Annotated in this window: 49 protein-coding genes and 2 pseudogenes (2 of these 51 running past the window's edge); 24 read left to right on the forward strand and 27 right to left on the reverse strand. The window is 68.8% G+C overall.

Translation table 11 applies throughout. From position 1 onward, the window contains the following. Positions 1-263: the 5' portion of a hypothetical protein gene (locus QTI17_RS04065; protein ID WP_286531196.1), read on the reverse strand. It extends 106 nt beyond the left edge of the window; 263 of the gene's 369 nt are visible here — the first part of the coding sequence; it begins with the start codon at positions 261-263; its stop codon lies beyond the left edge, outside the window. Between the two features lie 241 nt (positions 264-504). On the opposite strand from QTI17_RS04065, the gene QTI17_RS04070 reads away from it, so the two are divergent. The 3 genes from QTI17_RS04070 to QTI17_RS04080 all read left to right on the forward strand — a co-directional run bounded on the left by QTI17_RS04070 (position 505) and on the right by QTI17_RS04080 (position 4,247). Next, positions 505-1,932, forward strand: coding sequence for a serine/threonine protein kinase (locus QTI17_RS04070; protein ID WP_286531198.1), 1,428 nt, complete (start codon positions 505-507; stop codon positions 1,930-1,932). Beyond that, entirely contained in the window at positions 1,923-3,122 is a 1,200-nt protein-coding gene (locus tag QTI17_RS04075; protein ID WP_286531201.1) for an OmpA family protein, read from the forward strand. The genes QTI17_RS04070 and QTI17_RS04075 overlap by 10 nt, the downstream gene beginning before the upstream one ends. A gap of 147 nt (positions 3,123-3,269) precedes the next feature. After that, entirely contained in the window at positions 3,270-4,247 is a 978-nt protein-coding gene (locus tag QTI17_RS04080) for a ferritin-like domain-containing protein (RefSeq protein ID WP_286531203.1), read from the forward strand. A 37-nt stretch (positions 4,248-4,284) separates the two neighbouring features. Here the strand turns inward: QTI17_RS04080 and QTI17_RS04085 are convergent, their stop codons facing one another. Further along, the gene (locus QTI17_RS04085) at positions 4,285-5,199 is read right to left on the reverse strand and encodes a LysR family transcriptional regulator (RefSeq protein WP_286531205.1); all 915 of its coding nucleotides are present in this window, start codon (positions 5,197-5,199) and stop codon (positions 4,285-4,287) included. Between the two features lie 136 nt (positions 5,200-5,335). Between QTI17_RS04085 and QTI17_RS04090 the strand changes: the two genes are divergently transcribed. The 7 genes and pseudogenes from QTI17_RS04090 to QTI17_RS04120 all read left to right on the forward strand — a co-directional run bounded on the left by QTI17_RS04090 (position 5,336) and on the right by QTI17_RS04120 (position 11,961). Further along, on the forward strand, positions 5,336-6,370 hold the full coding sequence (locus tag QTI17_RS04090) for an SMP-30/gluconolactonase/LRE family protein (RefSeq protein ID WP_286531207.1): 1,035 nt from the start codon (positions 5,336-5,338) through the stop codon (positions 6,368-6,370). Further along, on the forward strand, positions 6,367-7,356 hold the full coding sequence (locus QTI17_RS04095) for a fumarylacetoacetate hydrolase family protein (protein ID WP_286531208.1): 990 nt from the start codon (positions 6,367-6,369) through the stop codon (positions 7,354-7,356). The genes QTI17_RS04090 and QTI17_RS04095 overlap by 4 nt, the downstream gene beginning before the upstream one ends. Before the next feature lie 12 nt (positions 7,357-7,368). Next, positions 7,369-8,154: a cyclase family protein gene (locus QTI17_RS04100; protein ID WP_286531210.1), complete on the forward strand. Its 786-nt coding sequence runs from the start codon at positions 7,369-7,371 to the stop codon at positions 8,152-8,154. 49 nt (positions 8,155-8,203) lie between these two features. After that, positions 8,204-8,416 (forward strand): annotated as a pseudogene (locus QTI17_RS04105) (NAD-dependent epimerase/dehydratase family protein); the annotation flags it as partial. 322 nt (positions 8,417-8,738) lie between these two features. Beyond that, complete coding sequence (locus QTI17_RS04110) at positions 8,739-9,953, forward strand: alpha/beta hydrolase family protein (RefSeq protein ID WP_286531213.1); 1,215 nt, start codon at positions 8,739-8,741, stop codon at positions 9,951-9,953. After that, on the forward strand, positions 9,950-10,930 hold the full coding sequence (locus QTI17_RS04115; protein ID WP_286531214.1) for a Bug family tripartite tricarboxylate transporter substrate binding protein: 981 nt from the start codon (positions 9,950-9,952) through the stop codon (positions 10,928-10,930). Before QTI17_RS04110 ends, QTI17_RS04115 begins: the two co-directional genes overlap by 4 nt. Before the next feature lie 53 nt (positions 10,931-10,983). Continuing rightward, complete coding sequence (locus tag QTI17_RS04120; protein WP_286531216.1) at positions 10,984-11,961, forward strand: Bug family tripartite tricarboxylate transporter substrate binding protein; 978 nt, start codon at positions 10,984-10,986, stop codon at positions 11,959-11,961. A gap of 108 nt (positions 11,962-12,069) precedes the next feature. Here QTI17_RS04120 and QTI17_RS04125 read toward each other — a convergent pair whose 3' ends face one another. Both QTI17_RS04125 and QTI17_RS04130 read right to left on the reverse strand, forming a co-directional pair. After that, positions 12,070-14,169, reverse strand: a complete 2,100-nt coding sequence (locus QTI17_RS04125) for an ATP-binding protein (RefSeq protein WP_286531218.1) — start codon at positions 14,167-14,169, stop codon at positions 12,070-12,072. Between the two features lie 4 nt (positions 14,170-14,173). After that, positions 14,174-14,533 carry a DNA-binding transcriptional response regulator gene (locus QTI17_RS04130; RefSeq protein WP_286531220.1) on the reverse strand — a complete coding sequence of 120 codons (360 nt, stop codon included), beginning with the start codon at positions 14,531-14,533 and terminating at the stop codon, positions 14,174-14,176. 159 nt (positions 14,534-14,692) lie between these two features. On the opposite strand from QTI17_RS04130, the gene QTI17_RS04135 reads away from it, so the two are divergent. Continuing rightward, a complete protein-coding gene (locus tag QTI17_RS04135) occupies positions 14,693-15,427 on the forward strand; it encodes a response regulator (RefSeq protein WP_286531222.1) in 735 nt (244 codons plus the stop codon). 25 nt (positions 15,428-15,452) lie between these two features. Here the strand turns inward: QTI17_RS04135 and QTI17_RS04140 are convergent, their stop codons facing one another. From QTI17_RS04140 to QTI17_RS04215, 16 genes and pseudogenes are all read right to left on the reverse strand, one after another. After that, a complete protein-coding gene (locus tag QTI17_RS04140; protein WP_286531224.1) occupies positions 15,453-16,250 on the reverse strand; it encodes an alpha/beta fold hydrolase in 798 nt (265 codons plus the stop codon). A 21-nt stretch (positions 16,251-16,271) separates the two neighbouring features. Then, on the reverse strand, positions 16,272-16,793 hold the full coding sequence (locus QTI17_RS04145; protein ID WP_286531226.1) for a Dps family protein: 522 nt from the start codon (positions 16,791-16,793) through the stop codon (positions 16,272-16,274). 327 nt (positions 16,794-17,120) lie between these two features. Further along, a complete protein-coding gene (locus QTI17_RS04150) occupies positions 17,121-17,483 on the reverse strand; it encodes a UBP-type zinc finger domain-containing protein (RefSeq protein ID WP_503011013.1) in 363 nt (120 codons plus the stop codon). Positions 17,484-17,491: 8 nt separating this feature from the next. Continuing rightward, positions 17,492-18,628: an FAD binding domain-containing protein gene (locus QTI17_RS04155; RefSeq protein ID WP_286531227.1), complete on the reverse strand. Its 1,137-nt coding sequence runs from the start codon at positions 18,626-18,628 to the stop codon at positions 17,492-17,494. A gap of 187 nt (positions 18,629-18,815) precedes the next feature. After that, positions 18,816-19,817 (reverse strand): Bug family tripartite tricarboxylate transporter substrate binding protein, encoded by a 1,002-nt coding sequence (locus QTI17_RS04160; RefSeq protein ID WP_286531230.1) that lies wholly within the window; start codon positions 19,815-19,817, stop codon positions 18,816-18,818. 25 nt (positions 19,818-19,842) lie between these two features. Then, on the reverse strand, positions 19,843-21,078 hold the full coding sequence (locus tag QTI17_RS04165) for an FAD binding domain-containing protein (protein WP_286531231.1): 1,236 nt from the start codon (positions 21,076-21,078) through the stop codon (positions 19,843-19,845). Continuing rightward, positions 21,075-21,527, reverse strand: a complete 453-nt coding sequence (locus QTI17_RS04170; protein ID WP_286531233.1) for a VOC family protein — start codon at positions 21,525-21,527, stop codon at positions 21,075-21,077. The genes QTI17_RS04165 and QTI17_RS04170 overlap by 4 nt, the downstream gene beginning before the upstream one ends. 49 nt (positions 21,528-21,576) lie before the next feature. After that, positions 21,577-23,691 (reverse strand): molybdopterin cofactor-binding domain-containing protein, encoded by a 2,115-nt coding sequence (locus QTI17_RS04175; RefSeq protein WP_286531235.1) that lies wholly within the window; start codon positions 23,689-23,691, stop codon positions 21,577-21,579. Beyond that, complete coding sequence (locus tag QTI17_RS04180) at positions 23,688-24,170, reverse strand: (2Fe-2S)-binding protein (protein WP_286531237.1); 483 nt, start codon at positions 24,168-24,170, stop codon at positions 23,688-23,690. Before QTI17_RS04180 ends, QTI17_RS04175 begins: the two co-directional genes overlap by 4 nt. Before the next feature lie 25 nt (positions 24,171-24,195). Beyond that, positions 24,196-25,335, reverse strand: a complete 1,140-nt coding sequence (locus QTI17_RS04185; RefSeq protein ID WP_286531239.1) for an NADH:flavin oxidoreductase/NADH oxidase — start codon at positions 25,333-25,335, stop codon at positions 24,196-24,198. Between the two features lie 19 nt (positions 25,336-25,354). Further along, entirely contained in the window at positions 25,355-26,497 is a 1,143-nt protein-coding gene (locus QTI17_RS04190) for an amidohydrolase family protein (protein WP_286531241.1), read from the reverse strand. A 36-nt stretch (positions 26,498-26,533) separates the two neighbouring features. Further along, entirely contained in the window at positions 26,534-27,238 is a 705-nt protein-coding gene (locus QTI17_RS04195; protein WP_286531244.1) for an ABC transporter ATP-binding protein, read from the reverse strand. 10 nt (positions 27,239-27,248) lie between these two features. Continuing rightward, positions 27,249-27,920, reverse strand: a pseudogene (locus QTI17_RS04200) (ABC transporter ATP-binding protein); the annotation flags it as partial. Positions 27,921-27,985: 65 nt separating this feature from the next. Beyond that, positions 27,986-28,924, reverse strand: coding sequence for a branched-chain amino acid ABC transporter permease (locus QTI17_RS04205; protein ID WP_286531248.1), 939 nt, complete (start codon positions 28,922-28,924; stop codon positions 27,986-27,988). Further along, positions 28,921-29,769, reverse strand: a complete 849-nt coding sequence (locus tag QTI17_RS04210) for a branched-chain amino acid ABC transporter permease (protein WP_286531251.1) — start codon at positions 29,767-29,769, stop codon at positions 28,921-28,923. Before QTI17_RS04210 ends, QTI17_RS04205 begins: the two co-directional genes overlap by 4 nt. 74 nt (positions 29,770-29,843) lie before the next feature. Further along, the gene (locus QTI17_RS04215) at positions 29,844-31,094 is read right to left on the reverse strand and encodes an ABC transporter substrate-binding protein (protein WP_286531254.1); all 1,251 of its coding nucleotides are present in this window, start codon (positions 31,092-31,094) and stop codon (positions 29,844-29,846) included. Positions 31,095-31,280: 186 nt separating this feature from the next. Between QTI17_RS04215 and QTI17_RS04220 the strand changes: the two genes are divergently transcribed. After that, positions 31,281-31,976: a TetR/AcrR family transcriptional regulator gene (locus QTI17_RS04220; protein ID WP_286531257.1), complete on the forward strand. Its 696-nt coding sequence runs from the start codon at positions 31,281-31,283 to the stop codon at positions 31,974-31,976. Positions 31,977-31,979: 3 nt separating this feature from the next. On the opposite strand, the gene QTI17_RS04225 is transcribed toward QTI17_RS04220, so the two are convergent. Next, positions 31,980-32,873: a LysR family transcriptional regulator gene (locus tag QTI17_RS04225; RefSeq protein WP_286531259.1), complete on the reverse strand. Its 894-nt coding sequence runs from the start codon at positions 32,871-32,873 to the stop codon at positions 31,980-31,982. 195 nt (positions 32,874-33,068) lie between these two features. Between QTI17_RS04225 and QTI17_RS04230 the strand changes: the two genes are divergently transcribed. From QTI17_RS04230 to QTI17_RS04245, 4 genes are all read left to right on the forward strand, one after another. Next, on the forward strand, positions 33,069-34,409 hold the full coding sequence (locus QTI17_RS04230; RefSeq protein ID WP_286531261.1) for an MFS transporter: 1,341 nt from the start codon (positions 33,069-33,071) through the stop codon (positions 34,407-34,409). 40 nt (positions 34,410-34,449) lie between these two features. Further along, on the forward strand, positions 34,450-35,151 hold the full coding sequence (locus tag QTI17_RS04235; RefSeq protein ID WP_286531263.1) for a VOC family protein: 702 nt from the start codon (positions 34,450-34,452) through the stop codon (positions 35,149-35,151). A gap of 329 nt (positions 35,152-35,480) precedes the next feature. Further along, positions 35,481-36,476, forward strand: coding sequence for an NAD(P)H-quinone oxidoreductase (locus QTI17_RS04240; protein WP_286531265.1), 996 nt, complete (start codon positions 35,481-35,483; stop codon positions 36,474-36,476). Positions 36,477-36,645: 169 nt separating this feature from the next. Then, complete coding sequence (locus tag QTI17_RS04245; RefSeq protein WP_286531267.1) at positions 36,646-37,233, forward strand: hypothetical protein; 588 nt, start codon at positions 36,646-36,648, stop codon at positions 37,231-37,233. Between the two features lie 48 nt (positions 37,234-37,281). Here the strand turns inward: QTI17_RS04245 and QTI17_RS04250 are convergent, their stop codons facing one another. Then, positions 37,282-38,187, reverse strand: coding sequence for a LysR family transcriptional regulator (locus tag QTI17_RS04250; protein ID WP_286531269.1), 906 nt, complete (start codon positions 38,185-38,187; stop codon positions 37,282-37,284). Positions 38,188-38,298: 111 nt separating this feature from the next. On the opposite strand from QTI17_RS04250, the gene metE reads away from it, so the two are divergent. Continuing rightward, positions 38,299-40,593: a 5-methyltetrahydropteroyltriglutamate--homocysteine S-methyltransferase gene (gene metE, locus QTI17_RS04255; RefSeq protein WP_286531272.1), complete on the forward strand. Its 2,295-nt coding sequence runs from the start codon at positions 38,299-38,301 to the stop codon at positions 40,591-40,593. 5 nt (positions 40,594-40,598) lie between these two features. Here metE and QTI17_RS04260 read toward each other — a convergent pair whose 3' ends face one another. Continuing rightward, positions 40,599-42,032, reverse strand: a complete 1,434-nt coding sequence (locus QTI17_RS04260) for a short-chain fatty acyl-CoA regulator family protein (RefSeq protein ID WP_286531274.1) — start codon at positions 42,030-42,032, stop codon at positions 40,599-40,601. A gap of 42 nt (positions 42,033-42,074) precedes the next feature. Here QTI17_RS04260 and QTI17_RS04265 point away from each other — a divergent pair, with 42 nt between their 5' ends. The 5 genes from QTI17_RS04265 to QTI17_RS04285 are packed head-to-tail and all read left to right on the forward strand — an operon-like array spanning position 42,075 to position 48,166. Further along, the gene (locus tag QTI17_RS04265; protein WP_286531276.1) at positions 42,075-42,326 is read left to right on the forward strand and encodes a hypothetical protein; all 252 of its coding nucleotides are present in this window, start codon (positions 42,075-42,077) and stop codon (positions 42,324-42,326) included. Beyond that, positions 42,323-43,486: a bifunctional 2-methylcitrate synthase/citrate synthase gene (prpC, locus tag QTI17_RS04270; RefSeq protein WP_286531278.1), complete on the forward strand. Its 1,164-nt coding sequence runs from the start codon at positions 42,323-42,325 to the stop codon at positions 43,484-43,486. Before QTI17_RS04265 ends, prpC begins: the two co-directional genes overlap by 4 nt. A gap of 13 nt (positions 43,487-43,499) precedes the next feature. After that, on the forward strand, positions 43,500-46,094 hold the full coding sequence (gene acnD / locus QTI17_RS04275; RefSeq protein ID WP_286531280.1) for a Fe/S-dependent 2-methylisocitrate dehydratase AcnD: 2,595 nt from the start codon (positions 43,500-43,502) through the stop codon (positions 46,092-46,094). Further along, positions 46,094-47,287: a 2-methylaconitate cis-trans isomerase PrpF gene (gene prpF / locus QTI17_RS04280; protein WP_286531282.1), complete on the forward strand. Its 1,194-nt coding sequence runs from the start codon at positions 46,094-46,096 to the stop codon at positions 47,285-47,287. The genes acnD and prpF overlap by 1 nt, the downstream gene beginning before the upstream one ends. An 18-nt stretch (positions 47,288-47,305) precedes the next feature. Further along, entirely contained in the window at positions 47,306-48,166 is an 861-nt protein-coding gene (locus QTI17_RS04285) for an isocitrate lyase/PEP mutase family protein (RefSeq protein ID WP_286531283.1), read from the forward strand. Between the two features lie 48 nt (positions 48,167-48,214). Here QTI17_RS04285 and QTI17_RS04290 read toward each other — a convergent pair whose 3' ends face one another. Next, positions 48,215-49,507 carry an NAD(P)-binding domain-containing protein gene (locus tag QTI17_RS04290; protein ID WP_286531284.1) on the reverse strand — a complete coding sequence of 431 codons (1,293 nt, stop codon included), beginning with the start codon at positions 49,505-49,507 and terminating at the stop codon, positions 48,215-48,217. Positions 49,508-49,787: 280 nt separating this feature from the next. On the opposite strand from QTI17_RS04290, the gene QTI17_RS04295 reads away from it, so the two are divergent. After that, on the forward strand, positions 49,788-50,231 hold the full coding sequence (locus QTI17_RS04295) for an outer membrane lipoprotein (protein WP_286531285.1): 444 nt from the start codon (positions 49,788-49,790) through the stop codon (positions 50,229-50,231). A gap of 75 nt (positions 50,232-50,306) precedes the next feature. Here the strand turns inward: QTI17_RS04295 and QTI17_RS04300 are convergent, their stop codons facing one another. Next, positions 50,307-52,823: an AI-2E family transporter gene (locus tag QTI17_RS04300; protein WP_286531287.1), complete on the reverse strand. Its 2,517-nt coding sequence runs from the start codon at positions 52,821-52,823 to the stop codon at positions 50,307-50,309. A 257-nt stretch (positions 52,824-53,080) separates the two neighbouring features. On the opposite strand from QTI17_RS04300, the gene QTI17_RS04305 reads away from it, so the two are divergent. Further along, a complete protein-coding gene (locus QTI17_RS04305) occupies positions 53,081-54,211 on the forward strand; it encodes a sensor histidine kinase (RefSeq protein ID WP_286531289.1) in 1,131 nt (376 codons plus the stop codon). Between the two features lie 34 nt (positions 54,212-54,245). Here QTI17_RS04305 and QTI17_RS04310 read toward each other — a convergent pair whose 3' ends face one another. Beyond that, positions 54,246-55,520, reverse strand: a complete 1,275-nt coding sequence (locus QTI17_RS04310; RefSeq protein ID WP_286531291.1) for a phospholipase D-like domain-containing protein — start codon at positions 55,518-55,520, stop codon at positions 54,246-54,248. A gap of 157 nt (positions 55,521-55,677) precedes the next feature. Continuing rightward, positions 55,678-56,571, reverse strand: partial view of an ROK family transcriptional regulator gene (locus tag QTI17_RS04315; protein WP_286531294.1) — the 3' portion only. Its footprint extends 357 nt past the window's final position; only the last 894 of its 1,251 coding nucleotides appear in the window; the start codon falls outside the window, past its right edge; its stop codon occupies positions 55,678-55,680.

Consider the following 56,571-nt stretch of genomic DNA (forward strand, 5'->3'; position numbering starts at 1 on the left):
ACCTCGTCGTCGAAGGACTGCTGCCGCCTGATCGGGGCGGCCGCGTGCCGCTCCTTCGACGAAGCGCGCAGGCGCGCGAGATCGGTCCTGAGTTCTTCGAGCGAGCGCATGTTGCCGGCAGCGGCACCGGCCTGGGGCGGCTCGACCTCCTGACCAGTGCGGGGAGCCTGCGCCGGCCTCGAGGCGGGCGCGCTTGAAGAAGACAGGCGGTCCATCCATGAACGAAACGCGCAGCCCCAATGGGCGAGAAATCGAGAAAACATGTGTCGCCTGAGAGTCTGCTGGTGGGATGTGGAATATGCGGCCGCAGGCACGCGGAAGTTTTCGGTTGAAAGCTGCAGCGCGGGTCGGACCAGTCCTACACGGCGCCATTCGTCGCCGCCGCGCGCCCAAAGGAGCCCCGAACTTCGACTCATTCGTGCGATATGCACGCATGGATGGCGTCATGCCGTGCCAGACTCGTGGACACGGTGCGCGGTCTTGCGCCACGGTCGAGACTCCTCAATGAAAACCCAATCGATGGCGGCAGAGAAGACCGTTCCCTACATCAGACCCGCCAATGCGGCCGACAGCGCGCCCAACGATTCACATGCCGGCTACCTGGGCGCGATCCATGCGCTGCCCGAGGGCACCGAGATCGAGGGGTTCCGGATCCTGCGTCAGATCGGCGAAGGCGGATTCGGCATCGTCTACCTGGCCTGGGATCTCGCGCTCGAGCGCCATGTGGCGATCAAGGAATACATGCCGTCCTCGCTGGCGGTGCGCGGCGCCGTGTCGCTCGAGGTGTCGATGCGGTCCGAGCAGCACCGCGAGACCTTCGCCGCAGGCTTGAAGAGCTTCATCAACGAAGCACGGCTGCTCGCCCGCTTCGATCACCCGGCGCTCGTGAAGGTGCTCCGATACTGGGCGGCCAACGGCACGGCCTACATGGCGATGCCGTACTACGAAGGCCCGACCCTCAAGACGGCGCTGGCGCAACTTGGAACGCGACCACCCGAATCGCTGTTGCGCGAATGGCTTCACCCGCTGCTCGACGCGCTGAGCGTGATGCATCGAGAGCAGTGCTATCACCGGGACATCTCGCCCGACAACATCCTCCTCACCGCCGCCGGTCCGCTGCTTCTCGACTTCGGCGCCGCGCGCCATGTGATCAACGACCGGACACAGGTGCTGACCACGATGCTCAAACCGGGCTTCGCGCCGGTCGAGCAGTACGGCGGAACCATGCTGCAAGGCGCCTGGACCGATCTCTATGCGCTGGCGGGCGTGCTTCACTACGCCATCACCGGCCGGCCGCCGATCGCCTCGGTGGTGCGGGTGGTCAAGGATCCGGTGCAGCCGCTCGCGCTGACCCATGCAGGGCGCTACAGCGATGCCTTTCTGCACGCCATCGATGCGGCACTGGCGGTTCGCCCGGAGTCGAGGCCGCAGGATGTGGCCGAGTTCCAGGCGCTCCTCGATGCCGAGCCGAAGCAGGGCGCCTCGCGCCGCCCTTCCACACGACACGCGCTGATCTCGCTCCTGGTGTGCGCCGCCGCCGGAGGAGCCTTGTGGTTGGGCGGGCGGGCGTCCAACGTTGCCGGGCCAGTTCCTTCTGCAGTCCCTGTTGTCATCGAGCGGGGGCCGGTAGATCCGGTCGCGCCTTCCACGCCGGCACCCGTCCCGGTCGTCGATGCGCCGGCCGCGACGCCAGACCCGCAACCGCCGGCGCGTGCCGCAACGCGCAAGGCTGCGCCGGCCCTGTCCACCCGGGGGGCCGCGGACACGATCAGGGATTCCGAGAAAAACCGCACAGTTTCCGAGGACCAGCCCACTGCTGCGTCCTACACCCCGTCGGGCCGACCACCTAGATGCAGCGATCTCGTTTTGAAGTCTTCTCTGGAACCACTCAATCCCGAAGAAGCTGCATTTCTGAAGTCCCGATGCAAATAGACCGCCGCGCGAATTTCCATGAACATTTCCTCCGTCTGCTCTTCGGCGCCTTCCTATCGATCGGCCTGACCGGTTGCGCCACGCCACAACGCAGCGACCCGCCACAACCCTTCGACCAGGCGGTCGCCACGGTGACCGATGCCCTGCTGAAGCAGGCCGGGCCCAGCCAGGGCTTGCTGCCATTCGGACCGGCGCAGCCGAACAAGCAGGTCATCGTGCTCGATCCGACGCTCGACGCCGGAAGCGGCCAGCAGACCGCCGGTACGCAGCGTCTGGACCGCGGCATCGCTGCCCACGCGGCCGTGAACTTCAAGCAGATCGAGACGCTCGCATTCAAGGCAGCGAACCTTCCGCGTGCCCAGTACCTTCTTGCCGGCACGCTGGCGCGCGAAGACGCCGGCCTGCGCATCAGCCTCGCCCTGGTGGACCTGAAGGACGGCACCGTGGCCGCCCAGGCCTCCACGCTGGCGCGGACGAACGATGTCGACATGACTCCGCTGGCTTACGACCGCGACAGTCCAGTGCTGTTGAAGGACGAGGTTGTCGAGGGCCTGGTGCGGACCAGCCGCGCGGCCCGCGGCGAGAAGGCCGATGCGGTCTATCTCGCGCACATGGCGACCGGCACCGTGATCCACGACGCCAACCAGCTCTACAACGCGGGTCAGTACCGCGAGGCGCTCGCCCAGTACCGCCGTGCCTCGGCGACACCGGGCGGTGACCAGATCCGGGTGCTCAACGGCATCTACCTCACGACCCTCAAGCTCGGGCAGTCGGCGGAGGCCGAGGACGCATTCGGACGCGTGGCGGCCTACGGGATCGCGCACAACCAGCTCGGGGTGAAGTTTCTCTTCAACCCCGGCACGACCGCCTTCTGGTCGGACCCCAAGGTCACGAGCGCATACCGCATGTGGCTGCGACAGATCGCCAGGCAGGGCGGCAGCTCCCGGGTCTGCATGGCCATCATCGGACATTCGAGCAAGACCGGGCCCGAAGAGGTGAACGATTCGCTGTCGCTGCGGCGCGCGCAGTACATCAGGCAACGGCTGGTCGCGGAATCCGCCCAGCTGGCCGACCGGACGCGGGCCGAGGGCCAGGGCTCGCGCCACAACCTGGTCGGCAGCGGCACCGACGACGTGGTGGACGCCCTCGACCGGCGGGTCGAGTTCTCCATCGTCGAGTGCGGCGCCTAGCGCGCGCGGGTCGTCGAGGTCTTGGCTGACAACCACTCCACGCTTGCGATGACCTGCAAGCGCCCGCCGCCTGCCTACGGTGCTCCTCGAAGCGCTTCGACGGAGCGTTCCCAACCCTGCCCGATGCGGGCAATACAAGGAGATGACATGGCAACAGATGACGGCCAACTCGGCAATGGCGTTCCCAATCGAGACCCGATCACCGGCGCACCCGGCGCCCATCCCGTGGGCACCGGCCTTGGCGCGGCGGGCGGCGGCCTGGCCGGCGCAGCAGCCGGCTCGCTCGCAGGTCCGATCGGGACGGTGGTGGGCCTGGTGGCCGGTGCCGTCGTCGGCGGGCTGGGCGGCAAGGCCGCGGCCGAAGGCGTCAACCCGACCGCCGAGGATGCGTATTGGCGGGAGAACCACGGCCGCCAGCCCTACGTGGCTGTGGACCGAAGCTACGACGACTACGCGCCGGCCTACGAGATGGGCTGGTCCGGCCGCAGCACCCGCGGCACCGATTTCGAAACCGCAGAGCCGCTGCTCGCGTCCGAATGGGAAACCAGGCGTGGCGCGTCGGACCTCGCATGGGCGGATGCCCGGCCGGCGACCCGGGCCGCCTGGGAGCGCGCCGACGAGGTCTACTACGCGAAGCAGGCCAATGGCAGCGACATCGTGAGCCACGAAGACCTGTCGAACGACGACGTGGTCGACATCCTGAACGACCTGCTGGAGAACGCGCGCGACGGCGAATACGGATTCAAGACCTGTGCCGAGCAAGTCGAGAGCGCAGCGGCTAAGCAGCTATTCGCCAGCCGCGCTGAAGGCTGCCGGCAGGCGGGCGAGGAGTTGGTGCAACTCGTGCGTGCCTACGGCGGCGAACCGGCGTCTGGAGGCACCGCGGCCGGTGCGATGCATCGGGGTTGGGTGCAAGTCAAGGGAAGCGTCGGTGCAGACAGCGAGCTGTCGATTCTCGAGTCCTGCGAGCGCGGCGAGGACAGCGCGGTGGCGCGCTATCGGAAGGCCCTGAAGCAGAGTCTGCCGGCCGATGTGCGCGTCGTCGTTCAGCGGCAGGCCGATGGTGCGCAGCGCAACCACGACCAGATCCGCGACCTGAGAAACGCGGCACGCGCGCGCGGCTGAGCGCCCGCTGCGTGGGTGTGCGCTCGGCCGTATTGCTTCAGATCGCGGGCATGACCTCGGCCAGCGCGACGATCTGCTCGCGAACCCAGCGCACACCCGGATCGTCCTCGCGATAGCGGTGCCATTGCAGGACCTCGGTCAACCGAGGCGTCTCGAGCGGCGGCTCGAACAGGGCCAGCGGCATCGACTGGACGAATTGCTTCGCCAGCCTTGTCTGGACGGTTGCGATGCGGCGCGTACCGACGACGAAGCGCGGGATCAGCAGGAAGCCGTGCGCCACCACCTCGACACGCCGCGTGTTGCCGTGCTGGTTGGCATACCACTGCTCGAACCACGGGTTGTCCCCCTGCTCGGCCTGGTACACGACGTGGCCGAGCGAACTGTACTGTTCGAGCGTCAGGCCGTCACGCAGGTCGGCGTTCTGCTGGCAGGCGATGACGTGGTAGGTGTCGTCGAAGAGGATGGCCTGCGGGTGCTCCGGCAGTGTCAGGTGCGCGGGCGTGACCAGGAAATCGGCGCGGCCCTGGTCCAGGTCCTGCGCCATTCCGCTGTGGGTCGGCCGCACATCGAAGCTCAGGCGCGGCGCCATCTGCGCGATGCGGCGCAGCACCTCGGCGAGCAGCACCTGGGTCACATAGTCGGAAGCGATGACTCGGAAATGCCGCTCGGCCGTCGCCGGTTCGAACTCGGGCTTCACGCCCAGCGTGGCATCCACCTGCAGCAGGATCTTGCGCACTGGTTCGGCCAGGCATTCCGCCCGCGGCGTCAGTTGCATGCTCCGGCCCATCGGCACCAGCAGGGGGTCCTCGAAGTAGTCGCGCAGGCGCGCCAGCACGCCGCTCATCGCGGACTGCGTGAGGTGCACGCGCTCGGCCGCGCGCGTCACGTTGCTTTCGCTGAGCAGGGCGTCGAGCGCGATCAGCAGGTTCAGGTCGATGCGTTGAGAGCGCATGCGGGGAGTCTCCTCGGGATCCCGGAGATCTTAGGCCAGTGCGAGGTATCCGCCCGCGCGATGCCTGCCATCGGAAGATTCGGTTGGTGCGAACCCGGGTGTCGCGCCTATGCTGCGCGCACTTTTGCGAAGCAGCATGACCAAGAACAATCCTCTTCTAGGCTGGCAGGTCGATCGGGCCGCGATCCGCCACGTCGGCCACGGGCTCCAGCGCCCCGAGTGCGTGCTGGCCGAGCGCGATGGCACCCTCTGGGCCGCGGATGCGCGCGGCGGCGTGATGCGCATCGCGCCCGACGGCAGCCAGCGGCTCGTCGCGCCGGCCGCGCCAGATGACGACGCGGCGGCGGACTTCGACAAGCGCTACGTGCTGAGCCAGGGATCGCTGCCCAACGGCCTCGCGTTCCTGCCCGACGGCGACATCCTCATCGCCAACTGGGGCAGCGATTCGGTCGAGGTCATGAGCCGGGAAGGCAAGGTGCGCCGCCTCTTCGACCGCATCGACGGCCAGCCGATCGGCAAGGCCAACTTCGTGCTGAGGGACCGGCGCGGCCGCCTCTGGCTGACCGTCACGACCCGCATGCAGCCCTGGACCGATTCGATCAACGCCCGCGCGCGCGACGGTTACATCGCGTGCGTCGACGAGCGCGGCGTGCGCATCGTGGCTGACGGCCTCGAGGGCACCAACGAGGTCCGCATGGACGCCGACGAGGCGTGGCTCTATGTGGTGGAAAGCAACGCCCGCCGCATCTCGCGGCTCAAGGTGCGCGATGACGGCGAGCTTGGCGCACGCGAGACCTACGGCCCGGACCGCCTGCCGGGCTTTCCCGACGGCTTTGCCTTCGACGCCTTCGGCAACCTCTGGGTCACCCTGGTGATGAGCGACCGGCTGGTGGCGATCACGCCCGAGGGGAACTTGCTGACCTTGCTCGACGACGGCAACCCGGAGGCGACGCGCGCGCTCGACGCCCACTACGAGTCCCGCACGCTGACGCCCGAGATCATGGCCGCCGCCTGCGGAAGCCTCGCGCCGTGGATGGCCAGCCTGACCTTCGGCGGCCCGGACCTCCGGACCGTCTACCTCGGCAGCCTGCGCGGCACGACCCTGCCCAGCTTTCGCTCGCCGGTGGCGGGGCTGGCTCCCGTCCATTGGAACGAAGAGATACCCGCATGAAACTCGCCACCCTCAAGAATGGCCGCAAGGACGGCCGCCTGGTCTTGGTCTCGCGCGATCTGCGCCGCGCCGTCGCCGCGGACGACATCGCGCCGTCGATGCTCGATGCGATCGAGCGCTGGAGCGACACCGCGCCGCACCTGGCGGCACGCTACGAGGCCCTGAACGCCGGCACCGCCGCGGGCGCCTTCGACTTCGATCCCGCGGCCGCCGCAGCACCATTGCCGCGCGCGCCGCAGTGGTGCGATGGCTCGGCGTTCCTCAATCATGGCCGCTTGATGGAGAAGGCCTTCAACATCGATCCCATCCCGGACAGCGGCAAGGTGCCCCTGATGTACCAAGGCGGCTCCGACGACCTGCTCGGGCCGCACGACGACCTCCCGCTGCCCGACGTCGCCCATGGCATCGACTTCGAGGGCGAGTTCGGTGTCGTCGTCGACAGCGTACCGATGGGCTGCTCGGCCGCCGCGGCCCGCAGCCGCATCCTGCTGCTGGTCCAGATCAACGACGTCAGCCTGCGTGCCTTCGGGCCGCGCGAGATGCGCACCGGCTTCGGCTTCTTCCAGGCCAAGCCTTCGTCCAGCTTCGCGCCGGTGGCGGTGACGCCGGACGAGATCGGCGATGCCTGGAAGGATTCGCGCGTGCACCTGGACCTCGCGGTCGACTACAACGGTCGCTGGTTCGGCGAGCCCAACGGGCGCGAGATGAACTTCGGCTTCGATGAACTCATCGCGCACGCAGCCGCCACGCGGCGCCTGTCGGCCGGCACCCTCATCGGCTCGGGCACCGTCTCCAACGCAGGCGGCGCAAAGGGCTCGGCCTGCATCGCCGAGCGTCGCGCGATCGAGCTGATCGAGCAAGGGGCGAGCGCGACGCCGTTCATGCGTTTCGGCGACCGCGTCCGCATGGAGGCGCGCTGGAACGACCGGCCGGTCTTCGGCGCGATCGACCAGCGCATCGTGCAGGCGCCGCCGGCGCAGGCCTGAGGGGAGACCGCCATGCCGCGCTTTGTCGACCTGTCGATCTATCTCGAGAACGATGTGCTCTCGGACCCGCCGCCGCTGGCGCCGAGGATCACCTACCAGAAGCACGGTGACACGCTGCCCGAGTTCATGCAGATGATCCCCGGCACCAGGGCCGAGGACTATCCGGACGGCGAAGCGGCGGCCGCGGAGTGGGTGAGCCTGTCCACGCACAACGGCACGCACCTCGATGCGCCCTACCATTTTCACTCGACCCAGGACGCCAAGCTGGGCGGCAGCCGGCCGTCGATCACCATCGACCAGGTGCCGCTCGACTGGTGCTTCAGGCCGGGCGTGAAGCTCGACTTCCGAAGCTTTCCCGACGGCTATGTCGCGACCGCGAAGGATGTCGAGGCCGAGCTGCAGCGCATCGGCCATGCGCTTCGCCCGATGGACATCGTGGTCGTCAACACGCGCGCCGGCGAGCGCTACGGCCACGGCGACTATGTCTCGGCCGGCTGCGGCATGGGCTACGAGGCCACGATGTACCTGCTCGAGCGCGGCGTGCGCCTGACCGGCACCGACGCGTGGAGCTGGGACGCCCCGTTCGCCTACACGGCCCGGCGCATCGCCGAGACCGGCGACACCTCGTTGATCTGGGAAGGGCACAAGGCCGGCCGCGACATCGGCTACTGCCACCTCGAGAAGCTGCACAACCTCGAAGCCCTGCCGGGCGACGGCTTCACCGTCTGCTGCTTCCCGCACAAGATCCGCGGCGCCTCCGCTGGCTGGACACGGGCCGTGGCCATCTTCGAGGACTGAACGGATGAAGGTGCTCGTGACCGGCGCGGGGGGCTTCATCGGTGCGCAGATGGTGGGGCTGCTGCAGTCCGAAGGAAGGGTCGGGGGCCGTGCGATCGAGACGCTGGTCGGCCTGGACCACCGGCTGCGGCAGGGCCAGGGCGGCGTCCTCGCGATCGAAGGCGACCTCGCGGGCCCGGAGGTTCGGCAGCGCATCGCGGCACTCGCGCCGGACCTCTGCTTTCACCTCGCCGCGGTGCCCGGTGGCGCCACTGGTCCCGATGCGACGGCGTGGTGGATGTCGGCCCGCCGCTGCGCGCAGAACCTGGTGCACGCCGCGGCCATGGCGGTGGAGGACCGTGAGGCCCGGGGTCGCGCATGGCCGCTGCCGGTGCTGCGGCGTCGATCGCGCAGGTCGTGCGAACGCTCTCGCAGGTCCATGGCGTCGAGGGCGAGCGGCTCGTGCGCTACGCGCCACAGGCGGCGGTCGAGGCCGTCTTCGGCCGCTACCCCGCGCTCGAAGACGGCGCCGCGCGCTCGACCCTGGCTTCCGCGACCCAGCCGCCGACGGCCCGGCGTGGGCCTGACACAAAAACAGGAGACACATGTTCAAGTACTTTCCCACCCACTACGTCTGGAATCTCTCGGTCGACCTGGCGATCGAGATGGGCGCGCGCATCGGCGAGATCGAGGTGATGTGCGCGACGCTGCAGGAGGCCGCCCGCCAACCCGATGCAGCCGCCTCGCTCGCCTTCCGCGAGAGCTGGGAACGCATGGCCGACCGGCTCGCCGAGCTCGCGCGCGAGGACGAGGCCAGGGGACGCCTGATCTCGGCGGGCGACAAGCTGGGACGGGCCGCCACCTACCTGATCACCGCGGAGCGCCTGCAGGCCCACCGTGCGCCAGGGCGCGCGGCGCTCTACCGCCGCTTCCTGGAGACCTTCGCACGCGGCGTGCGGCTCGCGGGCGAGAACTGCGAGCGGGTCGAGATTCCGTATGGCGAGGCGCACATCGCCGGCCTCTACGTGCGCGCCGAGGGCCTGCCGCCCGGCAGCCGCGCCCCGGTGCTGGTCCAGGTCAACGGGCTCGACTCGACCAAGGAGATGAAGTACCGCGTCGGCCTGCCCCGCTGGCTGGCGCAGCGCGGGGTCGCCTCGCTCGTCATCGACCAGCCGGGATCGGGCGAGGCCCTGCGCCTGCATGGCCTGACGGCGCTGGTCGAGTCGGAACGCTGGGCGGCGCCGGTCGTCGACTGGCTCGAGCGGCGCGCGGACATCGACCCGCGCCGCATCGGCCTGGAGGGCGTGTCGCTCGGGGGCTATTTCTGCCCGCGCGCCGTCGCCTTCGAGCCGCGCTTCGCCTGCGGCGTGGTGTGGGGCGCCAACCATGACTGGCGCGACGTGCAGCGCCAGCGGCTCGCGCGCGAAGGCAGCCTGCCGGTTCCTCACTACTGGGAACACGTACGCTGGGTCTGGGGCGCGAAGGACCAGGAAGAGTTCTTGCGCATCGCCGAGCGCGTCCATCTCGATGGCGTGGTGGAGCGGATCCGCGTGCCTTTCCTCGTGACGCACGGCCAGAAGGATTCGCAGATTCCGCTGCACTGGGCGCAGCGCACCTACGACCAGCTGGTCAACAGTCCCGCGCGCGAGTTGAAGGTGTTCACCGAGCGCGAGGGTGGCGTGCAGCACTCGAGCTTCGACAACTCGGCCAACGCGGGCGCCTGGATCGCAGACTGGGTCGCCGAGACCCTCGGCGGACACACCGCGATGCACGCGACAACGGCCGTTTCGACGCCATCCCCCACGGAGACCACCGAATGACGAATCGCAGAAACTTCGTGGCCGCCGCCCTCGCGGCGCTCGGGCCCCTGGCCGCCACCCGAAGCGCGTGGGCGGCCGATGCCTTCCCCCAGCGTCCCATCAAGCTGCTCGTGCCCAATCCGCCCGGCGGTCCCTCGGACATCGTCGCCCGTTTCCTCGCCGAATCGATGCGCGCCGAGCTGGGCCAGCCGCTGGTGATCGACAACCGCCCAGGCGCCTCGGGTTTGATCGGCACGGCGGTGGTCGCGAATGCGCCGCCCGACGGTTACACGGTGCTGGTGACCTCGCGTTCGAACCACATCGTTGCGCCGCTGGTGCAGCAGGGCGCGCAGGTGGATCCGGTTCGTGACCTGGCGCCGGTGGGCCTGGCCTTGCGCGCCGTCGGCATCCTGGCGACGCCGGCCAAGTCGCCCTGGCGCACGCTGCGCGAGTTCACCGCGCAGGCCAAGGCGCAGCCCGGCAAGCTGTTCTACGGCAGTGCGGGCATCGGCGCGACCAACCACATCGCCATCGAGCAGTTCAAGGTGCTGGCCGGCATCGACCTGGTCCACGTCCCCTACAAGGGATCGGGGCCGCTGATCACCGGGCTGATGGGTGGCGAGGTGCAGCTGGCGCTGCTGGACTTCTCCTCGGCGCAGGCGGGCCTGAACGGCGGCACTCTCGTGCCTCTGGCGCAGACCGGATCGCGGCGCCTGAGTTCCATGGCCGAGGTGCCCACGCTGGCCGAATCCGGCTTCCCGCGCTTCGACCCTTCGTTCTGGATCGGGCTGGCGGTGCCGCGGGCGACTCCGGCACCGGTGATCGCGCGCCTGAACAAGGCACTCGACATGGCGCTCGCCGACACGCAGATGAAGGCGCGGGCGCAGGTCAACGGCTGGGAGCTGATCGGCGGTGCCCCCTCGGCGCTCGAGGCCACCATCCGACAGGACATGGCGGACTTCCCGCCGCTGGTGCGGCGGCTCGACCTGAAGGCCTGAATGCCGTGCACCGTTCCACGATTTCGCAACAGAGACAAGCAAAGAGGCAAGAGATGACATCGACCAGGATCTCGCGACGCACCGCGATCGGCATGGCAGGCGTGTGGATGGCTGCCGTCACGGGCGCCGCGCGTGCCCAGGCGCCGTACCCCTCGCGCCCCGTGAAGCTCATCGTCCCGTTTCCCGCCGGCACGTCACCCGACGTGATCGCGCGGCTTTGGGGTGACGAGTTCGCGCGGGCCACCGGCCAGCCGGTGGTGGTGGAGAACCGGTCCGGCGCCAGCACCATCATCGCGGCGCAGGCCGCGGCCAATGCGCCCGCCGACGGCTACACGCTGCTCTGGACCGTGAACAACACCTTCTCCATCAACCCCTACGTCTACAAGAAGCTGCCGTACAAGGCCGAGGACTTCGTGCCTGTGACGCGGATCCTGTCCGTCCCCTATGTGCTGGTCATCTCCAACGAGTCCAGGATCCGGTCGCTGCAGGACCTGGTGCGCGAGGCCAAGGCCCGGCCCGACGCGATGACGTATGCGAGCGCCGGCATCGGGCAGGGCACCCACGTGGCGATGGCCCGGTGGCTCAACCAGGCCGGCCTCTCGATGACGCACGTGCCCTACAAGGACTACTTCCTGCCGGACGTGATCGCGCAGCGCGTCGATATCGCACTCGACGCCAGCACGGGCGCCATTCCGCAGGTGAAGGCGGGCAAGGTGCGCGCGCTGGGCGTCACGAGCCCGCAGCGCATCGAGGCCCTGCCCGACGTGCCGGCGATCGCCGAGGCGTTCCCGGGCTTCGTGGGGGACTCGTGGCACGGCATCTTCGCGCCCAGGGGAACGCCGCCGCAGGTGCTGGAGGCCTTGCTGGCGCAGTCCCAGCGCATCGTCTCCGGCGCCGATTTCCGGGCCAAGCTGAAGGGCTATGGCCTGACGCCGGTAGGCGAGCCGCCGGAGGCCTTCCAGCGCTTCCTCGACGAGGACGCCCGGGCCTGGGCCAAGGTGGTCAAGGACAATCGGATCGCCGCGGAGTAGGGGCCTGCAGCACGTGGCTTCCTCGATGTGCACCTCCGCGACGCGCGACTGCGCTTCGTGGCGCGCCGGCCCGGCGTCGGCGCTGACCTCGTCCTTGCGCGTCGTGCATCACCTGCAACCGAGCGTCCGCGCCAGCGTTTCGGCCAGTTCCTGCAGGCCGAGCGGCTTGCGAAGGAGGGCGACCACGCCGGCATCGCGCGCACGTTGCTCCAGTGCCGCGCCAACATTGCCGCTGACCAGGATCACCGGCAAACCGGGGCGCAGCGCAAGCAGCCGCCTGGCGAGTTCGCTGCCCGGCAGGCCCGGCAGCATTTCGTCGGTGAGCACGGCGTCGAATCGTTGCGGGTCTTCCTCGAAGGCCTCCAGTGCGCGTTCGCTCGAGTCGAAGCCGACCGGCTCGTAGCCCAGCTCGGCCAGCAGCTCCTCGGCCAGCTCGACCAGCGGACGCTCGTCGTCGACCACCATCACGACCTGGCCGGCGCCGCGCGGCCAGGTCGGCTCCGGCCGCAGCGGCGGCGCTTCGGATTCGCCCGACACCGGCAGCCAGACCGTGACCTGCGTGCCGCGGCCGAGCTCGGTCGCGATGTCGATCGCGCCGCCCAGATCGGCCACGATGCCGTGCACCATCGAGAGCCCCAGCCCGGTGCCTTCGCCGACTTTCTTGGTCGTGAAGAAAGGATCGAAGGCGCGCTGGAGGACGTCGGCCGACATGCCGTGCCCGGTGTCCGAGACCGTCAGCCGAACGCAGGGTCCGGCCGGGCGTTCGCCGTGCAGCGCAGGTCGGGCCGCCTCGGATTGCATTCGTTCGAGCCGCACCTCGATCCGGCCGGCATCGCCAATCGCCTGGGCGGCGTTGGTGCACAGATTCATGACCACCTGGTGCAACTGGGTGCCGTCTCCCAGCACGGCTGCGGTGCCGGCCTCCAGCCGGGCATCGATGCCGATCGCCTCGGGCAGGGTGGGACGCAGCATCGCGAGGGCTTCCTCGACCACGGCCTGGATCGGGACCGGGACGCGCTCCGCGACCCCGCTGCGGCTGAAGTCCAGGATGCGGCGCACCAGCACGCGGGCCCGTGCGCCGCCCTGCATCACGCGGTCGATGTAGCGCCGCATGTCGCTGCCGGGCGCAGCGTGCTGCTGGGCCATCTCGCCGAAACCGAGGATCGCGCCGAGGATGTTGTTGAAGTCGTGGGCGATGCCGCCGGCCAGGGTGCCGAGCGACTCCAGCCGCTGGGCCTTCTGGAGCCGGGCCTGGAGCGCGGCCTTCTCGGCTTCGCCGGCCTCGAGCCGCCGCAACTGGCGCAGCAGGCCGGCGATGGTCAGCACCACCAGCGCCGTGAGCAGCAGCGTGCGGATGATGGCGCTGCGCATCTCGTCGTGCCAGGGACGCAAGGCGTGGTCTTCGTCGCGGGTGAGGGTCAGGGTCAGCGGCCGCTTGCCGACGCCCACCGCCGCGACCAGCTTGGCCCGGCCGTCGACCGGACTGACCGAGCGGTCGATCAGCGGCGCGCCCTTGAAGGCCGTCAGCTCGGGGTAGCGCCGATTGGCGTCCATTCCGGTCGCCTCGGGTTGCCGCACCACCAGCGTGCCGTCGTCGAGCGTCAGGATCAGCGCGCCGCCTTCGCCCAGATCGATCGCCGAATAGGCGGCCTGCATCTCCTGCAGCGTGACGATGGCGGTGACCACGCCGTCGAAGATGCCGCCCTGGGTGTTCAATCGCCGCGACACCACCAGCGCCGGTTGCCGATCGGTCCGCGTGACCACGGGTTCGTTGATGAAGAGACCGCCCGCCGAGCCCTCGCGCTGGCTTTGGAAGTACGGCCGATCGGAGACATCGGCCAGCGCCTCGCCGGTGACGCGCGAGCGGTGGCGCTGCATGCCCTGGGCGTCGACCAGGGTCAGCACGCTGACTTGCGACACCCCGACCACGCGCGACGCCAGCGCCGTGGCGACGGCGTCCGCAGGCAGGTCGCGGCCGGTGGTCTCCCACCATTCGCCGGTGTCGCGCAGCAGGACGTCGACGGCCTGCAGGGTCCTGGCGCCTTGTTCGGCCAGTGCCTTGGCCAGGTTGCCGAGTTCGCGCTCGTTCGCGATCGTGATCTGCTGGTGCAGCCGCCAGCCATCGTAGATCGCCGAGCCGGAGAAGGCCGCGACCAGGACCACGCCCGCTGCAATGATCCGCTGCCTCAGGCGCTCGCCCGACGTCATGCGGCTAGAGGGCGGCCGCCACGGCGCCGAGCAGTTCTTCTCGAGAGCAAGGCTTGGCCAGCAGCCGGCTGACGCCCAGTGCCTGGGCGATGTCCGAATCGCGCCCCAGGCTGCGGCCGAGCCGGGTCGAGATACCGATCACGGACGCATGCGGATAGGCCGCATGCACGGCCTGCAGCGCCGCGGCCGTCCCTGGCCCCGGCGCCCGTGGGTGCGGCAGGTCGAGGATGACCAGTTCGACCTGGTCGTCGGGAGCGGGGTCGTGCCGCGGCGGCGAGCGGACCTCGTGTCCCTCGCCGGCCAGCCATTCGGAGATCAGCATGCGCATCGCGCTATCTTCCTCGATAACCATGATCTTCGACATGAATTCAGTCCTGTCCGTTGCCGGGATGTCGTGGCACCCCCTTGGGACCGATTGGCGCCGATCCCGGTGCCGGGGCAATGTCAGATCCGGGGCCGGAGATTTCATTTGTAATCGACCCGTAGGCCTGCGTAGGATCAATTGAATTACGCTTCGAACGACATGAACACAGCCTCCCCCCACATCCTCGTCGTCGATGACGATCCGGCTCTGCGAGAGCTGCTGTCGGCCTACCTGTCGGAGAACGACTTCCAGGTCACCGCCGTGGCGACCGGCGCCGAGATGAACGCGGTGCTGCAGGACAGCGTGATCGACCTCGTCATGCTCGACCTGCGGCTGGGCGGCGAGGACGGCATGCAGCTGGCCCGCGGCCTGCGCGACACCAGCGAGGTGCCGGTCATCATCGTGACCGGCAAGCAGGATGAGGCCGACCGGGTGATGGGGCTGGAGATCGCCGCCGACGACTACGTCACCAAGCCTTTCAGCAACCGCGAGATGCTGGCGCGGATCCGGGCGGTGCTGCGGCGCTACCAGTCCCGGACCGACGCCGCGCCCCTGGGGCGCAGCACCAAGCGTCGGGCCTATCGCTTCGCGGGCTGGGAGCTCAACCTGCTGGCGCGCCGGCTGACCTCGCCCGAGGGGCAGCGCGTCGAGCTCAGCAACGGCGAGTTCAACCTGCTGCTGGCGTTGTGCGAGCAGCCGCAGCGCGTGCTGACGCGCGACCAGTTGCTGGAGCTGTCGCGGCTGCACGGCGCCGAGGTGTACGACCGCTCGATCGACGTCCAGATCCTGCGGCTGCGGCGCAAGATCGAGGTCGATGCCTCGGCGCCGAAGATGATCCGCACCGAGCGCGGCGCCGGCTACGTGTTCGAGCCGCAGGTGCAGGTACTGCACTGAGCGTGGTCGCCCGCCCTGCGCTGCTTCAACTACCCGCGGCAGCGTCGATGATCAGGCTGGTGATCTCGTCGGGATGCGAGATGAGGGCCAGGTGGCTCGACGGCAATTCGATGGTGGTGGCGCTCATTCGCCTGGCCAGGAAGCGCTCGAGATCCGGGTCGATCGTGCGGTCGTTGCTGGAGACCTGGTACCAGGATGGCTTTGTGCGCCAGGCGGCCACGGTGGTTCTTCCGTTGAACAAGGTCGATGCCACCCGGCCCTGCACGGCGTAGAGCACGCGTGCCCTGAGCGGGTCGATGTCGCCAGCGAAGTCGCGCAGGAAGGCCTCTTCGCTCAACTGCGCGAAGCCACCCGAAGTCACCAGGCCCGCACTGGCAGGGGGCTTGGGAAACTTGGCGGCCAATGCGCCGAAGTCCTCGCCGGCATCGGGTGCCCGGGCCGAGACATAGACCAGCCCCGACACCTTGTCGTGGACTCCCGCTTCGCTGATGACCATGCCGGCCCATGAATGCCCGACCAGCACGGTCGGGCCGTCCTGCAGGTCGAGAATGCGGCGCGTGGCCTGGACGTCGTCGTCGAGCGATGTCAGCGGGTTCTGCACCGCAGTCGCGCGCAGGCCTGCCCCTTGCAGGCGAGAGATCACCTCGGTCCAGCAGGAGCCGTCGGCATAGGCGCCGTGGACCAGGACCACGTTGCGCACTCGCACAGATGCAGCGTTGCGCTGCGCTGCGGGACTGGCGCTCGTCCGTGCCATCGAAGGCGCGGCGAGCAGCGCGGCGCCCGCGCCTGCCAGCAGGGCTGAAAAGTTGCGTCGATTGAACATCAGGGGTCTCCTTGAATTGCCTCAGGACGCGCGGCCGGTCTCGAACAGGAACCAGGCGCGCCGCTCGGCCTCGTCGATCCAGTTTTCCAGCAGGCTCGCGGTGGCGACGTCGCCGTGCTCGTCGCACAGCGCATGGGTGGCGCGCATGTAGTCGACCAGGCGCAGGTTGTCCTCGCGCAGCTCGGCCAGCATGTCGCCCGGCGTGACGAAGGGCGCATCGTTGTCGGACAAGCGCTGGTGGCGCGAGATGTCGCCGATCGAGCGCAGGGTGCTGCCGCCGAGCTTGCGGGCGCGCTCGGCGAGCGGATCGGTGAGGGCGAAGATCTGGTCCGCCTGCTCGTCGAGCATCAGGTGGTAGTCGCGAAAGTGCGGGCCGGACATATGCCAGTGGAAGTTCTTCGTCTTTAGGTACAGCGCGAAGCTGTCGGCCAGCAGGGCCGCGAGGCCGGCGCCGATGTCGCGCCGGGCATCGGCGCCGAGGGCGGTCGGGGTGCGCAGGGGCGCCTGGCGGCGGGCGAGTGTGGATTCGAGCGTGGTGGTCATGCAAGCGGCCTCTGTGAATTGCATCGGGGTTGGAGATGAACGGCCGGCCGATGCGTTGCCGGGTCCATGGATGCACTGTGGGGTGCGCGGGTTGCCGCGTCGTTTCATGGCCGGCGGCCGTGTTGCAGTTGAAATGTCCGCACCGGCATCTGATGCGAAGCGCGAAATGCGGCCGACCGAGCATCGAGGCTCCACGACCAAGGAACCCCTCGCCATGAACACCCCCTCCCATCCCGTGCAGCCGCCTGGCACGCCGATCCCGGCCATGCGCCGGTCCAGGCGGTCGCGGCGGCCATGCTGCTCGCGCCCTCGGCCGGGCCTGAATCGTCAGACGTACCGGGGAATCGGCCCCACCTGCGGGGTGGTGTCGTCGCCGAGGTCGAGCCCGACACGGTCGACGTAGCACCAGCCCCAGCCTTCCGGCGGGTCGTAGCCTTCGATGACCGGGTGCGATGTCGCATGGAAGTGCGCGCGCGCATGGCGGTTGGGCGACTCGTCGCAGCAGCCCACGTGGCCGCAGGTCCGGCACAGCCGGAGATGGACCCAGGTGCTGCCGGTCTTGAGGCATTCCTCGCAGCCCTTGGCGCTGGGCAGCACGTGGCGGATGCTTGCGGTGTGGGTGCATTGCCTGGTCATGTCGATGTCCTCGTGAAGTGGAAAGATGCGGGTGGAGCCGTCGTCGACGACCATGAGCCGCATCATGCGATGCCCATGATCTCGTTGCCCATCGAAATGCCCCGTTCGCCCATCCGGGCACCGGCGTTCAGCTGTTCTGCCCCCCAGGCCGCCAGGCGGATGTCGAGGCCCCGGCCCGGCGCCAGGGCCTTCGCGAGCGCCAGCGCGTCGGCTGCCGCTTTCGCCGTGCTGCCTGCGGTGTGCGGGCGCGGCACGAAGGCGGCATCGCCGATCAGCACGGTGCGCCCGAACACCATGCGCGGGACCGCCAGGTCGAGGATGGCTTGAACGAAGGGCGCTTCGGTGGCGAGCACCAGTTCGCGCAGGCTCGGCGCCAGCAGTTGCCGCGCATCGTGTCGCAGGGCGGCGATCGGCGCATCCCTCGCTGCTCCGGGTGGCAAGGAAAACGCGTGCGCCACGCCGTTGCGATCAGTCAGCAGCTCCGCCAGCGGCGCGCCGGCGGGCACCTTGCGGTACCACACCCAGTTCCAGCGTCGGGCGCCCTCGGCCACGGACCCGTCTTCGCCGGGAATGCGGTACTCGAGCAGGAGATGGTCGCGTCCTTGCTGGAACACGAAGGCGCTGCCGAGCCTCGCGGCAGCAGCCCCGCCCAATGCCGCCTCCGGAACCAGGCCTCGCCAGGCGACGTAGCCCGCATAGGCCGGCCTGGTTCCGGGCAGCAGCTGGCTGCGCACGGTGGAGCCCGCGCCGTCGGCGCCGATCAGCAGGTCGCCTCTTTCCATCCGGCTGCTCGCGAACAGTACCGTCACGCGCTCGCCCGTCTGCTTGAAGCTCACCAGCCGTTCCCCCGCATGGACGCAGCTGGCCGGCAGCGCCTTTCGCATGGCGCCGTAGAGCATGTTCCAGGAGGTCTGGGTCTGCGGCATCCAGGTGCGGTGGATCACCTCGTCCTCCGCGTCCAGGTAGATGCGGTCGCCCGATCGGACGCCCAGCGCGTCGGTATGCCCGACGCCGGCAAAGCGAAAGGCAGCCAGTACATCGGGCTGCAGCACGATGCCGCCGCCGCGGCTGTCGAGCGCGTCCGGCGAGCGCTCGAAGACCGCCACATCCCAGCCGACGGCGCGCAGGTTGGTCGCCGCGAACAGGCCGCTGAGTGATCCGCCGGCGATGATCGCGCGCGGGCGTTCCGGCGCGGTCATGTGGAAGACCCGGCAGCGAGGGGCTGGTGGGCGTGCGGTGCGAGGTGGCGAGGCGTCATCGTTGCTCCTTGTGTGCCGCGACTTGTGCGACGCCTCGACTGTCGATGGCCGGCGTTTCCGGCGGATTTCACGCGGCGGGCGGATGTCTTACAGATGCAAGATGCCGGGCACGCACCGATGCCGCGCGCTACTCCCTCATGCCTGCGAAGTCGACGATGCGTGTGTATTCCACGGCGTCCCTGGCCATCAGCTGGGGCATGTTCTCGTCGCCGCGGCCGACCACCACCCCGATGCGCTCGAGCTTCTGTCGCACCGTTGCGTCCTGCAGCGTCTCGCGCAGCGCGCGCTGCAGCCTGGCCCGCGGGTCGGGCGCCAACCCGCGCGGCGCCATCAGCGCGTACCAGGCCACCAGGTCGTAGCCCTTGAGGGCCGGATGCTCGCCCAGCGCCGGCACATCCGGCATCAGCGCGATGCGCTGGGCACTGGTCACCGCGATCGGGACGATGCGCCCGCCATCGATGAAGGGCTTGGCCGCGCCCGGCCCGAGGAAGGCGAACTCGATCGCACCGCCCGCAAGGTCGCTGCCGATGTTGCCGGCACCGCGGTAGGGGACGTGGATGATCGACAGTCCGGCCTGCTTCTTCACGAGCTCGCCCGAGAAATGCAGCATCGATCCGATGCCCGAGGTGCCGTAGCTCAACTGGCCGGGCTTCTGGCGGGCGACCGACACGAACTGCGCGAGCGAAGTCACGCCGCTCTGCGTCGATGCGACCAGCACCAGCGGAATGGCGCCGACGTAGCCGACCGGCGTCAGGTCCCTGGCGGCGTCGTACTTCTGGGTCGGATTGAGGAAACGGGTGGCGACGAATTCGCTGCTCGATCCGAAGATCAGCGTGTGGCCGTCGGGCGCCGCGTTGACCACCTTCTGCACACCGATGGCGCCCGCGGCGCCGCCGGCGTTGTCGACGACGACGGTCGCGCCGAGTTTCTTGCCGAGCGTCTCGACAACGGCGCGGCCCACGGCATCGACGCTGCCGCCGGGGGGATAGCCGATCACGACGGTGATCGGGCGGCTGGGCCAGGCCGGCTGCGCCGCCGCGGGCGCGCCCAGGATGCAGGCGGTGGCCAGAGCGAGCAGGGCTGCAAGTCGTCGGGCGTTGCGAACGCGAACACGGGGCGATGAAGACATGGCTGGGTGCATGAAGAAAGCGAGCTCAGTGCGGCACGGGCGGAACGGCGGTTTCGCGCATCACGGCCTCGGTGCTCCGGTAGCGCTCGGCCATCTCGCGTTCGGCCGGCGTGCTGATCTGCGCCTGCATGTAGGCACCCAGCGCGCGGGCGTGGTTGACGATGAAGCTGCCGGCGGCGAGGCGCGAGGCCTCGTAGGCCTGCAGCGCGGACGGCACATCGGGCGTTTCCGCGAGCGCACGAACCAGCGCCGCGGCATCGCTGCCGGCCTTGGTGACGCCCATCCCGCAATGCGGCCGGGCAACGAAGGCCGCGTCGCCCAGCAGCGCCACCCGGCCGAAGGCCAGCGCCGAACTCTCGAGATCGAAGATCGGCTGGAAGAACAGGTTGGGCGTCTTCTGCACCACCTCCGCGAACTGCGGCGCCAGAACCTCGTGCGCCGCCTGGCGCGCGGCGGCCAGCACCTCGGGCCGGATCAGCGGCGGCGGGATGCCGTCGGGCCAGGTCTTGCCGGTCGCATCGGTCAGCATCTCGCGCAGCGTCGTGTCCTGGTCGGCCGGCCGGTACCAGACGAAGTTGTAGCGGCGCTTGCCGGGCGCCACGCTGTTGCCCTGTCCCGCCACCGGGTAGGCGATCATCTGTTCGCGCGGCGGCAGGCCGAAGGCGAAGTACGGAAAGAGCTCGGCCAGCGCGCGTGGCGAGAGGCTCGCTTCCTCGACCAGTCCCCGCCATGCAAGGTAGCCGGCATAGCGCGGCCGGGTCTCGGGCTGCAGCAGCTGGCGCACGGTGGAGCGCAGGCCATCGGCCGCCACCAGCAGATCGGCGGCCACCACGTCGCCATCGGCGAAGGTCGCGCGCACACCGGCGGCGTCCTGTTCGAAGGAGACCAGCTGCCGGCCGTTGTGATAGCGCTCCGACGGGAAGGCGCGGCGCAGCACCTGGTACAGGCGGCCCCAGGCGGTGAGCAGCTGCGGCAGGGGGCGCGAGTCCTCGACCTGGCCATCGCGTGCCAAGGTGATGCGCTCGCGTACCTCGACGCCGATGCCGTCGGTCACGTCGACGCCCGCGGCGCTCAGCACTTCCATCAGCTCGGGATGCGTCACGACGCCGGCGCCGCGGCTTTCCAGTTCGTCGGCCACGCGCTCGTGCACATGGACGTCCCAGCCGGCGCGCAGCAGCAGGTTGGCGGCGAACAAGCCGCCCAGCGAGCCGCCGATGACCAGCGCCTTGCGCGCGGGCCTTGCGCTCTGCGGCGCGTTCATGCGTGGGCTCCGTGTTGCCGGGCTTCTTCGGCCGGGTAGTTGAGCTCGATCGTCACGCCGGACGGGTCTTCGACGAACAGCTGGTGCAGGCCGATGCTCGGCACCGTGCGTTCGCGAAAAGCCAGGCCGGCCTGCCGCAGCCGCCGGCGCATGTCGGGCAGGTCGGTCGCCAGGAAGGCCAGGTGGTCGATCGCGGCGCTGCCGTGCAGCGATGCCTCGCTCTTGTCGCCAAGGTACTCGACCAGGCCCTGCGGCGCGTCGGGGTCGATGCCGATGATGTGGACGACGCCGAACTGGGCTTCGTCGTCGCCCTTGTAGAGCCAGAGGCCCGGGAAGTCGAACGGTGGCCGGAAGCCTTCGCGCAGGCCGAGCACGTCGACATAGAAGTGGCGCGAAGCCTCGAGCCGGGTGGTGCGCACCGAGTAGTGGGCAAGGGTGTGGATGGCCATGATGAGGTCCTTGGACGTTGGATTCGAATCGGGTTCGGAAGGCGGGCGCTCAGCCCGCGTTGATCAGCTGCGCCAGCCGTTCGGCCGACAGCGGCAACTGGCGCGCGCGCAAGTCGAGCGCATGGGCGACGGCGCTGGCGACCGCCGCGGCGGCCGGGCCGGCGGCGGCCTCGCCGGCGCCCAGGCTGGGCTCGCCCGGCCGTTCGATCACGCGCACGGCGATCTCGGGGATCTCGTCGAAGCCCAGGATCGGGTAGTGCTCCCAGTCCCCGGACGTGATGCCGCTGCGGTCCCAGGTCACGCTTTCCTTCAGTGTCCAGCTGAGCGACTGCAGCAGGCCGCCCTCGATCTGGTTCACCAGGCCATCGGGATTGACCACCGCGCCGGCATCGACCACGGCCCAGGCCTTCTCGACCCGGACCTTCTCCTCGACGCTGACCTGCATGGCGATGGCGCAGTACGCGGCCTGGTTCTTGTAGCGGCCGACGGCGATGCCCAGGCCGCTGCCGCTGCCGCTTTCGCCGCGCCGGCGCCAGCCGGCCATCTCGGCGGCGGCCTCCAGCACCGCACGCGCACGGGGGTCGCCGAGGTGGCGCAGGCGGAATTCGACCGGGTCGCAGCCGGCCCACTGCGCCAGCTCGTCCATGAAGCTTTCGATCGCATACAGGTTGGCGTAGGAGCCGAGCGAGCGCAGCGCCGACACGCGCACCGGCGAGTCGGGGATGAAGTGGTAGTCGACCTGCTGGTGGGGCAGGTCGTACAGCGCGATCGCGTTGCGGTCGCCGCCGCCCATCGGCAGCGGCAGGTCGCGCGGCGTTGGCCGCGGCAGCGGCGGATCGATCTCCCAGGCGCCGAGCAGGTTGATGCCGTCGCCCCAGCCGGGCCGGTTCATGTGGGTGTGGCTCCACAGGGACATGGCCCAGCCGCCGATGCGTCCGGCGTCGTCGAGGCCGGCCGTGAGCTGCACCACGCTGGCCGAACCGAACGGTGACATCGACATCTCGTCCTCGCGCATCCACTGCACGCGCACCGGCTGCCCGATGCGGGTGGCGACGAAGGCGGCATCGAAGGCGGCATCGTCGGCGCCGTTGTGGCCGTAGCACCCTGCGCCTGGCGCGTGGATGACCTCTACCGTCGCGGCCTCGCGTCCCAGCGCCGCGGCGATCTGGTCGCGCAGCGGATAGACGCCCTGCGTATGGGACCAGACGCGCAGCTGCGTGCCGCGCGGATCGGCCAGCGCGCAGGCCGGGCCGATGGACGCGTGCGCCAGGTAGGGGCGGGAGTAGGTGGCGCTGTAGGCCTGCAGCCCCGTGCCGGGCGTGCCGCCCTCGTGCACGCGGCGCGTGCTGGCGGGCAGGCCCTGCAGCAGCGTGACGGTGTCCTGACCCGCATGGGGATCGGGCATGGCATCGAAGTCGAGCAGCTTGCGGGCCTTGGGCAGCGCGCGCACCAGTGCGCCTTCGTGCGGGCCCACGAGGGCCAGGAAGCGGCCGCTCTGCACCACCTGCGACACACCCGGCAGCGCCCGCAGTTCGGCGAGGGGCACCGCCGCCAGCCGCTGCGAGGGATGCCGCCCGCGCAGCATCCGCACGTGCTGCATGCCGGGAATGACCAGGTCCTGCAGGTAGCCGGAGCCGGTGAGCTTGGCCCGGAGATCCACGCGCGGCAGCGATCGCCCCACGTAGGGCTCGGGCGCGTGACGGATGCTGGCGGGGGCCGAGACGATGGCGACGTCGAGATCGATCTCGGCGGCGAGCTCCCAGTAGTCGGTGCGGCGCTTGCCGCCGGCGTCGCTGAAGCAACCGGCATCGACTTGCAGGTCCGACGGCGAGACATCCAGCCTGCGCGCGGCCAGCGCGACGAACACCGACCAGGCGTGCGCGCAGGCCCAGCGCAGCGCCGCGCCGCCGTACTGCACCGAGAGGCTGCCTGCGGTGTAGCCCTCGTCGGGCGAGCGGTCGGTGTGGCCGGCCACCAGCACCACCTGCGCCGGCGTCAGGCCGAGGCCGTCGCAGGCGATCTGCACCAGGGCCGTCTCGATTCCCTGGCCCAGCTCGACCTTGCCGGTGAACACGGTGAGCTGGCGCCCGGGTCCGATGCGCAGCCACTGGCCGAGCCGAGGATGGGCCTGGATGGCGGGCGGCGTGGAGAGCGTGGAACTCATGGCCGTCCTTCCGCGCGCAACCGGGTCGCGGCGGCCTCGATCGCCTTCAGGATGCGCGCATGCGCGCCGCAGCGGCACAGGTGCCGGTGCATCGTCTCGTGCAGATCGGCCTCGGTCGGCGAAGTGGTGCGACGCAGCAGGGCGGTCACCGACATCAGGATGCCGTTGATGCAGTAGCCGCACTGCGCGGCCTGCAGCGTGACGAAGGCGTCGAGCACGACCGCGCCGACCGGGTCGCTCGCCAGTTGCTCGACCGTGGTGAGCTCGCGGCCGGCGGTGCCCCACAGGGGCATGTCGCAGGACTGGACCGCGCGGCCGTCCATCCAGACGGTGCAGGCGCCGCAATGGCCGGCGCCGCAGCCGAAGCGCACGCCCTTGCAGTCGAGGTCGTTGCGCAGGACATAGAGCAGCAGGTCGTTCTCGTCGGCCTGCACTCGGTGCGCGCGGCCGTTGACCTTGAGTTCGAAAGTGGAAGTCATGGGCACTCGAAATGGGGCCGCGCGCTCAGGCGTCCGTTGCCATGGCGGGCTTGCGGAGGCCGGCGGCGCGACGGTACGGCGGGGGGTAGTAAGGCGTGATGCCCAGCGTCTCCGCTGCTCGCCAGACCCAGCGCGGGTCGGCCAGGAAGGGGCGCGCCAGGGCGACCTGATCGGCCTGGCCCGAGGCCACGATCGCGGCCGCCTGCGCCGGCTCGCTGATGCCGCCGACGGCGCGGGTGGCGATCCCGCTGCGGCGCCGCACTTGCGCGGCCAGCCCGACCTGGAAGCCGGGGCCGAACGGAATGCGCTCGCCGCGCACCACGAAGCCGCTGCTCACGCAGACGTAGCCGAAGCCGATGTCCTTGAGGCCCTGGGCCAGGCGCACCGCGTCGTCGACCCCGAGGCCGCCTTCGGCCCAGTCGGTTCCGGTGATGCGGGCACCGAGCACCCGGCTGCCGGGCACCTGCTCGTGCAGGCGCCGGGCGATGTGCAGCGCCAGCCGGTCGCGCCCGGCCGCGTCGCCGCCCCAGGCGTCGTCGCGCCGGTTCGATAGCGGCGACTGGAACTGGTGCAGCAGGTAGCCGTGCGCGCAGTGCAGCTCGATGACATCGAAGCCTAGGCGCACGGCGCGCCGCGCGGCGTCGACGTAGGCCTCGACCAGCCCTTCGATGCCGGCTTCGTCGAGCGCCTCGGGCGTGTGCCAGTCGGGCGCGAAGGGCAGGGCGCTCGGCGCCACGCAGCGCCACGGCGCGCCGCCGTCGCCGCCGGCCTTCAGCGGCCCGCCGCCTTCCCAGGGCACCTGGGCCGAGCCCTTGCGGCCCGCATGGCCGAGCTGGATGCCGAAGCGCGTGCCCGGCGCGGCCACCGCGCGTGCGGCCTGCAGCACGCGCGACAGCGCGGCCTCCGCGGCGTCGCTGTAGAGGCCCAGGCAGCCGTGCGTGATGCGCCCGCGGGCCTCGACGGCGGTGGCTTCGACCATGACCAGGCCGGCGCCCGACATCGCGAGCTGCATGAGGTGCTGCAGGTGCCAGTCGTTGGCGACGCCGTCGCGCGCCGAGTACTGGCACATGGGCGAGACGACGATGCGGTTGGGGAAGTGCATCCCGCCCATCGCGAGTGCGCTGAAAAGGTGGGATTCGGGTGCTGCGGGTGAAGTGACGGGCATGGTCATGGCTCCTGGCGGGTCAGCGCATCGGCGCGATGTCGAGCAGCTTCAGGGCGTTGAGCCCTTCGATCTGCGCCACCTCGTCGCTCGACAGGCCGCGCACCGAGGCGATCAGTTCCCGGGGCCGCTCCTCGCCCATGTCGTAGGGATAGTCGGAGCCGAGCAGCACCCGGTCGGCACCGAAGAGATCGACCAGATGGCGCAGCATCTCGGGGTCGAACACCATCGTATCGACATAGAAGGTCTTGAGATAGCTCGACGGCGCGCGATCGATCACCGTGCGGCAATCCTTGCGCGCCCGCCAGGCGTGGTCCATGCGTGCCCAGTAATGCGCCACGTAGCCGCCGCCATGCGCCGCGATGAACTTGATGTTCGGATGGCGCGCCACGACGCCGTCGAAGATCAGGTGGCTGACGGCCACGGTCGTGTCCAACGGGTTGCCGATCACGTTGTTGAAGTAGTGGTCGGTCAGCCGGGAACCTTCCGAGAAGCCGACCGGATGCAGGAAGATCACCGCACCGAGCGCGTCGGCGCGGGCGAAGAAGGGTTCCAGCCCGAGCCTGGCATCGGTCAGGTCGAGCCCGTTGACGTTGGTGTTGATCTCGATGCCGCGCAGGCCGAGCGTGCCGATCGCGTGGTCGAGCTCCTGGATCGCGAGCTCGGCGTTCTGCAGCGGCACCGAGCCGAGCCCGACGAAGCGCCGCGGCGTGGCCGCCACCAGCGCCGCGATGCCTTCGTTCACCTGGCGGGCCAGGACTGCCCCGCGCTCCGGCGGCGTGAAATAGAAGAACTGGAAAGGCGCCGGGCTGATCGCCTGGATGTCGATGCCCATGCGGTCCATGTCGTCCAGCCGCTGGTCGACGCCGGTCAGCTTCGGCGCACGCTCCCGCATCTGCGCGACGTTGGTCTCGCGCGTGAGTGCGTTCGCATGGATCACGCTCGGGTCGTGGCGGCCGACGTCGAGGTCGCTCGCCGCCTTGGCGACCTCCGGGTTCAGGTAGTGGCAGTGGACGTCGACGACCGGCGGACGGTCGCCGCGCACCGGCGTCGACGCGCTGGCCGTGCGCGGCATCGAAAGCGAAGCCGATCTCGCGCGGCCCGTGGCCGACGGGGCGTGGCGGTGGGTCGGGTCGGTGCAGTGGGGGGAGCAGGTGTAGAGCACGTGAAATCCGTTGGGTGGGTATTGGAAGAGTCCGGGCTAGAACACGCCGAGATGGCGGGTCGCGAGGTCGGGTTCGGCGCGCACCGCGTCGGCGCTGCCGGCGTGCACGACGTGGCCGGTGTTGAGCACCACCACATCGTCTGCCACTTCGAGCGCAAGGTTGAAGTTCTGCTCGACCAGCACGATCGAGAGCCGGTCGGCCTTGAGCGTCTTGATGGCCTGTGCCACCTCCGCGACGATCAGCGGCGCGAGCCCTTCCGAAGGCTCGTCGAGCAGCAGGACGCGCGGGTTGCCCATCAGCGCGCGGCCGATCGCGAGCATCTGCTGCTCGCCGCCGGAGAGGGTGCCGGCGCGCTGGCGCATGCGCTCCTTGAGGCGCCCGAAGGTGGCGTAGACGCGATCGAGGTTCCAGGCGTGCTTGCCGTCGTCATTCGCCCGCGCCGCCTGTTCGGCCACCTGCAGGTTCTCCAGCACCGTCAGGCTCGGGAAGATGCGCCGGCCCTGGGGCACCAGCCGCATGCCGGCGCGGGCGATGCCTTCGGGCGACATGCGTTCCACCGGGCGGCCCGCGAGGCGGATGCTGCCGGCTCGTGCCTGGTGCAGGCCCGCGAAGGTGTTGAGCGAGGTGCTCTTGCCGGCGCCGTTGCGTCCCAGCAGCGCCAGCACGCGACCCTCTTGCAGGTTCATCGACAGCCGGTGCACGACCTGGCTCTGCCCGTAGCAGACGTCGAGTTCGCTCACGCTCAATGCATCAGTGGCCAAGGTAGATCTCCCTCGTTCTCGGGTGGTTGACGACGGTGCGCCGGTCGCCTTCGACGATCACCTGCCCATAGTGCAGCACCGTGATCTGTTCGGCGAATTCGAGCGCCACGTCCATGTCGTGTTCGATCATCAGGATCGCCGTCTCGCGCGGCACCTGGGCGATCAGCCGCTGCACCACCACGCGCTCGTCCTGCGACAGGCCGGCGAGCGGCTCGTCGAGCAGCAGCAGGCGCGGCTGCTGCGCCAGGCCCAATGCCAGCTCGACCCGTCGCTGTTCGCCATAGGACACGTCGCACACGCGGTGCAGCGCCTTGCCGGCCAACCCGACGCCGTCGAGCAGCTGCACCGCGCGATCGTGCAGCGCCGCGTGCCGCGCCAGGTCGGTGCGCGCATCGAGCCGCAGCGGCAGCAGCGCCAGCAGCCCCAGCACCACGTTGTGCGCCAGCGTGTCCTTCGGGAACAGCGTGATGATCTGGTAGGTGCGCGCGAGTCCGCTGCGTGCGCGGGCGCGCACCGGCAGCTTCGTGACGTCTTCACCGAAGATGCGGATCGACCCGCTGTCCGGGCGGATCTCGCCACCGATCAGGCCGAACAGCGTGGTCTTGCCGGCGCCGTTCGGTCCGATGACAAGACGCCGCTCGCCGGGCTGCATCGTGAGCGAGACGTCCTGCGTGACGGCGATGCCGCCGAAGGACTTGCGCAGTCCCTTGATCTCGAGAGCGGCGGTCATGCGCGGCCTCCCTTCCAGCGCGCCAGCAAGGTGCGGACGCCCGGCACGATGCCGTGCGGCATCACCAGCACGATGAAGACGAACACCGCGCCCAGCAGCATGTTCCATCGTTCGATGTAGCCCGACGCATAGTTCTTCAGCAGCACCACCAGCACGGCGCCGACGGCCGGGCCGGCCAGCGTGCCGGCACCGCCCGCGATCACGCTGAGCAGCACCTCGGCCGATGCGGTGACCGACAGCACGCTCGGATGCACGTACTTGTGGAAGTAGACGTAGAGCAGGCCCGCCACCGCGCCGACGAAGCTCGCGCCCACGAAGGCACACCAGCGGATCGCCCAGACGTTGTAGCCGAGCGAGCTCATGCGCCGCGCCTGGTCGCGGGTGCCGCGCAGCGAGGCGCCGAAGGGCGAGTTCACGAGCCGGCCGACGACCAGCAGCACCAGCGCCGTGATCGACAGCACGAACCAGTAGTAGGCGTTGCTGTTCTCCATGTCGATGCCGAAGGGAACCGGCCGCGTGAGGCCCGACAGGCCGTTGTCGCCGTTGGTGACCGAGGTCCAGCGGTAGGCGAGGCCCCACACTACCTGCGACAGGGCGAGGGTCAGCATCAGGAAGCTGAGTCCCGAGGCCCGCAGCGCGATCCAGCCGAAGACGCCGCCGATGGCTGTGGTGGCCAGCAGCGTGAGCGGCGCGGCCATCGCGTGGCCGAGGCCGAGCCGCAGCGCCAGCCAGGCGGCGATGTAGGCCGACAGGCCCAGGTAGGCCGCGTGGCCCAGCGAGGTCAGGCCGGCGTAGCCGACCAGCAGGTTCAGGCTGGAGGCGAAGATCACGGCGATCAGCATCTGGCTGCCCAGGTTGACGTAGTACTCGCCTGACACCGCCGGCAGCAGCGCCAGGGCCGCGAGCAGCAGCAGGCCACGGATCGTCGGCTTCATGCGCGGGCACCTCCGAGCAGGCCGGTGGGCCGGAAGGCCAGCACCAGGATCATCGGCAGGAACAGGATCACGTAGGCGAGGTCGGGGACCAGCGCGGTGCCGAAGGTGTAGACGAAGCCGATGATGAAGCTGGCGATGAAAGTGCCCATCAGGCTGCCGACGCCGCCGAGGATCACCACGATCAGCGCCAGCGGCAGCATGTCGGCGTCCAGCCCCGGATAGGCCGAGAGCATTGGTCCGCCGAACGCACCGCCGAGTCCGGCCAGCATCGCGCCCAGGCAGAACACGCTGGTGAAGAGGGCCGAGGCCCGGATGCCCACCGCTCGCGCCATCGGCATGTCGTCGACGCCGGCGCGAATTCGCGCCCCCAGGCGGGTGCGCTCCAGCAGCAGGTACAGCACGACGGCGGCCACCAGCGCCACCGCGATCACGGCCAGCCGGTAGCTCGGAAAGCTGAAGCCGAACAGCGATGCCGGACCGCTCAGGAAAGCCGGCGGCGAGACCGGGATCGGATCGCCGCCCCACAGCACCAAGCAGAGGTCGGCGGCGATGAAGGACAGGCCGAGCGTGGCCAGCACCTGGGCCTGCGCGTTGCCCGACAACCGGCGCAGCACGAGGCGCTCGAAAAGCCCGCCGATGACTGCGGTGGCGAGCCCGGCCAGCACCACGGCGACCGCGAAGCCCCAGCCGGCCCGCGCCGCGCTCGCGGCCACGTAGGCCCCGATCATGAAGAGAGCGCCGTGCGTGAGGTTGGCGATGCGCATCAGCCCGAAGATGAGCGCGAAGCCCGATGAGAGCAGCAGCAGCAGGCCGCCGAGGGCCAGGCTGTTGAGTGTCTGAGTCAACCAGAATTGCATGTTCTTGACGACAGGGCCCGCCGCGCCGAGGCGGCGCGGGCCGTGAAGCTCCGGTAGGGGCGTCAGGCGGCCAGGTTCCTGGCGGGCGGCCAGTCGCGCGAATAGACCGGCTCGGCCAGAAACTTCTTGGGGTCGTAGGTCCAGAACTGGCTTACGTCCGGGTAGGTCTCGATGATGCTGTTGACCAGCCGGCCATCCTTGCGCTCGACCGTGCGCACGTAGACGTTGCCGACCACGTTGCCCCAGGCGTCGAACTTGACCGGTCCGCGCGCCGTCAAGGCGTTGGTCTTCTGCAGCGATGCGCGCAGCGACTCGCGGTCGAAGGCCTGGCCCTTCAAGGGCTCCAGCGCGGCGTCGAGCACCGATGCGCTGACATGGGTGCAGGCGGCGTAGAAGCCGGGGTCGTAGCCGTGCGCTTTGCGGAAGGCGCCGGCGAACTTCGCGTTGACCGGGTTCGCGAGCTCGGCGGAATACCAGTTCACCGTGACGATGCCCAGCGCCTCGTCCCCCATGTTGCGCAGCACCGCTTCGTCGAGCGCCGTCATGCCGCCGACCAGGGCCAGCTTGCCGCGCAGGCCGTACTCGTTGAACTGCCGGATGAAGCGAAAGCCGTTGGAGCCCGCGAAGCCGAGGAACACCGCGTCCGCGTCGCGGTTGAGTTGGGCCAGGAAGCTGCCGTAGTCGGGCGCCGTGAGCGGCGGAAACAGCTTCTGCACCACCTTGCCGCCGGCTTCCTCGAAGACGCGCTGGAAGCCGGCCGTCATCTCGTGGCCGTAGGCGATGTCGTCGGCCACCAGCACCATGCGCTTGTACTTCAGCTTCTTGGCGCAGTAGTCGGCCAGCGGATGGGCGCACTGGGCCGAGGTCGAACTGGCGCGGAACAGCCAGGGGTTGGCCTTGCGCTGGGTCATGTCTTCGGCCGCGGCCACCGGAAACACCGGAATCTTGCGGGCCCGCATGTAGTCGTCGGTGGCCAGCGCCTCGAAGGCGGCCAGCGGGCCCATGAGCACCTGGGCACGTTCGCGCTCGACCAGTTCCTGGGTCTTGCTGCGGGCGGTCGACGGCACGCCGCCGGTGTCGGCCACGATCAGCTCGACCTTGCGGCCGCCCAGCCGCTGGTCGTTGGCCGCCAGGTAGCTCTGCAGCCCGCGCTCCATGTCGAGTCCGCCGGAAGCGAAAGGCCCGGTCTTGGCGGTGAGCAAACCCAGGCGCAGCGGCTCTGCCGTGCCCTGGCCGCGCACCAGCGAAGGGGCCGCCAGGGCGGCGCCGGCGGTGGCGGCGGCTGCCATGAAACTCCTGCGATCGATCGTCATGCTGTCTCCGTTCTTCGTGAGGGTTGGATGTTAAGTGATCGGACGATCAATAATAGTTCGAGCAGATTCCGAGATCAAGCGGCGTTCGGCAGAGGGACATCGGGGTTTACCCGGGCCGGGTGGTGTCGAGAGCCCGGCGCGCTAATAATCAAACGATCGGCCAGATTCATTCCACGGACACCATCGATGACCCCCCGCACCGCCAAGGCTGACGAGACTCCCGAAGAAGGCGCCGCCGGCGGCAAGCAGCGGCGCCGCCGCCTCGCGCCCGAAGACCGCGAGCACGAGATCGTCCAGTCGGCCATCAGCTTCTTTGCCAGGCATGGCTTTGAGGGCAGCACACGCGACCTGGCCCAGCGCCTGGGCGTCTCGCAGCCCCTGCTGTACCGGTATTTCCCGACCAAGGAGGCGCTGGTCGACCGCGTCTACGACGAAGTCTTCGTGCGCCGCTGGAACCCCGAGTGGGAGGAGTGGCTCGCCGACCGCACGCACTCGCTCGAAAGCCGCCTCAAGCGCTACCTCAAGGACTACGCGCACTTCGTGCTGCGCGGCGAATGGGTGCGCATCTTCATGTATGCCGGCCTCAGCCGGGCCGGCGTGAACCAGCGCTACCTGGCGCGCCTGCGCGAGCGGCACTTCCTGCTGATCGCGCGCGAGCTGCGCTTTGCCTACGACATTCCCGATCCCGAGAACGCCGAGGCCGAGGACGAAGAGGTCGAACTCATCTGGGCCATGCACTCCAGCGTGTTCTACATCGGCGTTCGCAAGTGGGTCTACGACCTCGCGGCGCCACGCAATATTGATCGATTGATCGATATGAGGGTCGAAGCCTTCCTGCACGGGGCGCCGAAGGTGCTGCTGGCCGACCGCAAATCGACCTGAATTTCAGTCGGCCCGCTCCAGCAGCGCATCCAGAAAGCGCAGCGCCGCCGGACCGAGCGCGTCGGGGCGCCAGACGATGCGGTAGTCGGTGCGCATCTCCAGCAGCGGAAGATCGCGCACCACGATGTTCTCGCCCGAGAACTGCACCAGGCTCTCTTGCGCCGCGCACAAGCCGAAGCCGCTCGCGACCAGGGCCAGCGCCGAGATGATGTCGCCCGCGACGCAAGCCACGCGCGGCTCGAAACCCAGGCGGTGGCAGGCCAGCATGAACTTCGCGCGCAGCGACGGGCCGCTGCGCTCGGGCGTCACCACCCACTCGGCATCGACCAGCTGGCGCGCCGAGATCTCCGGCGCCGCGACCAGCGGATGCGCGCGTGGCATCAGCAGCACGTAGCGCTCCGAACTGTAGACCGCCGAAGCCAGCGCGGGATCGGTGAGCTCCTGCGTCTGCACCGCGAAATCGATTCGTCCCCGGCGCAGTTCCTCCAGTTGCTCGCTCTCCGGCGCGCCCTCGAACTGGAAGCGGATCGCGGGGTGCGCGGCCTGCACGCGCTGGGCGGTGTCCGGGATGATGCCGTTGTAGAGCGCGCCCGGCATGTGGCCGATGACCACCGTGCCGCCGGTGCCGCCGGCCCGGCGCTGCAGGTCGAGCATCAGGCGCTCGTTGCCGAGCAGGAGTTGGCGCGCGTTGAGCAGCAGTTCGCGTCCGGCGTTGTTGAGCCGCAGGCTCCTGCCGACGCGATCGAACAGCGCGAAGCCGATTTTTTCCTCGAGGTTGAGGATGGTGCGGCTCAGCGGCGAGGCCGAGATGTGCAGCAGCTGTGCCGCCCTCGAGATGCTCTCGTTCTCTGCCACGCAGACGAAGTGCTTCAGCGTCCGGAGGTCGATCAGGTTCATGGGGTCGTGCTCGGGTGCGAAGGCCGGAGTCTAAATAGTTCGGACCCTTGATGTCCGAGATCATGAGAAAGATTGTCCTTTTCAGTCATCTTCTCGTTAACGATCATTCGATCAACGCTGCGGCGCTTCCCGCCCGGCGGACACCGACCGCGGGCCTCGCCCGTCAACCTCCGAAGCTCCTCCTGGGCGTCCGACATGACTCAAACCCTTCCCGCGTCCGTACAGCGCAAAGTGATCCGGCGGATCATCCCGATCCTGATGCTGATGTACACCATGGCGTACCTCGACCGCATCAACATCGGCACCGCGGCGCTGCGCATGAATGCCGAGCTGGGCATCAGCCAGCAAGTGTTCGGACTGGCTGCCGGCCTGTTCTTCATCGGCTACCTGGCGATGGAGATCCCGAGCAACATCATCCTGCACCGGGTCGGCGCGCGCGTCTGGCTCACGCGGATCATGGTGACCTGGGGCCTGATCTCCGCTTGCACGGCCTTCGTGCAGAACGGCTGGCAGCTGATCGCCGTGCGCATGCTGCTGGGCGTCGCCGAAGCCGGCTTGTTTCCGGGCCTGATCTACTGCCTGGCGCTGTGGTTTCCGCCCGGCCTGCGCGGGCGCATGCTGGTGATCGCCGTGCTGCCCTGGGCGGTCATCGTGGGCACGCCGATGTCGGCCGCGATCGTCCAGTACGCCGATGGCCTGTTCGGCTTCTCGGGCTGGCGGATCATGCTGTTCGTCGAAGGCCTGCTGCCGGTGCTGCTGGGCTTCTACTCGATCCGCTTCCTGACCTCGAAGCCCGAGGAGGCCGACTGGCTGACCGACGAGGAGAAGCGCCAGGTGATCGCCGCGCGCGACAGCGGCGACGCCCCCGCGTCCGTCGGCGAGCCGCCGCTGCGCACCACCTTGCTGCAGCCGCACCTGATCCTGCTGTCGCTCGCCTATGCAACGGCGCAGATGGGCTTCTATGCGAGCCTAATCTTCACGCCGCAGATCGTGCAGGAGTTCGGCCGCCTCTTCGGCGTCGCACTGTCGACGGTCCAGGTCGGGCTGCTGGCGGCGATACCGAGCGTGTTCGGCATGGTGATCTACTGGTTCTGGGTCGCTCATTCGGACCGCACGGGCGAGCGCGTGTGGCATGCCATCGCCGCCTTCGTGACCGCCGCCGCGGGCATCGGCATCCTGGTCAGCGTGCCCAACCTCTACGCGTCGATCGCCGGGCTGTCGCTGTTGACCGCGGGGCTGGTCAGCGGGCCGATCTGCATCTGGCAGCTCACCGGTGTCGGCGTCAGGGGCAAGACCGCCGCCGTGGTGTTCGCCTATGTCAACTGCTTCGGCATCGTCGGCTCGATGTTCAGCCCGTATTTCATCGGGCTACTCAAGGACCGCACGGGCTCCTATGACGCGGGGCTGTTGTTCCTCGCGCTCGCCGCGCTGCTCGGCGCCGTCTTCGTCTACCTCGCCGGTCGGCGCATGCGGCGCCAGGCCCTCGTCAGGCCATCGGCTGCACCAGCGGGCCGCTACGAGCCCGCGACGCGCTGAGCTCGCAACTTCATCCACACACCCACACGAAGGAACCCCAGTGATCCATTTCGACCATGTCTGCATGGCAGCCCCGAACGTCTACGAGTCGACTTTCCGGCTCAGCAAGGAGACCGGCCTCGGCAACTACGACGGCGGCTTCTTTCCGCTCTACGGCATCGGCCATCGCGTGGTGCCGCTCGCGCCCGACATCTACATCGAGGTCGAGAGCGTGATCGACCGCCGACCCCTCGCCCACGGCGAACCGCTGACCGTCTTCATGGAGCGCCAGACGCGCGAAGGCGACTGCTTCCTCGGCTGGTGCCTGCGCTCCGACACGCTGGAAGAGCTGGAGGCTTTCGCGGCGCACCACGGCACGACGATCGATCCCAACACCACCGGCCACGAGGCCGGCCGCCAGATGATGAACGGCGCGCGCGGCTTCGCGCTGCAGGCGCCGAGCGCGACCGTGGCCTGGCCGATCGGCAAGCCCAACCTCTACTTCAAGCCGGGCGGCGGCACGCACGTCGCGAGCCTCCCGGTGGTGCCGGGCTCCGGCGAAGTGCAGGGGCAGGGTCTGGCGTGGATCGAGATCGGCGGAACCCATTCGGATCTCAAGGGCTGGCTCGGCGACGTCGCTTCGCCCTCCGATTTTCCGTTCGAGATTCGCTACAACGGCGGCTCCTCGGGGCTGTACGCGATGGGCGTGCAGACGGACCGCGGCGTGGTGCAGATCCGCCGGCCGCCGGTCTGCATCGGCTGACGGACCCCGAGCGCGCGCGGCCGTGAGGCCTTGCCGCTCATGAAGAGGAGAGCGTGACCAGCGACGCCTCCACCGTGTCGATGAAAACCTCCAGGTTCTCCATGGTTCGAGCCTGGTTCATATTTGCGCTCCTTGCAAAGATGTTTCGCGAGAGCGAGGGATTGTCCGCTTGAGGTTGCCCCCATACGATGCCTTGACTTCATCGATTCAAGCATGCAAGGCCGGGACAGCTCGGGGGTATTCAACCCGGCAACCGGGGCGGTGAGCGGCCACGTCCCTCATGCGCGGCAACAGGATCTGGATCGCATGGAATGAAAGAGAAACAAGCCATGAAAGCCATCGTCTTCGACGACTTCGGCGGGCCCGAAGTGCTCGTGATCCGCGAGGTCGCGGCCCCGGAAGTCCGACCCCATGACCTGCTGGTTCGCAACGCCTCCATCGGGGTCAATCGCGCCGACCTTTCCCATCGCAAGGGTGCCTACGGCCGCGCCTTCTTCGGCGACGCGGACACCATGGGACTGGAGATTGCCGGGACGGTGGTGGAGGTGGGGGCGCAGGTGCAGGGATTCCGCGTGGGCGACCGCGTCATGGGCATCGTCGGCGGAGGCGCCTATGCCGAACTCTCGCGCATCGATCACCGCATGGCCATGCAGGTCCCGCCAGGCCTCGACCTGGTCGATGCCGGCGCGGTGGCCGAGGTTTTCGTGACCGCGCACGAAGCGCTGTTTCATCTGGGCCGCCTGCAAGCCGGCGAGTCGGTGCTGGTCCATGCGGCGGCCGGCGGCGTGGGCTCCGCCGCGGTGCAACTCGCGCACGCTGCCGGCGCGCGCGTGTTCGCGACCGCGGGCGGCGACAAGCGCGATGCCGTCCAGAGCTTCGGGGCGGATGAAGTCATCGACTACCGCTGCGACGACTTCCAGGCCGTGGTGGCCGCCAAGACGGATGGCAAGGGCGTCGACGTCTTGATCGACTTCATCGGTGCCCCCTACCTGGAGCGCAACCTGCGTTCGCTGGCGGTGGGCGGGCGCATGGTGGTGGTGGGCTTGCTCGGGGGCGCGGAAGGCGCCGCGCTGCCCATGGACCTGCTGCTGTACCGCCACCTGCAGATCTTCGGCACGGTGATGAAGTCGCGGCCTCCCGAGGTCAAGCAGGCGATGGTCCAACGCTTCGCGCAGCGATGGCTCGACGCCCTGGCGGCCGGCGCGATCCGGCCTGTGATCGACAGCAGCTATGCACTCGCCGATGCGGCCCAGGCGCATCGGCGCATGGAATCGGGCCAGAGCGTCGGCAAGATCCTGCTGCTGCCCGGTCAGAGACCGTCGTGACAGCCGATGCCGCCAGCGAACGGATTGCAACTGCAATGCTTGCCAGGCCAGGTCGAAATCCAGCCGAAACAGGGGCTTGAGACATTGGATCCCGGCGTCAGTGCCACGCGCAGCGGCCAACGCCGGCAGGCACTTTCGCCTCCATCCACTTTTCCTCCCAGGAGTTCTCATGACCGACAGCATCCGCAGCGACCTCGTCCTCTCGCAATCGGCCTTCAGCCACGTCATCGACGTGCCCATCGAGCAAGTCGACATCGGCAAGTGGCTCTTCGGCTTGCCCGAAGCCGAGTACCAGCGGTGCGCGCCGCCGGACCATATCGCTTGCGGCTCGACCCGCACCGACGATGGTCGCCCGATGTCCATCAATGTCGAGCAGATCGGCACCGGCCTGGTCGTCCAGCACTATGTGGGCGAAGTGGTCGGAAAGCTGCGCTGCCTGCTGGTGTCGACGTCGGACGTGTTCACACCGGCAGGGCGCACCCGGGTGCAAGTCATCTGGGAACTCAGCGCCAAGGGTTTGAGCGACGGGCGCACCGAGTACACGAACTCGGTGGTGTCGCATCCGACGGAAGAGTTCCTGACCTTCATTGCGAGCCACGGGGTGAGCTTCGAGCAGGCATCGCACGACCGACAGCTGGCCTCCGGCGATCACAACAGCCGTGAAACGCCGTTGTTCGCAGAGAGCATCGCCCGGGCAGCGCGGGCCAATGCCAGGAGCGCCAGGAGCGCCGAGACGCCGACGGCAGTCGCTGCTTGAGCCTGCGAAGTCTCACCCCGCCATCTGCGGCATCGACAGCATCCGTGTTCAAGCCTTGCGCGGTTTCTCCCGCGCCGGCTGACGCGCGAAGTCGATGAAGGACTTGAGGTAGTCCACGTCCATCTCCGCTTCCCGGCCACCCAGGAAGATCTGCTTGGCGAGCCCATGGCGGCCGAGCCGGACGGGGACGATCTCCAGCTTGTCCGCATACTCTTCAACCAGCCAACGCGGCAGCGCTGCGACGCCCCTGCCGCTGGCCACCATCTGCAGCATGATGTCGGTCGTCTCGATGGTCTTGTGGCGCTTGGGCGTGATGCCTGCGGGCATCAGGAACTGGTTGTAGACGTCCAGCCGCTCGGGCGCCACCGGGTAGGTGATCAGGACCTCCGGCGTCAGCTGCGCCGGCTTCACGTAGGCGGCCGATGCCAGCGGGTGGCTGGCGCCCACGACCAGCACCTGTTCGTAGTCGAACACAGGCTCGAAGCGCAGCCCCGGCTTGAACAGCGGATCCGGTGTCACGAGCAGGTCGATCTCGAAGCCGAACAGCGCACCGATGCCCCCGAACTGGAATTTCTGCTTGACGTCCACATCCACGTCGGGCCACTTGGCCAGGTAGGGTGCCACGACCTTCAGCAGCCACTGATAGCACGGGTGGCACTCCATGCCGATGCGCAGCGTGCCACGCTCGCCTTGCCCGTACTGCTGCAGGCGCTCCTCGGCGACGTCGAGCTGGGGCAGGACGCGATTGGCGACGGCGAGCAGGTATTCGCCGGCCTGCGTGGGCCGCAGGGCGCGCCCCTCGCGCAGCCAGATCGCAGTGCCCAACTGCAGTTCCAGTTTCTTCATCGCATGGCTGAGGGCCGACTGCGTCAGGCACAGCGTCGCCGCGGCAGCGGTCAGTGAGCCCTGCCTGTCGACCTCCCGGACGATGGCCAGATGAATGCGCTCCAGCATTTCGTATGAATGAAACTAATCGATTGTTGAAATAAGACCATTTTACTTCATGGAGTGGCATCCCTACGATCAGCGCCATTCGCATTTCCGATGCATCCCGAAAGCAGTCTCATGGTCCTGACCCACAATCTTGGTTTTCCCCGAATCGGCGCGCAGCGCGAACTCAAGTTCGCGCTCGAGTCCTACTGGAAGGGCGCTTCGTCGCGCGACGAACTCCAGGCCCTCGGCGCCCGGTTGCGCCAGCGCCACTGGCAGCGGCAGGCCGGCCTGGACCTCGCGCCGGTGGGTGACTTCTCGTTCTACGACCAGGTGCTGGACATGAGCTTCACGCTGGGCAACCTGCCCGAGCGCGTGCGGGGCTTCCATGGCGATGTCCTGGACAACTATTTCCGGGTCGCCCGTGGCCGCTCGGCGCACGGCAGCGAAGACCACGGCGCCTGCTGCGGCGGTGTCGCCGCCGGCGAAATGACCAAGTGGTTCGACACCAATTACCACTACATCGTGCCGGAGTTCACGGCGCAGACGCACTTCAAGCTGGATGCCTCCCGCCTGCTGGCGCAGCTGGCCGAGGCCAGGGCGCAAGGGGTCAAGGCCAAGCCCGTGATCGTCGGACCGGTCACCTACCTCGCCATCGGCAAGGCCAAGGACGATTCGGACAAGCTGGCCCTGCTTCCGCGGCTTCTGGAGGCCTACGCCGAACTGCTGGACACCCTGGCCGCGCAGGGCGTCGAGTGGGTGCAGATCGACGAGCCGCTGCTGGTGACCGAGCTCGATGCCGACTGGCAGCATGCCTACAACACCGCCTACCACCAGCTCAAGGGCTGCCGCGTCAAGCTGCTGCTGGCCACCTATTTCGGCCAGCTGCTGGAGAACCAGTACCTGGCTGCCAACCTGCCGGTGGCGGGCCTTCACATCGATGCCGTCAACGGCCGGGCCGACGTGACGCCCCTGCTGGGCCTGATGCCGGCCCACAAGGTGCTGTCGCTCGGCGTCATCGATGGCCGCAACATCTGGAAGACCGACCTGGCCGCCGTGCTCGACTGGCTCGAGCCCATCGCGCAGAAGTTGGGCGGCGACCGGCTGTGGATCGCACCGTCGTGCTCGCTGCTGCACGTGCCGGTCGACCTCGAGAGCGAGCAGAAGCTCGATCCGGAAATCAAGTCGTGGCTGGCCTACGCGCTGCAGAAGCTCGACGAACTGAAGCTGTTGTCGACGGCGCTCAACCAGGGCCGCGACGCGGTCAAGGACGCGCTCGCCGCCAACCAGGCTGCCGTTGCAGCGCGTCGCGTGTCGCCGCGGGTCCACAACCCCGCGGTCCGGGCGGCGATCGCCCGGATCGACGCCGAGCTCGGCCGACGCAAGAGCGGCTACGCGCAGCGCGCCCCGCTGCAGGCGGCGCGCCTGAAGCTCCCGGCTTTCCCGACCACCACCATCGGCTCGTTCCCGCAGACCGCGGAGATCCGCCAGGCACGCAGCCGGTTCAGGGCCGGCGAGCTCGGCGAGGCCGGCTACAAGAGCGCCATGCAGGCGGAGATCGCCCGCAGCGTTCGCGAGCAGGAGGCATTGGGCCTCGACGTGCTGGTGCATGGCGAAGCCGAGCGCAACGACATGGTCGAGTACTTCGGCGAGCAACTCGACGGCTATGCCTTCAGCCAGTTCGGCTGGGTGCAATCCTACGGTTCCCGCTGCGTCAAGCCGCCGATCCTGTTCGGCGACATCACGCGCCCCAAGGCGATGACGGTCGAATGGATCCGCTATGCGCAGTCGCTGACGAACAAGCCGATGAAGGGCATGCTGACCGGTCCGGTCACGATCCTGAACTGGTCGTTCGTGCGCGACGACCAGCCTCGGTCGGCGTCATGCAAGCAGCTGGCGCTGGCGATCCGAGAGGAGGTGCTCGACCTCGAGAAGGCCGGCGTGGGCGTGATCCAGATCGACGAGGCGGCCCTGCGCGAAGGCTTGCCGCTGCGCAAGTCGCAGTGGAAGAACTACCTCGACTGGGCGGTCGAATCGTTTCGCATCACCGCCAATGGCGTCGACGACGAGACGCAGATCCACACCCACATGTGCTATTCGGAATTCAACGACATCATCGCGTCCATCGCCGACATGGATGCGGACGTGATCACGATCGAGACCTCCCGCTCGGACATGGAACTGCTGGACGCTTTCGACGACTTCAACTACCCGAACCAGATCGGCCCCGGTGTCTATGACATCCACTCGCCCAACATCCCGACCCGGGAGCACATCGTGCAACTGATGAAGAAGGCGGCCGAGCGCATTCCGGCCGAGCGGCTGTGGGTCAACCCGGACTGCGGCCTGAAGACGCGCCAGTGGGCCGAGGTGATTCCCGCGCTGACCCACATGGTCGAGGCCGCCAGGGCCCTGCGCGCGGTCGCCTGAGGCGATCAGGGCGGGTCGGCCGAGTCCGCCGGGTAGGGCGTGAAGCGGCTTTCGTTCTCGTTCACCTCGAGCGGCCTTCCCACGAACGGGAAGGCCCGCTGCGGACAGCGCGTGCGCTCGCACACCTTGCAACCCATGCCGATGGGCGTGGCGATCTCGGGGTCGTCGAGGTTCATGCCCCGCGAATAGACCAGTCGCGGCGCGTGCCGGGTGTCGCAGCCCAGCGCCACCGAGAAGGTCTTGCTCGGTGCGCCGTAGCCGCCCTGGCCCTTCGAGACCGTGCGGGCGATCCAGAGGTAGGTGCGGCCATCGGGCATGCGCGCCAGCTGCGGCAGGATCTTGCCGGGCTGCGAGAAGGCCTCGTACACGTTCCACAGGGGGCAGGTGCCGCCGGTCTTGGAGAAGTGGAAGTGGGTGGCGGACTGCCGCTTGGAGATGTTGCCGGCGCGGTCCACGCGGATGAAGAAGAAGGGCACGCCGGGCGCGTCCGGCCGCTGCAGCGTGCTCAGGCGATGGCAGATGGTTTCGAAGCCGACCCCGAAGCGGCGCGAGAGCCGGTCGATGTCATAGCGCATGGTTTCGGCCGCCTTCAGGAACGCCGCGTAGGGCAGCAGCAAGGCGCCCGCGAAGTAGTTCGCCAGGCCGATGCGCGCCAAGGTCCGCGCCTGCGGATCGCCGCCGAATTCCGGCGTATCGACCAGCCGGTCCAGCAGCGCGGACTGCTCCAGCAGGGCCAGCTGCGTCGCCAGCTGGAACGCCTGTTGTCCGGCTTCCAGCGAGGCCGACAGCCGCAGCGTCCGGCTGCCCGGCTCATAGCGGCGCTGGCTCTCCTCGGCCTCATCGTGCGATGGCATCGCGTGCACGCCGTGCCGCTGAATGAGTCGGCGGACGAGCCATTCCGACAGCGGGCCTCCTTCGGCGTTCGCCTCGGCCGCGAGCGCCTCGGCGGCACGGTCCACGGCATCGAAATGGTTCTGGTGGGCGAAGAAGAAGTCGCGCACCCTCTCGAAGGCCATCGGCCGCGTCGGCGCGATGTCGGCGCGGTCGTCTCCCAGGCGCAGTGCCATGGCTTCGAGACGCTGGGCCGCATCGGCATTGCGACGGTGCAGGGCCAGCAGCGCGCGCCCCACGGCGGGCATCTGCGAGGCGACCTCGAGCAGCTCCGGCAACGCGACCTCCTCGCCGCCCGGGTTGTCGACCAGGGCCTCGCGCATGCCGGCCACCAGGCGCGCTTCCTCGTCCTCGGAAAACTGCTGCACGTCGATGCCCAGCGCACGACTGATCCGGAGCAGGACGGCGACGGTGAGCGGCCGCTGGTTCTGCTCCAGCTGGTTCAGGTAGCTCGGCGAAAGGCCGAGCGCGTTCGCCAGCGCGACCTGCGACAGGCCGCGTTCGGCCCGCAGCTTGCGCAGGCGCACGCCCATGAAAGTCTTCTTCATCGTGATCTCCGCCGGGTCGAACGATTTGCAAGATTCGCAAATTTGCCGATTTTTCTTCGCAAACCTTCGCCCTTTCAGTTCTTCTGCAAGGACCCGATTGTGCGTAAATTGCGAAGCATGACAACACCCTGCGCCACGGTTGCACTGAAGGACATCGTCTTTCCGGACCAGGCCAACCACTACGGAACGCCGCCGGAAGAAGTTCTCAAGGGGGTGTTCGAGATGGTGGCCGTGGATGCCGCAGGACGCCCCGTTCCCATCGATCGCTCTTATCTGGACAAGGAGACTGCATGACAACCGCCACCCGGGCTGCACCCGCAGGGTTCAAGCCGAAGAAATCCGTTGCGCTCTCGGGCGTCACGGCCGGCAACACGGCCTTGTGCACCGTCGGCCGCACAGGCAACGACCTGCACTACCGCGGCTACGACATCCTCGACATCGCGGAGGTCTGCGAGTTCGAGGAGATCGCCCACCTGCTGGTGCACGGCAAGCTGCCCACGGCGGCCGAACTGCGGGCCTACAAGGCGAAGCTCAAGGCCATGCGGGGCGTGCCGGCCAGCGTCAAGTCGGCCCTCGAGCAGATCCCCGCGGGCGCGCATCCGATGGACGTGATGCGCACCGCCGTGTCGGCCCTGGGATGCACGCTGCCCGAGAAGGACGATCACAACGCGCCGGGTGCGCGAGACATCGCCGACCGCCTGATGGCCTCGCTGGGCTCCATGCTGCTGTACTGGTACCACTGGTCCACGCAAGGCAGGCGCATCGCGCTGGAAACCGACGACGACTCCATCGGTGCGCACTTCCTGCACCTGCTGCATGGCACCCAACCCAGCGCCGCCTGGGAACGCGCCATGCACACTTCCTTGAACCTCTATGCCGAGCATGAGTTCAACGCCTCGACCTTCACGGCGCGCGTCATCGCCGGCACCGGCAGCGACATGTACTCGGCCATCGCGGGCGCCATCGGGGCGCTGCGCGGGCCCAAGCACGGCGGCGCCAACGAGGTCGCGTTCGAGGTCCAGAAGCGCTATGACTCGCCCGACGAAGCCGAAGCGGACATCCGTCGCCGGGTCGAGGCCAAGGAAGTGGTGATCGGGTTCGGACATCCGGTCTACACCGTGAGCGATCCCCGGAACGTCGTCATCAAGGGCGTCGCCAGGTCGCTGTCGGATGAAGCGGGCGCCAGCAAGATGTTCGACATTGCGGAGCGCCTGGAGACGGTGATGTGGGATGCCAAGAAGATGTTCCCCAACCTCGACTGGTTCAGTGCCGTGAGCTATCACATGATGGGCGTGCCGACGGCGATGTTCACGCCGCTGTTCGTCATTGCCCGTACCAGCGGCTGGGCCGCGCACGTCATCGAGCAGCGCATCGACAACAAGATCATCCGCCCGAGTGCCAACTACACCGGTCCCGAGGACCTGGCGTTCCTGCCCATCGGCGATCGCCGCTGACAGGAACCCGCGCATGAACACCTCGTACCGCAAGAAGCTCCCGGGCACGTCGCTGGACTATTTCGACGCCCGCGAAGCCGTCGACGCCCTTCGGCCCGGCGCCTGGGCCGGGCTGCCCTACACCTCGCGCGTGCATGCCGAGAACCTGGTGCGCCGCTGCGACCCGGCCATCCTCGACGACTCGCTGCTGCAGTTGATCGAACGCCGGCGCGACCGCGACTTTCCGTGGTTTCCGGCCCGCGTGGTGTGCCACGACATCCTGGGACAGACCGCACTGGTGGACCTGGCCGGCCTGCGCGATGCCATCGCCGACAGGGGCGGCGATCCGGCCCAGGTGAACCCTGTGGTGCAGACCCAGTTGATCGTGGACCACTCGCTGGCGGTCGAGTTCGCGGGCTTCGATCCGGATGCGTTCGCCAAGAACCGCGCCATCGAAGACCGTCGCAACGAAGACCGGTTCCACTTCATCGAGTGGACCCGGAAGGCCTTCAAGAACGTCGAGGTGATCCCGCCGGGGAACGGGATCATGCATCAGATCAACCTGGAGCGGATGTCGCCGGTCGTCCATGCCAGGGACGGCGTGGCCTTCCCCGACACGCTGGTCGGCACCGACAGCCACACCCCCCACGTGGACGCGCTGGGCGTGATCGCGATCGGCGTCGGCGGGCTCGAAGCCGAAAGCGTGATGCTGGGCCGCGCTTCCTGGATGCGGCTGCCCGACATCGTCGGCGTCGAGCTCAGCGGCAAGCCAGGGCCCGGCATCACGGCGACCGACATCGTGCTGGCGCTGACGGAGTTCCTGCGCCAGCAGAAGGTGGTGGGCGCCTATCTCGAATTCCATGGCGAAGGCGCCTCGGCATTGACGCTGGGCGACCGGGCGACGATCTCCAACATGACGCCCGAGTTCGGCGCCACGGCGGCGATGTTCTCGATCGACCGGATGACCATCGACTACCTGCGCCTCACCGGACGCACGGACGAACAGGTTCGCCTCGTCGAGACCTACGCGAAGGAAGTGGGACTCTGGTCGGACGCATTGGCCAGCGCGGAATACGAGCGCGTGCTGCGCTTCGACCTGCGCGCGGTGGTGCGCAACATGGCCGGCCCGTCCAACCCGCACAAGCGCCTGCCGACCTCCGAGCTGGCCGCGCGCGGGATCGCTGCCGAGTGGGAGGACGTGCCGGGCCGGATGCCCGACGGCGCAGTGATCATCGCGGCCATCACCAGCTGCACCAACACCAGCAACCCGCGCAACGTGATCGCCGCCGGCCTGCTGGCGCGCAATGCCAATGCGCGCGGTCTCGTGCGCAAGCCCTGGGTCAAGTCGTCGCTCGCGCCCGGCTCCAAGGCGGTGCAGCTGTACCTGGAAGAGGCCGGCCTGCTGCGCGAACTGGAACGGCTGGGCTTCGGCATCGTGGCCTTTGCCTGCACCACCTGCAACGGCATGTCCGGTGCGCTGGACCCTGCGTTCCAGCAGGAGGTCATCGACCGCGACCTTTACGCCACGGCCGTGCTGTCGGGCAACCGCAATTTCGACGGCCGGATCCATCCCTATGCCAAACAGGCCTTCCTGGCGTCTCCGCCGCTGGTCGTGGCCTACGCGATCGCCGGCACCGTGCGCTTCGACATCGAGAAGGATGTGCTCGGCATCGACGCCGACGGCTTGGCCGTGACGCTGAAGGACATCTGGCCGAGCGATGCCGAGATCGACGCCGTGGTCGCCGCCAGCGTCAAGCCCGAGCACTTCCGCCGCGTCTACGATCCGATGTTCAAGATCGGCGTGGCCGGCCACGCGCCGATCAGCCCGCTGTACGACTGGCGCCCGCAGAGCACCTACATCCGCCGCCCACCGTACTGGGAGGGTGCGCTGGCCGGCGAACGCACGCTGCGTGGACTGCGCCCGCTGGCCTTGCTGCCCGACAACATCACGACCGACCATCTGTCGCCGTCCAACGCCATCCTGCGCGACAGCGCGGCGGGCGAGTACCTGCACCGGATGGGCCTTCCCGAGGAAGACTTCAATTCCTACGCCACGCACCGCGGCGACCACCTGACGGCGCAGCGCGCGACCTTCGCCAATCCGCAGCTCGTCAACGAGATGGCCGTGGTCGACGGCAAGGTCCGGAAGGGCTCGCTCGCCCGGATCGAACCCGAGGGCCGGGTGGTTCGCATGTGGGAAGCCATCGAGACCTACATGCAGCGCAAGCAGCCGTTGATCATCATCGCCGGCGCCGACTACGGCCAGGGCAGTTCGCGCGACTGGGCGGCCAAGGGCGTTCGGCTGGCAGGCGTGGAAGCGATCGCGGCCGAGGGCTTCGAGCGCATCCATCGCACCAACCTGATCGGCATGGGCGTGCTGCCGCTGGAGTTCAAGCCGGGCGTGAATCGCCTGACGCTGGGCCTGGAGGGCACCGAGACCTACGACGTCGTGGGTGAGCGTCGACCGCGCGCCGACCTGGGCCTGGTGATCCGCCGCCGCAACGGCGATGTCGTCGAGCTGCCGATGACCTGCCGGCTCGACACCGCCGAGGAGCTCTCGATCTACGAAGCCGGTGGCGTGCTGCAGCGATTTGCGCAAGACTTCCTTGCTTCCACGGAACCGGCCTGATGTCACACACGCCACAAATCAAGATCCCGGCGACCTGCATGCGCGGCGGCACCAGCAAGGGCGTGTTCTTCCGCCTGCAGGACCTGCCGGAGGTGGCGCAGCGCCCCGGGCCGGCACGCGACGCTCTGCTGCTCCGCGTGATCGGCAGCCCGGACCCTTACGGCAAGCAGATCGACGGCATGGGCGGCGCGACCTCCAGCACCAGCAAGGCGGTGATCCTGTCGCGCAGCAGCCGGCCCGGCCATGATGTCGACTACCTGTTCGGCCAGGTGGCCATCGACCGGCCCTTCGTCGACTGGAGCGGCAACTGCGGCAACCTTTCCGCCGCCGTGGGGCCCTTCGCGATCGCCAACGGACTGGTCGATGCCAGCCGGCTGCCGCGCAACGGCATGGCGACGGTGCGGATCTGGCAGGCCAACATCGGCAAGACCATCGTCGCGCACGTGCCCATGAGCTACGGCGCCGTCCAGGAGACGGGCGACTTCGAACTCGACGGCGTGACATTCCCGGCGGCCGAGGTGCAGCTGGAATTCATCGACCCGGCCGACGAGGGTGACGGCGAGGCCGGTGGCGCCATGTTTCCGACCGGCAACCTGGTGGACGACCTGGAAGTGCCCGGTGTCGGCACCTTGAAGGCGACGCTGATCAACGCCGGCATCCCGACCATCTTCGTCAATGCGGATGCCGTCGGCTACGCCGGCACCGAGCTGCAGGATGCGATCAACGGCAGCGACGCCGCGCTGGCGATGTTCGAAACCATTCGCGCGCACGGCGCCGTGCGCATGGGGCTGATCCGGGACATCGCCGAGGCCGGCCTGCGCCAGCACACACCCAAGGTGGCCTTCGTGGCGCCTCCCGCGGCCTACACGGCCTCCAGCGGCAAGCCGGTGAACGCGGCCGACGTCGACCTGCTGGTGCGCGCACTGTCCATGGGCAAGCTGCACCACGCGATGATGGGCACCGCGGCGGTGGCCATCGGCACCGCGGCCGCCATCCCCGGCACCTTGGTGAACCTGGCGGCCGGTGGCGGCGAACGCACCGCCGTGCGCTTCGGCCACCCCTCGGGCACGCTGCGCGTCGGCGCCGAAGCCAGGCAGGTCGACGGCCGGTGGACGGTCACCAAGGCCTTGATGAGCCGCAGCGCCCGCGTGCTGATGGAAGGCCAGGTCCGCGTACCCGGCGACAGTCTTTGAATCTCAGGAGTCTTTCCAGTGTCCACTCGCAAGCAACTCAGATCGCTGGTCGAAGCCCGTCGCGGCGTGATCGTCCCGGGCGCCTTCAACGCGCTGTCCGCCAGGGTCATCGAAGACCTGGGGTACGAAGCCATCTACGTCACGGGCGCCGGCGTCACCAACATGTGGTTCGGCATGCCGGACCAGGGCTTCATGGGCCTGCACGAGATCGCGGACCACACCGCGCGCATCCGCGATGCGGTCGAGCTGCCCCTGATCGTCGACGCCGACACCGGCTTCGGCAACGCGCTCAACGTGCGTCACACCGTGCGTGTGCTCGAGCGGGCCGGCGCCGACTGCATCCAGCTCGAGGACCAGCTGGCGCCCAAGCGCTGCGGCCACTTCTCGGGCAAGGAAGTCATTTCCACCGAAGAGGCGGTGAGCAAGATCAAGGCGGCGGTCGATGCGCGGCACGATCCGGACTTTTTGATCATGGCGCGCACCGACGCCTGCGCCACCCAGGGTTTCGAGGCCGCCCTCGAACGCGCCCAGTTGTTCGCGCAGGTGGGTGCCGACATCCTGTTCGTCGAGGCTGTCACCACCGCGGAAGAGATCCGCGCGCTGCCGGGGCGATTGGGCAAGCCGCAGCTGATGAACATGGTGATCGGCGGCAAGACGCCGATCGTCGGCGCCGACGAGCTGGGCCGCCTCGGCTACGGCATCGTGCTCTACGCCAATGCGGCGCTGCAGGGTGCGGTGGCGGGCATGCAGAAGGCGCTGACGGTGCTGCGCGATGCCAGGCGCGTCGACGAGGACCCGGCGCTGGTCGTGCCGTTCGCGGAGCGGCAGCGCCTGGTCGGCAAGCCGGTCTGGGATGCGCTGGAAAAGCGCTACACCTGATCGCCCGCGCGGATCGCCGTCGTGGCCGCGTGCGGCCGCGCAGCGGCGTCAGAGCAGAGGGTAGGGCTGGTCGTCCGGTGTGCCGAGTGCCAACTCGCGATAGAAGTCCCAGCCCCGCTCGCCGGCGTAGGTGCCTCGGTCCCGCTCGGCGAGGTAGCGCACGATGTCGAAGTGGTTGAGCCTGCCGTCGACCGGTTCCATGTCCAGCTGCGCCGTGCCGCGGATGTGCGACATGACGGATCGCGCCATCAGCATGAAAGCCCAGGGCGCGGCGCCGATGCCGTCCAGTCCCACGCCCGGGAAATAGAGGTCCGGCGCATCCAGGCTGCGGAAGATGCAGGCGCAGCGCGAGGCCAGTTCGGCGACGGTTCGCACGCGTGCAATGCGCGGCTCCTCGAAGTACGAGAGGTCGGTCTGGTAGCCCGTGCCCCAGAGGAGCACGTCCCCCGCGAGCCGCGTGCCGTCCGACAGCGTCACGTGGCGCCCCTCGATCTTCTCGACGCTGCCCGGATACCGCTCCAACGCGGCAAAGCTGGCCAGCATGCGTGCGCGGCCGGGTATGAGCTGGTCTTGCCGCACGTCCAGCAAGCGCTGGGGTCGGATCGACTGGATGCCGAACTTCTCGTAGCGGGACAGCAGGTCGGCGCCGATCGTCTCGTTCTGCTGCGTGACGGTCATGCCGCTCGCCTGCATCTTCGCGTAGGGCCGCACGCTGCCGGCGATCGCCTTCGGCTTTCCGGTCGGCGTGAACCAGCGCAAGCCCCGGTACACCCATGCGATCCGGCGCGCCTTGTGCTCAAGGCACAGGTCCAGCAAGTCGAAGGCCGAGGCGCCGCCGCCGACCACGATCACTTCGCGTCCGGTCAGCTCGGTCGGGTCGCGCAGGGCGCTGGAATGCAGCTCTCGCAATTCGCTGTCGCGACGAATCGCATCGGGTATGGCGGGCGTGTTGTGGCCCCCGGTGGCCGCCACCAGATGACGCGCCCGCACCGTGCCGCCTGGCGTGTCGAGCTCCCAGCAGGTGCCGGTGTAACGCGCACGAGACACCGGGCTGTCGAGCCGGATGCGGTCAGCCAGGTCGAAGCGCTCGACCCATGCCTCGATGTTGGCGAGGATGCACGGCTGCTTCGGGCCACCCATCGGCAGATCGCCGAGGGTCCAGTCGGCCGGGCTGATCTGGATGTCCTGCCACGCCGGAAGCTGGCGCCACAGGCCGCCGACGCCGCCCTGCTTTTCGAGCAGCAGCGAATCGAGGCCCGACTGCCGCGCGTAGTGCAGGTGGATGACGCCGGCGACCCCTCCGCCGACGATGGCCAGGTCGAGCAATGGGGTGGCTTGCATGGATGCTCCTCCTCATGGCCCAAGGGCGCGGTGCACGGAAGGAGATCGCCTGGCAGCCGAGTGGGCCGATGATGCACCCGACGTTCGCGGCGTGGCAATAGCGGGCCTGGAACGGCCGCCGAGGGCTGCGACGGAGGCACGCGCGAAATTGCCCCTAAGTGCAGTAGACGCCGCCGTCGAAGCAGCACATAGTGCGCGCACGAGGCTGGCGAATCTGTCTTCGTCGCCTCCCGAGCCCGATCCGCATCGGTTTCATCCACCTTGTACCGGAGTCCAATTCATGAAAGTGCGCCTCTTCTCCTTGTTTTCCGCATTCGTAATGGCTGTCCTTCTCACCGCTTGCGCCGCGCCGGGATCGCAGCAAGGGTCGATGACTATCCGGCAGGGCAAGATCGAGCAGATCATGCCGACGGAGATCCCGACTTCTCACCATACCGGTGTGGGGGCCGTGCTCGGCGGCCTCGCCGGCGTGGGCGTCGGCAGTCTGATCGGCGGCGGTACCGGCCGCGATGTCGCCATGGTGGTGGGCGCGATCGGCGGCAGCGTTGCGGGCAGCCAGATCGCCGAGCGCTACAGCAGGCCGCTGGAAGGCCAGCAGATCTTCGTTCGCACCGACAGTGGCGTGCTGGTCGAAGTGACGCAGCCGGTGACTCCCGGCCTGCGAGTGGGCCAGCGGGTCTTCATCCAGGGCAACGGCGAGGGCGCCCGCGTGATGCCTCAGTGAAGCTGCCTCAATGAAGCTGCCGCTGCGTGAGTCGCTCTCACGCTCGCGGCCGGGCGGCTTCGCGTCCGGTCCGCGTCAGGCCGACGGCAGCAGCTGACCGACCGTGGCCGACGGCGGACCCATGGCCACCGGCGCCGGCACCATCTCGCCCCATTGCGCGGCCGCGGCCTGCAGGGCCTGCATCAGGTCCTTGGCCATGGCTTCCAGCAGACGAACCTCGCTCTGGCTGAGCGCGCGGGGTTCGACATCCAGCAGACACAGCGTTCCCAGCACGTGGCCGCCCGGTCCGCGCAGCGGCGCGCCCGCATAGAAGCGCAGCCCCTTGCCCTGCAGCGCGGGGTTGCCGGCGAAGCGCAGGTCCCTCGACACATCGGGCACCACCAGCGTCTGTGCGTTCGCGACCACATGGCCGCACATCGACAGCTCGCGCGGCATGCCGAGGTCGACGCCGCGCAGCGGTGCGGCATCCGGGCTGGCCGGCGCGCGCAACTCGCCGTAGGCGCCGCGCACCTCCTGCGTGCTCTCCTCGATCAGCGACACCATGGCCATCGGCACGTCGAACACGTCGGCCGCGCGCTGCGTGGCGGCATCGAAGAGCTCCTTCGCGCGCGGATCGAGCGCGCCGCTGGCACGCAGGGCGTGGAGCCTGTCGGCATCCGCCTCGGGGCGCGCCGCCTGCATGAAGCCCTCGGCCGGCTGGGTGCCGGTCAGTGCGGCGATCGCGACCACCGCCTCGCCGACCGAGGTGACGACGCCGTCCGCGCCGAGGTTGCGGATCGCTTCCTCGCCCAACAGCTCCGGTGGCGCGTTCCACAGGCCCAGCACGACCCGCGTGCCTGGCCAGCGACGCTTCAGCCGCCGGCAGAAGTGGCGCGCCGCCACCTGCGGGTCGGGGCTGAAGTACGAGATGCACACGCACTCCACGCCGCCCAGGTCGAGCCCCGTGATGAAGTCCGCGTTGACCGCGCCGGCCCCGTGCGGCAGGGCGACGCAGCCCTGCATCGACAGGGCATGCGCCAGCATGCGCGCCGCCAGTGTATCGACTTCCCATTTGCCCCCGATGCACACCACCGCGGCGGGCGCGGAGGCCGAGTGCGGTTCGGGATGAAGCTCTCGCATCTCGTCGATCAGGGCCTCGATGCCGATCACCACGCGGTGCCGGTGCTCGGCACGCGCGACGTTGGCGTGGTCGCTCGAGGCCATGCGCAGCACCTGCAGCCCGGTCTCGTTGTAGAAGCCGAGCACGTTGTGGTCGACGACCTGGTCGGTCGCGAGCTCGATGGCTTCCTCGACATCGTCGGCGATCAGGCGCTGATAGATGCGCGTCGGCGCGTCGAGGGCGGGCTGGCTCCCGAGCAGGACGTCCAGGAAGCGCAGCCGTGGCAGGTGCCGGCCGATGACCATCAGGCAGACCGTCAGCGGCGTCGACATGATGAGACCCAGAGGGCCCCACAGCGCGGTCCAGAAAGTCGCCGCGACCATCAGCGACATGGCCGAGAGTCCGGTGCTCGCGCCGTACAGCCAGGGCTCGATCACGTTGTTGCTCAGCATCTCGAGCGCGATGATGAGACCGATGGTCCACAGCACCATGCTCCAGCCGGGATCGACCGCGAAGGCCAGCGCGATCGGGAACACGGCGGAGATCATCGGCCCCACGTACGGAACGAAACGCATCACCGCCGCCACCGCGCCCCAGAGCATCGCGCCCGGCACGCCGATGAACCACAGGCCGAGCGCCATCGGCACGCCATAGCTGAAATTCACCACCAGCTGCATCGTGAGGTATTTGCTGATGCGCTGGCCGGCCTCGTCCATGGCATCGGTCGAGCGATGCAGGCTGCCGCCCCAGAGTCGAACCAGGCGATCGCGCAAGTCCAGCCGGTCCAGCAGGATCAGCACCACGAAGACCAGCACGATGCCGGCGGTCGCCAGCGGCGCGCTCGCCATCTCGAGCAACGAGATGCCTTGCTGGAAGGACGAGGGCGTCTTCTCGACCAGCTGCACGGCTTGCGCCGGCGCGGGCGCCGTGTTGCCGGTGGCGCCCCTGGCGCCCGCGCGAGCCGGGGCCGGGGCTTGCGGTGCGTCCTCGACCTCCTTCTTGAACGTGTCGAAGGTCTTGATGACGCCGTCGAACATCCCGGGGCCGCTGGCCCGGGCGCGGAGCTCGCTGAGCTTGGTCTTGATGTTGTTCTGGTAGGTCGGAAGTTCGGCGCTCAGGGTACTGACCTGACTGCCGAGCAGCAGGCCCGCCATGCCCATCGTGCCGAGGGCCAGCAGCACCACGAGCATCACCGCGGGCGCGCGCGGCAGGCCCAGCCGCTTGAGGCGCATCACGAGCGGGTCGAGCACGAAGCCCAGCAGGAAGGCGAGGGCCAGCGGCATCAGGATGTCGCGGCCGAAATAGAGGGCCGCGATCACCACAGTTGCCGTCACCGCGCCGGCCATTGTCCTCAGTTCCGGCACCAGCGAGACCAGGGCGAGGGCAGTGGAAGGCGCGGCGGCGTCCGGTGCCGCGCTCGCGGCAGCACCGTGCTCAGGGCCGGCGCCCGACTCTCGCGAAGTGGCGCTGGCCATCGATGTCGGTGGGCTCACGCGGTTTCCTTGATTGTCGACGGGTGGCCCAGCTTGTGGCCGAGCAGCACCGGGCAGGGTCGGCCAATGGCCCGCCGGGAGGTAGGCAGCCAGCCAGGGCTTCAGGGCCCTGAACGGGGCGGGCTCCATTTCGGCAGCGCACGGAAGGCGCATGATGGACCTTTTCGGGCGACTCTCGACGACGTGCGGGAGGCGTCGAACTTTCCCGCTGAGCGCTTCGACCGGGTTGAAGCGCGAGGCTATCGCTGGAGGACCCCATGCACCGATTCCTCTACAACCATCGCGACGAGCTCATTGAGCGGTGCAAGGCAAAGGTCGCTCGGCGGCCCAGGCGAGAAGCCACGGCCGCCCAACTCGCCAACGGCGTGCCCATCTTTCTGGACCAGTTGACGAGAACGCTGGAGGCGCAGGAAAACGGCGAGGTCGACGAGAGTTTCCGTATTTCAGGTGCCGCCGGGGGTGGCGCAAGAACGGCCTTGTCCGAGATGGGCCTGAGCGCTGCTGCGCATGGCAAGGAACTGCTGGCGCTCGGCTTTTCCGTCGACCAGGTGGTGCACGACTACGGCGACCTTTGCCAGGCCATCACCGACCTCGCCGTCGAACTCGATGCGCCGTTTTCTGTCGACGAGTTTCGCACCTTGAACCGTTGCCTCGACAACGCCATTGCCGATGCGGTGACGGAGTTCGGCATCTGGCGGGACGCCGGCGTCGCACTTCAGCAGACCGCCGACGAGAACGAGCGCCTGGGCGTGCTGGTGCACGAACCGCGAAACTACCTGCACACCGCAACGCTTGCGTTCACGGTGCTCGAATCGGGAAAGGTTCCGATCGGCGGTGCGACCGGCGCCGTGTTGAAAAGGAGCCTGACTTCGTTGGCGACCCTGCTCAACCTGTCGCTGTCCCAGGTCAGGGGCACGGCCGAAGCGTCACAGGAGACGGCTTTTCCGGTCGCGTTGCTTGTCGCGGAAGCCAGGAATGGCGCCGCGCTCGATGCCAGCGCCAGGGGCTGCACGCTCTTGGTCCGCGATGTCGATCCCGCGCTGGCCATTTCGGGCAATCGGGAGCGGCTCCTGGCGGCTTTGGCGAACCTGCTGCAGAACGCGCTGAAGTTCACCCACGCCGATTCCGAAGTCACACTGAGTGCCCACGCCGAAGGCGACCATGTCCTGGTCGACGTCGAGGATCATTGCGGAGGACTGCCGCCAGGCGCTGCCTCGCGCATCTTCCAGCCCTTCGTACAAGTCGGCGACAACAAGACCGGGCTGGGACTCGGTCTTTCCATCGCGCGCCGAAGCGTCGAGGCCGATGGCGGCGTCCTGACCGTTCGGGATGTGCCGGGCACCGGATGCGTCTTCACCATCAAGCTGCCCCGAAGAACGCTGGGCTAGGCGCCGGCCCGGCGGTCCCGCCGCGCTCTCGTCCTCACAGCTGTTTCGACAGCCATGCTGCGACGTGCTCCATGGCTTTCTCCGTGAGAGGCCGGTCTCGCCACGCCGCCAGCGTGAGCTGCCTGGATTGCTTCAGGTCGGCCTCGAACTGGGCGGTCTGTGCCGCCGCGAAATCCTCGTCGTAGATGTTCAGGTTGGCTTCGTCGTTGAGCCTGAAAGAGCGGTTGTCGAAGTTCGTGGAGCCGACCGAGACCAGCAGCCCGTCGACCGTGAAGACCTTGCAATGGAACATCGTCGGCTGGTACTCGCTCATCTGCGCGCCCGCCTCCAGCAGCGGTCCCCATGACGCTCGCGATGCCCCACGGACCGTCTGCGAGTCGATGATGGGTCCCGGCGTGATGATCCGCACGCGCACCCCTCGCCGCATGGCGGCCACCAGCGCGTCCACCGTCAGGTCGTCGGGCACGAAGTACGCGCTCGACAGGTCGATGGTCCGTGTCGCCGCGGCGATCGACAGCAGGTACATGAGGTGCATGCTCTCGCTGCCGCCGGATGGCGAGCTGCTGAACATCTGGGCGCGTCCCTCGCCCACGGGTTCGATCGGCGGAAAGTAGCGTCGGCCATGGAGGACATCGCCCGAGACCTTGATCCAGTTGTCCATGAAGACGGCCTGCATCTGCGCGACGACCGGCCCCTCGACCTTGAAGTGGGAGTCGCGCCAGTGCTCGGCGTCCTGCGCGCTGCCGGTCCAGTTCGGCGCGATGCCGACGCCGCCGGTGAAGCCGATTCGTCCGTCGACGACCAGCAGCTTGCGGTGGGTGCGGTTGTTCATGCGGGCGATGTCGTACCAGTCGGGCTTGTGGAACTTCCGGATCTCGACGCCGGCATCCTCCATCTCGCGCAGGAATGCCTCGTCCACCTTGGCGCTGCCGAGCCAGTCCAGCAGCACGTGCACCTTGACCCCCGCGCGGGCCCTTTCGGCGAGGGCGTCGGCGAAGGCCTTGCCGATGTCGCCGGACCAGTAGATGTAGGTCTCGAAGGTGATGCTCTGCCGTGCCCCGCGAATGGCGGCCAGCATCGGGGGAAAGATCTGGTCCCCGTTGTAGAGGGCCTCGAAGCGATTGCCGTGCGTGATCGGGGGGCCCAGCATGACGCCCAGCACGTGTTGGTACTGCGGATCGCGCAGCGCGTACTCGCGCCTCACCTGCTCGTCGAGCTTTTTCTCGCCGCTGCGGAAATTGAGGACGAGCAGCGTGGCGGACAGCGTGAGGACGAAGGTCCAGGCGATGGCTTTCAGGTGGCGTCTCATGCGGCCCTGTCGCGCGTGTCGAAGAAAGTTGACAAGAGGTACTCCGTTGGCTTGGACCAAGCCCTGCCGCGTATGTTGGCGCCAGGCGGCCTGCGCGCGAATCGTCCTCGGGAGTCAACGCATGTAGGCCGGCGAGCCGACCCGTCGAGGGTCCGCGTCAGCCCGCCCCCTTGTCCAGCTTCAGGAACAGGTCCCGGTCGGGCGCGAAGTTGGCATGCAGCGGCAGCAGCGCACCGCCGAGCGCGCGGGCGTCCGAGCCGGTGGTGCCGGGCAGCAGCTGCGGACATTCGACGCCTTCCCAGCTGTAGCGGCTGCGCGCGGCCGACACCGCGTCGAGCAGCGCCTCGAGCAGCTCGCGGCTGAACGAGCCGTCGATGATCACGCCTTCGAGATCGAGCAGGCAGGCGGCGTCGTGGATGGCCAGCACGATCGCCGGTGCGGCCTCGTCCAGCCAGGCTTGCGTGATCGGTTGCCAGGGCGCCTGCAGCGCCCGCCGGTCGGACACCGCGTCCGGGTCCAGCCCGGCTTGCTCGAAGCGCCGCTCCAGCATGATCAGCGAGGCCACGCTGAGCAGTTGCGGCGGCGGCGCGGTGTCGCCCGGCATCGCCCGGTGCAGGGCCAGCGAGCCGATCGCGCCCGCGTTGCCGTTGAGTCCGCCGCGCAGGTGGCTGTCGATCACCAGTCCGCCGCCCACGAAGGTGTCGACGAAGATGTAGACGAAGCTGCGCACGCTGCGGCCGCGCCCGGCCACCAGCTCGGCCACGCAGGCGGCCGCGGTGTCCTTGACGAAGCTCACCGGCAAGGTCGACAGCGCCGCCACCCGCGCCCGCACGTCGGTGCGGTTCCAGGCCGCGGCGCGGTCGGCCTCGACGCCCAGCAATGCCTGCCAGCCGCCCAGCGACAGCGGCGCCGCGATGCCGATGCCCTGCAGCCGCTCCTGCTCGGCGGCACCCAGCAGCGCATGGAACTCGGCCAGCCGGGCGGCAATCTCGCCGAACACCGCCTCGGGCCGGGGATAGTCGTAGCTCAGGCTGCGCCGCGCCCGCACCGC

The sequence above is a fragment of the Variovorax sp. J31P179 genome (genome assembly GCF_030316985.1).
GTDB classification, from domain to species: domain Bacteria; phylum Pseudomonadota; class Gammaproteobacteria; order Burkholderiales; family Burkholderiaceae_C; genus Variovorax; species Variovorax ginsengisoli_B.

Bases quoted from the DNA above. Each gene is read 5' to 3' on its own strand.
- QTI17_RS04245 (WP_286531267.1), top strand. From the start codon at position 36,646: ATGACCGACAGCATCCGCAGCGACCTCGTCCTCTCGCAATCGGCCTTC.
- QTI17_RS04250 (WP_286531269.1), bottom strand. From the start codon at position 38,187: ATGCTGGAGCGCATTCATCTGGCCATCGTCCGGGAGGTCGACAGGCAG.
- QTI17_RS04150 (WP_503011013.1), bottom strand. From the start codon at position 17,483: ATGGTCGTCGACGACGGCTCCACCCGCATCTTTCCACTTCACGAGGAC.
- QTI17_RS04260 (WP_286531274.1), bottom strand. From the start codon at position 42,032: ATGAAGAAGACTTTCATGGGCGTGCGCCTGCGCAAGCTGCGGGCCGAA.
- metE (WP_286531272.1), top strand. From the start codon at position 38,299: ATGGTCCTGACCCACAATCTTGGTTTTCCCCGAATCGGCGCGCAGCGC.
- QTI17_RS04160 (WP_286531230.1), bottom strand. From the start codon at position 19,817: ATGTCTTCATCGCCCCGTGTTCGCGTTCGCAACGCCCGACGACTTGCA.
- QTI17_RS04220 (WP_286531257.1), top strand. From the start codon at position 31,281: ATGACCCCCCGCACCGCCAAGGCTGACGAGACTCCCGAAGAAGGCGCC.
- QTI17_RS04205 (WP_286531248.1), bottom strand. From the start codon at position 28,924: ATGAAGCCGACGATCCGTGGCCTGCTGCTGCTCGCGGCCCTGGCGCTG.
- QTI17_RS04155 (WP_286531227.1), bottom strand. From the start codon at position 18,628: ATGACCGCGCCGGAACGCCCGCGCGCGATCATCGCCGGCGGATCACTC.
- QTI17_RS04165 (WP_286531231.1), bottom strand. From the start codon at position 21,078: ATGAACGCGCCGCAGAGCGCAAGGCCCGCGCGCAAGGCGCTGGTCATC.
- QTI17_RS04310 (WP_286531291.1), bottom strand. From the start codon at position 55,520: ATGAGACGCCACCTGAAAGCCATCGCCTGGACCTTCGTCCTCACGCTG.
- QTI17_RS04240 (WP_286531265.1), top strand. From the start codon at position 35,481: ATGAAAGCCATCGTCTTCGACGACTTCGGCGGGCCCGAAGTGCTCGTG.
- QTI17_RS04175 (WP_286531235.1), bottom strand. From the start codon at position 23,691: ATGAGTTCCACGCTCTCCACGCCGCCCGCCATCCAGGCCCATCCTCGG.
- QTI17_RS04290 (WP_286531284.1), bottom strand. From the start codon at position 49,507: ATGCAAGCCACCCCATTGCTCGACCTGGCCATCGTCGGCGGAGGGGTC.
- prpC (WP_286531278.1), top strand. From the start codon at position 42,323: ATGACAACCGCCACCCGGGCTGCACCCGCAGGGTTCAAGCCGAAGAAA.
- QTI17_RS04110 (WP_286531213.1), top strand. From the start codon at position 8,739: ATGTTCAAGTACTTTCCCACCCACTACGTCTGGAATCTCTCGGTCGAC.
- QTI17_RS04100 (WP_286531210.1), top strand. From the start codon at position 7,369: ATGCCGCGCTTTGTCGACCTGTCGATCTATCTCGAGAACGATGTGCTC.
- QTI17_RS04215 (WP_286531254.1), bottom strand. From the start codon at position 31,094: ATGACGATCGATCGCAGGAGTTTCATGGCAGCCGCCGCCACCGCCGGC.
- QTI17_RS04075 (WP_286531201.1), top strand. From the start codon at position 1,923: ATGCAAATAGACCGCCGCGCGAATTTCCATGAACATTTCCTCCGTCTG.
- QTI17_RS04180 (WP_286531237.1), bottom strand. From the start codon at position 24,170: ATGACTTCCACTTTCGAACTCAAGGTCAACGGCCGCGCGCACCGAGTG.
- QTI17_RS04295 (WP_286531285.1), top strand. From the start codon at position 49,788: ATGAAAGTGCGCCTCTTCTCCTTGTTTTCCGCATTCGTAATGGCTGTC.
- QTI17_RS04085 (WP_286531205.1), bottom strand. From the start codon at position 5,199: ATGCGCTCTCAACGCATCGACCTGAACCTGCTGATCGCGCTCGACGCC.
- QTI17_RS04230 (WP_286531261.1), top strand. From the start codon at position 33,069: ATGACTCAAACCCTTCCCGCGTCCGTACAGCGCAAAGTGATCCGGCGG.
- QTI17_RS04185 (WP_286531239.1), bottom strand. From the start codon at position 25,335: ATGCCCGTCACTTCACCCGCAGCACCCGAATCCCACCTTTTCAGCGCA.
- QTI17_RS04095 (WP_286531208.1), top strand. From the start codon at position 6,367: ATGAAACTCGCCACCCTCAAGAATGGCCGCAAGGACGGCCGCCTGGTC.
- QTI17_RS04130 (WP_286531220.1), bottom strand. From the start codon at position 14,533: ATGTCGAAGATCATGGTTATCGAGGAAGATAGCGCGATGCGCATGCTG.
- QTI17_RS04120 (WP_286531216.1), top strand. From the start codon at position 10,984: ATGACATCGACCAGGATCTCGCGACGCACCGCGATCGGCATGGCAGGC.
- QTI17_RS04145 (WP_286531226.1), bottom strand. From the start codon at position 16,793: ATGACCACCACGCTCGAATCCACACTCGCCCGCCGCCAGGCGCCCCTG.
- prpF (WP_286531282.1), top strand. From the start codon at position 46,094: ATGTCACACACGCCACAAATCAAGATCCCGGCGACCTGCATGCGCGGC.
- QTI17_RS04070 (WP_286531198.1), top strand. From the start codon at position 505: ATGAAAACCCAATCGATGGCGGCAGAGAAGACCGTTCCCTACATCAGA.
- QTI17_RS04135 (WP_286531222.1), top strand. From the start codon at position 14,693: ATGAACACAGCCTCCCCCCACATCCTCGTCGTCGATGACGATCCGGCT.
- QTI17_RS04125 (WP_286531218.1), bottom strand. From the start codon at position 14,169: ATGACGTCGGGCGAGCGCCTGAGGCAGCGGATCATTGCAGCGGGCGTG.
- QTI17_RS04080 (WP_286531203.1), top strand. From the start codon at position 3,270: ATGGCAACAGATGACGGCCAACTCGGCAATGGCGTTCCCAATCGAGAC.
- QTI17_RS04115 (WP_286531214.1), top strand. From the start codon at position 9,950: ATGACGAATCGCAGAAACTTCGTGGCCGCCGCCCTCGCGGCGCTCGGG.
- acnD (WP_286531280.1), top strand. From the start codon at position 43,500: ATGAACACCTCGTACCGCAAGAAGCTCCCGGGCACGTCGCTGGACTAT.
- QTI17_RS04225 (WP_286531259.1), bottom strand. From the start codon at position 32,873: ATGAACCTGATCGACCTCCGGACGCTGAAGCACTTCGTCTGCGTGGCA.
- QTI17_RS04140 (WP_286531224.1), bottom strand. From the start codon at position 16,250: ATGTTCAATCGACGCAACTTTTCAGCCCTGCTGGCAGGCGCGGGCGCC.
- QTI17_RS04170 (WP_286531233.1), bottom strand. From the start codon at position 21,527: ATGGCCATCCACACCCTTGCCCACTACTCGGTGCGCACCACCCGGCTC.
- QTI17_RS04305 (WP_286531289.1), top strand. From the start codon at position 53,081: ATGCACCGATTCCTCTACAACCATCGCGACGAGCTCATTGAGCGGTGC.
- QTI17_RS04090 (WP_286531207.1), top strand. From the start codon at position 5,336: ATGACCAAGAACAATCCTCTTCTAGGCTGGCAGGTCGATCGGGCCGCG.